The 43,487-nt window shown below is 61.0% G+C and carries 41 protein-coding genes and 2 pseudogenes; 24 read left to right on the top strand and 19 right to left on the bottom strand.

Annotation, left to right across the window (positions count from 1 at the left end; genetic code table 11):
• Window positions 1-102 precede the first annotated feature (102 nt).
• Complete coding sequence (locus B0W55_RS16270; protein WP_077046955.1) at window positions 103-777, top strand: DNA-3-methyladenine glycosylase I; 675 nt, start codon at window positions 103-105, stop codon at window positions 775-777.
• A 99-nt stretch (window positions 778-876) separates the two neighbouring features.
• Here the strand turns inward: B0W55_RS16270 and B0W55_RS16265 are convergent, their stop codons facing one another.
• The 3 genes from B0W55_RS16265 to arsC are packed head-to-tail and all read right to left on the bottom strand — an operon-like array spanning window position 877 to window position 2,251.
• A complete protein-coding gene (locus tag B0W55_RS16265) occupies window positions 877-1,302 on the bottom strand; it encodes a DUF2069 domain-containing protein (protein ID WP_077046954.1) in 426 nt (141 codons plus the stop codon).
• A 2-nt stretch (window positions 1,303-1,304) separates the two neighbouring features.
• Entirely contained in the window at window positions 1,305-1,901 is a 597-nt protein-coding gene (gene wrbA, locus B0W55_RS16260; RefSeq protein WP_077046953.1) for an NAD(P)H:quinone oxidoreductase, read from the bottom strand.
• Window positions 1,898-2,251: an arsenate reductase (glutaredoxin) gene (gene arsC, locus B0W55_RS16255; RefSeq protein WP_077046952.1), complete on the bottom strand. Its 354-nt coding sequence runs from the start codon at window positions 2,249-2,251 to the stop codon at window positions 1,898-1,900. The genes wrbA and arsC overlap by 4 nt, the downstream gene beginning before the upstream one ends.
• A 114-nt stretch (window positions 2,252-2,365) precedes the next feature.
• Here arsC and B0W55_RS16250 point away from each other — a divergent pair, with 114 nt between their 5' ends.
• Window positions 2,366-2,833, top strand: a complete 468-nt coding sequence (locus tag B0W55_RS16250; RefSeq protein ID WP_077046951.1) for a TlpA disulfide reductase family protein — start codon at window positions 2,366-2,368, stop codon at window positions 2,831-2,833.
• Window positions 2,834-2,955: 122 nt separating this feature from the next.
• Here the strand turns inward: B0W55_RS16250 and B0W55_RS16245 are convergent, their stop codons facing one another.
• Both B0W55_RS16245 and B0W55_RS16240 read right to left on the bottom strand, forming a co-directional pair.
• Window positions 2,956-3,360, bottom strand: a complete 405-nt coding sequence (locus B0W55_RS16245; protein WP_077046950.1) for an META domain-containing protein — start codon at window positions 3,358-3,360, stop codon at window positions 2,956-2,958.
• On the bottom strand, window positions 3,360-3,794 hold the full coding sequence (locus B0W55_RS16240) for a hypothetical protein (RefSeq protein WP_077046949.1): 435 nt from the start codon (window positions 3,792-3,794) through the stop codon (window positions 3,360-3,362). The genes B0W55_RS16245 and B0W55_RS16240 overlap by 1 nt, the downstream gene beginning before the upstream one ends.
• Window positions 3,795-3,928: 134 nt before the next feature.
• On the opposite strand from B0W55_RS16240, the gene B0W55_RS16235 reads away from it, so the two are divergent.
• Window positions 3,929-4,465, top strand: a complete 537-nt coding sequence (locus B0W55_RS16235; protein ID WP_077046948.1) for a hypothetical protein — start codon at window positions 3,929-3,931, stop codon at window positions 4,463-4,465.
• A gap of 5 nt (window positions 4,466-4,470) precedes the next feature.
• Here B0W55_RS16235 and B0W55_RS16230 read toward each other — a convergent pair whose 3' ends face one another.
• Together B0W55_RS16230 and B0W55_RS16225 are read right to left on the bottom strand one after the other, a co-directional pair.
• Complete coding sequence (locus B0W55_RS16230) at window positions 4,471-5,460, bottom strand: 2-hydroxyacid dehydrogenase (protein ID WP_077046947.1); 990 nt, start codon at window positions 5,458-5,460, stop codon at window positions 4,471-4,473.
• A 62-nt stretch (window positions 5,461-5,522) separates the two neighbouring features.
• Window positions 5,523-8,276 (bottom strand): response regulator, encoded by a 2,754-nt coding sequence (locus B0W55_RS16225; protein WP_077046946.1) that lies wholly within the window; start codon window positions 8,274-8,276, stop codon window positions 5,523-5,525.
• Between the two features lie 216 nt (window positions 8,277-8,492).
• On the opposite strand from B0W55_RS16225, the gene B0W55_RS16220 reads away from it, so the two are divergent.
• The 4 genes and pseudogenes from B0W55_RS16220 (at window position 8,493) to B0W55_RS16205 (ending at window position 11,803) form a co-directional block, all read left to right on the top strand.
• Entirely contained in the window at window positions 8,493-9,218 is a 726-nt protein-coding gene (locus B0W55_RS16220; RefSeq protein WP_077046945.1) for a response regulator transcription factor, read from the top strand.
• Window positions 9,208-10,626: a sensor histidine kinase gene (locus B0W55_RS16215; RefSeq protein WP_077046944.1), complete on the top strand. Its 1,419-nt coding sequence runs from the start codon at window positions 9,208-9,210 to the stop codon at window positions 10,624-10,626. Before B0W55_RS16220 ends, B0W55_RS16215 begins: the two co-directional genes overlap by 11 nt.
• A 113-nt stretch (window positions 10,627-10,739) precedes the next feature.
• Window positions 10,740-11,051, top strand: a pseudogene (locus tag B0W55_RS16210) (DUF1016 N-terminal domain-containing protein); the annotation flags it as partial.
• 251 nt (window positions 11,052-11,302) lie between these two features.
• Window positions 11,303-11,803 carry a hypothetical protein gene (locus B0W55_RS16205; RefSeq protein WP_083743201.1) on the top strand — a complete coding sequence of 167 codons (501 nt, stop codon included), beginning with the start codon at window positions 11,303-11,305 and terminating at the stop codon, window positions 11,801-11,803.
• A gap of 45 nt (window positions 11,804-11,848) precedes the next feature.
• Here B0W55_RS16205 and B0W55_RS30065 read toward each other — a convergent pair whose 3' ends face one another.
• Window positions 11,849-12,229 (bottom strand): hypothetical protein, encoded by a 381-nt coding sequence (locus tag B0W55_RS30065; protein WP_139340926.1) that lies wholly within the window; start codon window positions 12,227-12,229, stop codon window positions 11,849-11,851.
• 376 nt (window positions 12,230-12,605) lie between these two features.
• Here B0W55_RS30065 and cysM point away from each other — a divergent pair, with 376 nt between their 5' ends.
• The 5 genes from cysM (at window position 12,606) to B0W55_RS16180 (ending at window position 18,756) form a co-directional block, all read left to right on the top strand.
• Entirely contained in the window at window positions 12,606-13,508 is a 903-nt protein-coding gene (cysM, locus tag B0W55_RS16200) for a cysteine synthase CysM (RefSeq protein ID WP_077046942.1), read from the top strand.
• Window positions 13,508-14,860: a 23S rRNA (uracil(1939)-C(5))-methyltransferase RlmD gene (gene rlmD, locus B0W55_RS16195; protein ID WP_077046941.1), complete on the top strand. Its 1,353-nt coding sequence runs from the start codon at window positions 13,508-13,510 to the stop codon at window positions 14,858-14,860. Before cysM ends, rlmD begins: the two co-directional genes overlap by 1 nt.
• Before the next feature lie 122 nt (window positions 14,861-14,982).
• The gene (gene relA / locus B0W55_RS16190; protein WP_077046940.1) at window positions 14,983-17,226 is read left to right on the top strand and encodes a GTP diphosphokinase; all 2,244 of its coding nucleotides are present in this window, start codon (window positions 14,983-14,985) and stop codon (window positions 17,224-17,226) included.
• A gap of 125 nt (window positions 17,227-17,351) precedes the next feature.
• A complete protein-coding gene (gene mazG / locus B0W55_RS16185) occupies window positions 17,352-18,185 on the top strand; it encodes a nucleoside triphosphate pyrophosphohydrolase (RefSeq protein WP_077046957.1) in 834 nt (277 codons plus the stop codon).
• A gap of 28 nt (window positions 18,186-18,213) precedes the next feature.
• Complete coding sequence (locus B0W55_RS16180) at window positions 18,214-18,756, top strand: DUF2058 domain-containing protein (protein WP_077046939.1); 543 nt, start codon at window positions 18,214-18,216, stop codon at window positions 18,754-18,756.
• Between the two features lie 71 nt (window positions 18,757-18,827).
• Here B0W55_RS16180 and B0W55_RS16175 read toward each other — a convergent pair whose 3' ends face one another.
• From B0W55_RS16175 to B0W55_RS16150, 6 genes are all read right to left on the bottom strand, one after another.
• Window positions 18,828-19,016: a hypothetical protein gene (locus tag B0W55_RS16175; protein ID WP_077046938.1), complete on the bottom strand. Its 189-nt coding sequence runs from the start codon at window positions 19,014-19,016 to the stop codon at window positions 18,828-18,830.
• Window positions 19,017-19,398: 382 nt separating this feature from the next.
• The gene (gene fabB, locus B0W55_RS16170; protein WP_007957797.1) at window positions 19,399-20,619 is read right to left on the bottom strand and encodes a beta-ketoacyl-ACP synthase I; all 1,221 of its coding nucleotides are present in this window, start codon (window positions 20,617-20,619) and stop codon (window positions 19,399-19,401) included.
• Between the two features lie 11 nt (window positions 20,620-20,630).
• Window positions 20,631-21,146 (bottom strand): 3-hydroxyacyl-[acyl-carrier-protein] dehydratase FabA, encoded by a 516-nt coding sequence (gene fabA / locus B0W55_RS16165; protein ID WP_003179264.1) that lies wholly within the window; start codon window positions 21,144-21,146, stop codon window positions 20,631-20,633.
• Window positions 21,147-21,393: 247 nt separating this feature from the next.
• Window positions 21,394-23,295: an ATP-binding protein gene (locus tag B0W55_RS16160; protein ID WP_077046937.1), complete on the bottom strand. Its 1,902-nt coding sequence runs from the start codon at window positions 23,293-23,295 to the stop codon at window positions 21,394-21,396.
• Window positions 23,292-24,224, bottom strand: coding sequence for an ABC transporter substrate-binding protein (locus tag B0W55_RS16155; RefSeq protein WP_077046936.1), 933 nt, complete (start codon window positions 24,222-24,224; stop codon window positions 23,292-23,294). The genes B0W55_RS16160 and B0W55_RS16155 overlap by 4 nt, the downstream gene beginning before the upstream one ends.
• Window position 24,225: 1 nt before the next feature.
• Complete coding sequence (locus B0W55_RS16150) at window positions 24,226-26,349, bottom strand: TonB-dependent siderophore receptor (protein ID WP_077046935.1); 2,124 nt, start codon at window positions 26,347-26,349, stop codon at window positions 24,226-24,228.
• A 196-nt stretch (window positions 26,350-26,545) separates the two neighbouring features.
• Between B0W55_RS16150 and B0W55_RS16145 the strand changes: the two genes are divergently transcribed.
• The 9 genes from B0W55_RS16145 to B0W55_RS16105 all read left to right on the top strand — a co-directional run bounded on the left by B0W55_RS16145 (window position 26,546) and on the right by B0W55_RS16105 (window position 34,752).
• Entirely contained in the window at window positions 26,546-27,571 is a 1,026-nt protein-coding gene (locus B0W55_RS16145) for an NAD(P)H-dependent glycerol-3-phosphate dehydrogenase (RefSeq protein WP_077046934.1), read from the top strand.
• 28 nt (window positions 27,572-27,599) lie between these two features.
• Window positions 27,600-27,947, top strand: a complete 348-nt coding sequence (locus tag B0W55_RS16140; RefSeq protein WP_077046933.1) for a DUF4389 domain-containing protein — start codon at window positions 27,600-27,602, stop codon at window positions 27,945-27,947.
• Window positions 27,944-28,399, top strand: a complete 456-nt coding sequence (sixA, locus tag B0W55_RS16135) for a phosphohistidine phosphatase SixA (RefSeq protein WP_077046932.1) — start codon at window positions 27,944-27,946, stop codon at window positions 28,397-28,399. The genes B0W55_RS16140 and sixA overlap by 4 nt, the downstream gene beginning before the upstream one ends.
• Window positions 28,400-28,610: 211 nt before the next feature.
• Complete coding sequence (locus B0W55_RS16130) at window positions 28,611-30,266, top strand: AMP-binding protein (RefSeq protein ID WP_077046931.1); 1,656 nt, start codon at window positions 28,611-28,613, stop codon at window positions 30,264-30,266.
• A gap of 32 nt (window positions 30,267-30,298) precedes the next feature.
• Window positions 30,299-30,742 (top strand): hotdog fold thioesterase, encoded by a 444-nt coding sequence (locus B0W55_RS16125; protein ID WP_077046930.1) that lies wholly within the window; start codon window positions 30,299-30,301, stop codon window positions 30,740-30,742.
• Between the two features lie 290 nt (window positions 30,743-31,032).
• Window positions 31,033-31,836 carry an alpha/beta fold hydrolase gene (locus B0W55_RS16120; RefSeq protein ID WP_077046929.1) on the top strand — a complete coding sequence of 268 codons (804 nt, stop codon included), beginning with the start codon at window positions 31,033-31,035 and terminating at the stop codon, window positions 31,834-31,836.
• A complete protein-coding gene (locus tag B0W55_RS16115) occupies window positions 31,833-32,687 on the top strand; it encodes an alpha/beta hydrolase (protein WP_077046928.1) in 855 nt (284 codons plus the stop codon). The genes B0W55_RS16120 and B0W55_RS16115 overlap by 4 nt, the downstream gene beginning before the upstream one ends.
• A gap of 136 nt (window positions 32,688-32,823) precedes the next feature.
• Complete coding sequence (locus B0W55_RS16110) at window positions 32,824-33,630, top strand: DUF4892 domain-containing protein (protein WP_077046927.1); 807 nt, start codon at window positions 32,824-32,826, stop codon at window positions 33,628-33,630.
• 69 nt (window positions 33,631-33,699) lie between these two features.
• The gene (locus tag B0W55_RS16105; protein WP_077046926.1) at window positions 33,700-34,752 is read left to right on the top strand and encodes an AI-2E family transporter; all 1,053 of its coding nucleotides are present in this window, start codon (window positions 33,700-33,702) and stop codon (window positions 34,750-34,752) included.
• A 188-nt stretch (window positions 34,753-34,940) separates the two neighbouring features.
• On the opposite strand, the gene B0W55_RS16100 is transcribed toward B0W55_RS16105, so the two are convergent.
• Window positions 34,941-36,257, bottom strand: a complete 1,317-nt coding sequence (locus B0W55_RS16100) for a putative porin (RefSeq protein WP_077046925.1) — start codon at window positions 36,255-36,257, stop codon at window positions 34,941-34,943.
• A 282-nt stretch (window positions 36,258-36,539) separates the two neighbouring features.
• Between B0W55_RS16100 and B0W55_RS16095 the strand changes: the two genes are divergently transcribed.
• Window positions 36,540-37,664, top strand: coding sequence for a GNAT family N-acetyltransferase (locus tag B0W55_RS16095; protein ID WP_077046956.1), 1,125 nt, complete (start codon window positions 36,540-36,542; stop codon window positions 37,662-37,664).
• 127 nt (window positions 37,665-37,791) lie between these two features.
• Here the strand turns inward: B0W55_RS16095 and B0W55_RS16090 are convergent, their stop codons facing one another.
• The 4 genes and pseudogenes from B0W55_RS16090 to B0W55_RS16075 all read right to left on the bottom strand — a co-directional run bounded on the left by B0W55_RS16090 (window position 37,792) and on the right by B0W55_RS16075 (window position 42,022).
• Complete coding sequence (locus B0W55_RS16090; RefSeq protein ID WP_077046924.1) at window positions 37,792-39,624, bottom strand: ABC transporter ATP-binding protein; 1,833 nt, start codon at window positions 39,622-39,624, stop codon at window positions 37,792-37,794.
• 93 nt (window positions 39,625-39,717) lie between these two features.
• Complete coding sequence (locus B0W55_RS16085) at window positions 39,718-40,275, bottom strand: peptidylprolyl isomerase (RefSeq protein WP_077046923.1); 558 nt, start codon at window positions 40,273-40,275, stop codon at window positions 39,718-39,720.
• Window positions 40,276-40,278: 3 nt separating this feature from the next.
• A pseudogene (locus tag B0W55_RS16080) lies at window positions 40,279-41,084 on the bottom strand (alpha/beta fold hydrolase).
• 14 nt (window positions 41,085-41,098) lie between these two features.
• A complete protein-coding gene (locus tag B0W55_RS16075; protein ID WP_077046921.1) occupies window positions 41,099-42,022 on the bottom strand; it encodes a LysR family transcriptional regulator in 924 nt (307 codons plus the stop codon).
• Between the two features lie 50 nt (window positions 42,023-42,072).
• Between B0W55_RS16075 and B0W55_RS16070 the strand changes: the two genes are divergently transcribed.
• Window positions 42,073-42,387: a 3-phosphoglycerate kinase gene (locus B0W55_RS16070; RefSeq protein ID WP_077046920.1), complete on the top strand. Its 315-nt coding sequence runs from the start codon at window positions 42,073-42,075 to the stop codon at window positions 42,385-42,387.
• Between the two features lie 150 nt (window positions 42,388-42,537).
• Window positions 42,538-43,137 carry an FMN-dependent NADH-azoreductase gene (locus B0W55_RS16065; protein WP_077046919.1) on the top strand — a complete coding sequence of 200 codons (600 nt, stop codon included), beginning with the start codon at window positions 42,538-42,540 and terminating at the stop codon, window positions 43,135-43,137.
• Window positions 43,138-43,487: the final 350 nt, after the last annotated feature.

Below are 43,487 nucleotides of genomic sequence, written 5' to 3'. Positions count from 1 at the left end.
CGCGAAAGCGGTCTGTCAGCCAACATCAATGTTGAATGACAGACCGCTTTCGCGAGCAAGCCCGCTCCCACATTGGTTTTTCGATTTCCTCGGGAGAGAGGCATGCGCGACTACAAGTGGCTGAACGAGTACTGCCTGAACCGCTTCGGTTCGGCGGCGGAACTGCAAGCCCATCTGCCCGTTCCAAAGACCCCGGCGCAATTGCGCGACATCACTGACGACCGCTACCTGTCGACCATGGCCCTGCGGGTGTTCCGTGCCGGGCTCAAGCACAGTCTGGTGGACGCCAAGTGGCCGGCGTTCGAAGAGGTGTTCTTCAGGTTCGACCCGGAAAAAGTCGTGCTGATGAGCGCCGAACATTTGGAGCGGCTGATGCAGGACGCGCGGATCATCCGCCACCTGGGCAAGCTCAAGAGCGTGCCGCGCAATGCGCAGTTCGTGCTGGACGTGGCCCACGAGAAGGGCAGCTTCGGCGCGCTGATCGCCGACTGGCCGGTAACCGATATCGTCGGGCTCTGGACCTTCCTGAAAAAGCGCGGTTCCCAGTTGGGTGGCCTGTCGGCGCCGCGCTTCCTGCGCATGGTCGGCAAGGACACCTTTGTGCCGAGCTACGACGTGGTTGCCGCACTCAATGCCCAGAACATCATCGACAAGGTGCCGAGCAGCCTGCGCGACCTGGCGTTGGTGCAGGATGTGTTCAACCAGTGGCATGAAGAAAGCGGTGGGCGGGCGATGAGCCAGATCTCCATGATGCTGGCCTATACCGCCAATCATTGAGACCGTGTCGTCCCCTTCGCGAGCAAGCCCGCTCCCACATTGGATCTGTGTCGCTCACAGATCCAATGTGGGAGCGGGCTTGCTCGCGAAGAGGCCATGTCAGGCGACAGAGATCTCGCCTTCCCCAGCCAATTTGCGATTCAATTGATACCGCCACCGCACATACAGCAGCGCCGAGCAGAACACCGCCAGGCTAGCGCCCATCTCCAGCAACCCGAACACCTGCCGATTCGGGTCATACGCCGCCAGTGCGCCCTTGATGAAATACAGGTTCACCACAAAACACATCCACGAATGCCCCCGCGGGCTGCCGACGATCATGCCCGGCGCCAACAGCAGCAGCGGTACCAGTTCGATCAGCAGAATCACCCAGGGCCGGGCGCCGTGCAGATCCGCGACCAGCAGGTAGTAGATGCACAGCAGCCCCGCCAGGCCGAAAAAACACAGCAGGCTGATCACGCGCATGGCCCGCACTCGGGGTTCGAGCCATTGGATGGCGGGCAGGATCTTCGGCTTCTTGGCCACCCTCAGCCCTCCAGTTTCTGCGCGGTCTTGGCCAGGCGCATGCCCAGTGCGCGGCACAGCGCCACTTCGTGGGCATCCAGACCGCTTTTGCCATCAGCGCCGGCGTGATGGCTGGCGCCATAAGGGGTGCCGCCGCCCTGGGTTTCCAGCAATGCCGACTCGCTGTACGGCAGGCCGGTGATCAGCATCCCGTGGTGCAGCAACGGCAGCATCATCGACAGCAAGGTGGTTTCCTGGCCGCCGTGCAGGCTCGCCGTGGAGGTGAACACGCCCGCCGGTTTGCCCACCAGGGCACCGGTCAGCCACAGGTTGCTGGTGCCGTCCAGGAAGTACTTGAGCGGCGCCGCCATGTTGCCGAAGCGGGTCGGGCTGCCCAAGGCCAGGCCTGCGCAGTGCTTCAGATCGTCGAGGCTGGCGTAGAGCGCGCCTTCGTCCGGAATATCCGGGGCCACGGCTTCGCACTCGGTGGAAATCGCCGGCACCGTGCGCAGTCGCGCTTCGAGCCCGGCCTGTTCCACGCCCCGGGCAATCTGCCGGGCCATCTCGTTGGTCGAGCCGCTGCGGCTGTAATACAGCACCAGAATGTAGGGTGCACTCACGGCAGCAACTCCAGGATCTGCTCCGGTGGACGGCCGATGACGGCTTTGTCGCCCACAGCCAGAATCGGTCGCTCCATGAGTTTCGGGTGAGCCGCGATGGCCGCGATCAATTGAGCTTCGCTGAGGCGGGTGTCGGCCAGATTCAAGGTCTTGTATTCGTCTTCGCCGGTGCGCAGCAATTCCCGCGCGCCAATGCCCAGCTTGGTCAGCAGGCTCTGGATTTGCGCGGCGTCCAGCGGGGTTTCCAGATAGCGCACCACGGTCGGGGTCAGGCCGCGGGCTTCAAGCAGTTCGAGCGCGCCGCGGGATTTCGAGCAGCGCGGGTTGTGATAAAGCGTCAGATCGGTCATGAGCGGGTCGCACTTTGGGTAAGGTGGCGGCTATTCTAACTGTGCAACGCGTAATCCAGAACCTTGGGAGGCAATGGGTCGCGGCAGTATTCTTTTTTCGACAAGGATCACGACATGGCAAGGCGACTGGCAGCGGCATTGGCGATCATCGGGGCGTTGATGCTGGCGGGGTGCGGTAACGACTACGGTATCGATCAGAACGGCCAGAAGGTCGACGCCGGTCGTCTGGACAAACAATGGCTGGTGCTCAACTACTGGGCCGAATGGTGCGGCCCGTGCCGCACCGAGATTCCGGAATTGAACCACCTGGCCGATCAGCTCAAGGACAAGAAGATCGGTGTGTTCGGGGTCAACTTCGACAACGTGCAGGGCCAGGAGCTCAAAGGCGCCGCCGAGAAGCTCGGCATCCAATTCACCGTGCTGGCGCAGGACCCGTCGGAAATTTTCGAACTGCCACGCAGCGAGGCATTGCCGGTGACCTACATCATCGACAACAAGGGCAAGGTGCGGGAACAGTTGATGGGCGAGCAGACGGCGGCGGGAGTCATGGCGAAGCTCGAGGCGTTGCAGGCCAGGAATTGAATCGTTGGCCGGTCCTTTAGGAGCAGGGCTTGCCCGCGATAGCGATCTTGTGGACGCCATCGCCAGCAAGCTGTGCTCCTACAGAAACAGGGGGATTGCTCCAGACGATCACTGAAGGGCGATCAACCCTCCTCGAGCCACCAGCGCAGCGGCTTGCCTTCGGCGGGCCAGAAGCGCATTTGCTCGATTGGCGAAACGTCCCAGCGCTGCACGTTTTCCAGGGCCTGCAGGAAGCGGTTTTCCTGTTCCATCAACGCCGGTGCGCAGAGCTTGCGGGTGCTGCCGATCTTGCCGAAGGTCAGCTTGTCGCCTTCGAGGGTGTAGGGCGCAAACCAGTGGTTGCAGCCGCCGTTGCCGTAGGCACGACCGTCTTCACCCAGGGTGATGGTCAGATGACTGTAATCCATCAGCGGGCGTTCGCCGATCCACTCCAGAATGTAGCTGCGGTTCTGTTGCAATTGCACCGGTTCAGCGGCGCAGCCCATCAGGCCGGCGCCCATCATCGCAGCCAGAGCAAGGCGTTTCATTACGCTGGCTCCTGGCATTTCGGGCAAAGGTGTTTCTCGCCGACCGACTTCCAGCCCAATTCGGCAATCCGCGCGGTGGCAGCAGGCTTTTCGGCCTTGTTGCCCAGCTTGGCGTCGACCGCGAACTCGAAATCGAGCACCTTGGCGCAGCTGTCGCAGTTCACTTTCCAGGTGTGGATCGCCAGTTCGCCGAACACCGGGCCACTGGCCACCGCGACCCATTGCCCGGGCGGGTTGATCAGGTGGCGAACCGTTTCGACGGTCAGGCGCATGGACAGGTCCTTGGCACCTTTGAGGGTCACGACCAGCACGTCATTGTTGCGAATCGAACCGCCGTTGCCGGTGACTTGATAACGCCCCGGCACCAGGGCGCGGCATTCGGTGAGGGTGTGTTGCGGGTTCATCAGGCTGTAGCGGAAATCGTGTTCGACCATGGGTCCTCCAAATATGCGCGATATGCTAGCACGGGCATACGCGCAGCATGGTGCGGGCATGTGACCTTCGATCAGGTTCAACTGACGGGGCCAGTCATGGCACACTGCCGCTTTTGCAGGGTCAGGGAAGGCACATGGCGTTAATCGAGTGTTTCGAGTGCAAGCAAAGCATCAGTTCAATGGCGCCCGCTTGCATCCATTGCGGTGCGCCCACCGGGGTCATGCTGGTGGCAACGCCCACGCAACTTCAGCAAACGCCGCTTTACTTCGGGCAGTCAAGCACTGGGCAGAGCGTGCCTCGGGCCGCGATTGGGCCAACCAGCATTGATGAGGCACCGCTCTCCTTCGGCCGCCTACCCACTGACGAGCGCGTGCCACGGGCCTTGCCTGAGGTAACGGTCAAGGAGCAGGCGGCGCTGTCCTTCGAGCCTTTGCCGACAAAAAAGAGTGCCTCACGGGCCACGCCTGCGGCGTTTCGACGTCGAAACAAGGTCGAGGCCCCGGTTGCCACACCCGCAGGACCACGCCCGGTGGAACTCTGGCTGAAAATCATGGTGTTTTTGCTGCCGCCGTTTTTTGTCTGGTTCCTGCTGCGTCCGGGCCATTCGAACATGCAGCGCTTGATCGGCTTCGGCTGGCTGGGGTTGATGATCGCCTTGTCCAGGGCCTGAACCGCTCAGCCCTCGACCTGATTCTGCACGCTACCGGCGGCCCATGCGGCGATGTTCTGCAAGGTCGTCGCGGCAATCGCGCCCAGTGCCTCGCGCGTCAGGAAGGCCTGGTGCGCGGTGACGATCACGTTGGGAAAGGTCAGCAGGCGCGCCAGCACATCGTCCTGCAGCGGCAGGTCGGAACGGTCCTCGAAGAACAGTTGTGCCTCCTCTTCATACACGTCCAGCCCCAGGTAACCCAATTGACCGTCCTTCAAGGCGTCGATCAGCGCGGGCGTGTCCACCAGCCCGCCACGTCCGGTGTTGATCAACATGGCACCGGGTTGCATGTGCGCCAGCGATTGACGATTGATCAGGTGTTTGCTCTGTTCGTTGAGCGGGCAGTGCAGGCTGATGATCTGCGATTCGGCCAGCAGTTGCGGCAAGCTCAGATAACGCGCACCCAACGCCTCGACCTGCGGGTTGGGGTAGGGGTCATAGGCCAGCAGTTGGCAGCCGAAACCGTTCATGATCCTGGCGAAGGTGGCGCCTATCTGCCCGGTGCCGACCACACCGACGGTCTTGCCCACCAGATCGAAACCGGTCAGCCCATGCAGGGTGAAATCGCCTTCGCGGGTGCGGTTGTAAGCGCGGTGCAAGCGCCGGTTCAGCGCCAGGATCAACGCCACCGCGTGCTCGGCCACGGCGTGGGGCGAGTAGGCCGGTACGCGCACAACCGTCAGCCCCAGGCGTTTCGCCGCAGCGAGATCGACATGGTTGTAACCGGCCGAGCGCAGGGCAATCAGACGCGTGCCACCGGTGGCCAGACGTTCGAGCACCGGGGCGCCGAGGTCGTCATTGATGAAGGCGCACACCACCTCGTGATGCTCGGCCAGGGTTGCTGTGTCCAGGCTCAATCGCGCAGCCTGGAAATGCAGCTCGATGTCGGGCGGCAGGTCGGCGGCCAGAAAACTGTCGCTGTCGTAGGTCTGGCTGCTGAAAAGAATCGTACGCATGCGGTTCTCCTTGTTTTCACACCGACATTAGCTCGTCCAACTACCTACGTTTTTGCGCCACATCAAGCATTGATCCGCGCCTGTGCCGCCAGGCGATTGATCGCGCGGTCGAGTTCTTCAAGCGCAGCGACGGCTTTCGGGTCCTGTTGCTTGAGCAAGGTTTCGCTGCGCTGGCAGGCGGCGCGCAATTGCGGTACGCCGCAATAACGGGTGGCGCCATGCAGGCGATGGACTCGTTCGATCAGGGCGTTATGGTCATGGCTTTCCCGAGCCTGGCGGATGGCTTCGCGGTCGGCCTCGAGCGATGCCAGCAGCATCGCCAGCATGTCCGCGGCCAGATCGGCCTTGCCGGCGGCCAGGCGCAAACCTTCTTCGTGATCGAGCACCTGCAACTCAAAGCCACTGGCTTGGGTGTCGCCCGGGCGCTCAGGGCTCTGGTTGCGCAGCGCCAGTCCGCTCCACTTCAACACCACCTGCGCCAGCTGCCGCTCGCTGATGGGTTTGGTCAGGTAGTCATCCATGCCGCTTTGCAACAGTGCGCGTTTCTCGTTGGCCATGGCGTGGGCGGTGAGGGCGACGATCGGCAGCGGCGTGCCATGGCGTTCACTTTCCCACTGACGGATCGCCTCGGTGCTCTGACGCCCGTCCATGCCGGGCATCTGCACATCCATCAGCACCAGATCGAAGGTCTCGCTCTGCACCGCGCGCACGGCGGCGTATCCACTTTCCACGGCCAGCACTTTGGCACCCATGTCTTCGAGCAGGGTTTGCACCAGCAACAGGTTGGCCGGGTTGTCGTCGACGCACAGTACCTTCGGTGCGCGGCTGGAAACCGGCTCGCCGGGCTCGCTGCGCAGCTGGCGCGGGTTGACCAGATCCGACAGCGCCCGCCGTAGCTTGCGCGTGCACGCCGGCTTGGCCTGGAGTTGGCTGTGGGGGTTGGGCACCGAGAGGTGGAACAGCGTCTGTTCCGTGGTCGGGCACAGCACCAGCACCTTGCAGCCCAGGTGTTCGAGGTCCCAGATGTACTGGTTCAGGCGCTCCGGTGGCATGTCGTTGCTGGTGACGCCGAGCACCGCCAGATCGATCGCCTGATCGGTCTGGTGAGCGGCAGTCACGCCATTGGTCAGGCTTTCCAGATTGCTGAACGGGGTGACCATCAGGCCGCAGTCTTCCAGTTGATGCTGCAAGGCCTGACGGGCCAGTTCGTGGTTTTCCAGCACCGCCACCCGGCGCCCGGACAGCGGTGGGCCGGGCAGGTCTTCGGCATCGTCGCGGGTTTTCGGCAGGCTCAGACTGATCCAGAACTCCGAGCCTTCCCCTGGCGTGCTGTCGACGCCGATCTCACCGCCCATCTGCTCGATCAGGCGCTTGGAAATCACAAGCCCCAGGCCGGTGCCGCCCGGTTGCCGCGACAGCGAATTGTCAGCCTGGCTGAAGGCCTGGAACAGCGCACGCACGTCCTGGTTCGACAGGCCGATGCCGGTGTCCTGGATGCTGATGCGCAGTTGCACGCTGTCCTCGTGCTCTTCTTCGAGCATGGCTCGGGCGACGATGGTGCCTTCGCGGGTGAACTTGATCGCGTTGCTGACCAGGTTGGTGAGGATCTGTTTGAGTCGCAGCGGATCGCCCACCAGCGACAGTGGCGTGTCGCGATAGACCAGGCTCACCAGTTCCAGCTGTTTGGCGTGGGCGGCGGGGGCGAGGATGGTCAGGGTGTCCTGCAACAGGTCGCGCAGGTTGAACGGAATGTGGTCGAGCACCAGTTTGCCGGCCTCGATCTTGGAGAAGTCGAGGATCTCATTGATGATGCCCAGCAGGCTGTCGGCGGACTTTTCGATGGTGCCCAGATAATCGAGTTGCCGCGGGGTCAGCTCGCTCTTTTGCAGCAGGTGGGTGAAGCCGAGAATGCCATTGAGCGGGGTGCGGATTTCGTGGCTCATGTTGGCCAGGAACTCGGACTTGATCCGGCTGGCTTCCAGAGCTTCCTTGCGCGCCAGATCGAGCTCGATGTTCTGGATCTCGATGGTTTCCAGGTTCTGACGCACGTCTTCGGTGGCCTGGTCGATGCTGTGCTGCAATTCTTCCTGGGCATTCTGCAGGGTGCCGGCCATGCGGTTGATGCCGGACGCCAGTTCATCCAGCTCCTGGCTGCCAAGCGGCGGCAGGCGGGTTTCCAGATGGCCATCCTTGAGTTGGGAAACGGCCTGCTTGATCTGGTCCAACGGCCGGTTGATCGTGCGGCCCATGCGCAGGGCCAGCAACGCCGCACCTCCCAGGCCGGCGATGATCATCATGAAGCTGGCGAACAGACTGCGGTAGCCGCGCAGCAGCATGCCGCTGTGGGACAGTTCGAGTTCGACCCAGCCCAGCAGCCGGTCGGTTTCCTCGGGAATCACATCACCGGAGAGGTTGCGGTGTTTGCCGAAAACCGGCAGCAGATAACGGGTCGCGTCATTGCCGCTGCGACTGAGCATCCGCGAGGCATCCCCCAGCGGCGCCTGATTGAGCATCAAGGGCCCGGCGTGGGCCAGCAGCGAGCGGTCCGGCGCCAGGAACGTCACGGCGCGTACGTCCGGTTGTTCCAGGGATTCGGTGGCGATGCGCTCCAGCAGTTCGGTGTTCCTGTGGCCCATGGCGGGCGCCACCAGCGGTGCCAGTTGCTCGGCGATCATCTGCCCGCGCTTCATGAGTTGGGCGTGCAGATCCGATTGCTGCATCCAGGTGAAATAACCGCCCAGCACCAACGCCATCAGGCTGGTCGGCAACAGGGTCAGCAACAGCACGCGGCCTTTAATTCCCAGTTTCGTGAGCACGCCTCTCTCCTGCATCCCGCTATTCATAGACCCGCACATGCATCCGGCACGCACCACTTGCGCAGTGTAGCGATTTGCAGGCAGGCAATCTTCGTAAAAATTGATGACGTCATTCATCGCTCAGGCCAGGGCTTTCGCACCGCGTTCGGCGCCTCGACTTGTTCCTGACCGTTCAATCTTGAATAATCATCAACTGAGAATTATTTGCAGATAGTCATGACTCCCATCGCAGCCGGCCACCCCCGTATCCTGTCCATCGAAGACGACCTCGTGCTCGGTGCCTATGTCCACGAACACCTGGGCCGTAGCGGTTTCCAGGTGACCTGGTGCCAGAACGGCCAGGAAGGTCTGGATGCGGCCCGTCGGCAACCCTTCGATGTGGTGCTGATGGACATTCTGCTGCCCGGCCTGGACGGGCTCTCGGTGTTGACGCAATTGCGCCAGAGCCACTCGACCCCGGTGCTGCTGATGTCGGCGCTCGGTGCCGAGGCGGATCGCATCAGCGGCTTTCGTCTGGGGGCGGACGATTACCTGCCCAAGCCGTTCAGCATGGTCGAGTTGCGGGTGCGCATCGAGGCGATTCTGCGCCGCGTTGCGCTGGATCGTCAGCCGACGCCGGCGGCGGCGGCGATGGCTGCGGTGGCGGACAGCCTGCGTTTCGACGATGAGCTGTCCGAGGTGTTCTATGGCGAGCACGCCGCCGGCCTGACCCGCAGCGAGTATCGTCTGCTGGACACCCTCAACCGCAACGGCGATGAAGTGTTGAGCAAAGCCTTCCTTTATCAGCACGTACTGCAGCGGGGCTACGCCGCCCATGACCGCAGCCTGGACATGCACATCAGCCAGATCCGCCGCAAACTAAAGGCCATCGGCTACATCGACCGCGAAGTGCGCACGGTGTGGGGCAAGGGTTACGTCCTGAGTGCCGGCGATGAAATGTAATCTGCCAGGGCGGCACTCGCTGTTCTGGAAGCTTGCCTGCCTGCTGGTGGCATTCTGTCTGCTGATGATCTGGCTGAGCTGGTCCTGGGGGCGCTACATGGAAGAGCGCAATCAGTTCCTGTCCGACGAAGCCCGCGGCACCCTCACGCGCTATGCGCAGGAAGCGGAACAGGCGTGGCAGCAGGGGCAGCGCGCGGGCGTCGACAGTTGGCTGCAGAACATGCGCACGCAGGAGGAGAGTTGGGTCGGGGTCATCGGCGGTGATTTGCAATCGCTGAGCAGTCAGTCGCTGTCGGACAAGGACATCGAACACCTGACCTTCCTGCGTGGCCTGGACTGGCCCGTGCACAAGAAAGGCCGACCGTGGATGCGCGTACCGTTCCCGCACGACGCGTCTGCCGGCAGCCTGGTCATCGAATTGCCTGAGCGCTTCCTGCCTGGCCGCTACCAGGTGTTCTGGCGCGTCATCACCAATGGCGTCATACCCGGACTCTTCACTTTATTGTTGTGCGTCGGCCTGTACCGCCTGCTGGTGGTGCCGCTCAATCACCTGCGCGCCCAGGCCAATGCCTGGCGCGCCGATCAACTGAATGTCCGATTGTCCAGTCGCACCACCAACCGCGTCGATGAGCTGGGTGAACTCGGCAGGGCGTTCGATCACATGTCCGAACGCCTGCAAACCACCGTGGCCTTGCAACAGCAATTGCTGCGCGACCTGTCCCACGAACTGCGCACGCCACTGAGCCGCCTGCGGGTGGCCAGCGAAAGCGAGCAGGAACTTGAGCCGTTGCGCGAGCGCATCGGCCGCGAGGTCGACGGCATGCAGCGGCTCGTGGAAGACACCCTGCAACTGGCCTGGCTGGACACCGAACGCACCCGCCTTCCCGACGAAGCGATCCAGATCCAGGCGCTGTGGGAAATGCTCACCGAAAACGCCTGCTATGAAAGCTGCTGGCCGGGCGGGCAGTTGCGGTGCTCGGTGGAGGCATCCTGCTGGGTGCGCGGCCACCTCAATACCCTGGCCCAGGCGTTGGAAAACATGCTGCGCAATGCCATTCGGCATTCCCCCGAGGGTGGCGTGGTTCACCTGGGCGGACGGCGGGATGGTGACTACTGGCATTTGTGGCTGGAGGATCAGGGCGGCGGCGTGGCGCAAGCGGATCTGGAGCGGATCTTCCTGCCGTTCACTCGACTCGATGGCTCGCGGCCCGGGGATGGCGGGTTCGGGTTGGGGTTGAGCATTGCCAGGAATGCGGTGCAGCGGCAGGGGGGCAGGCTTTGGGCTGAGAATACTGAAGTTGGGTTGCGGATGAATATGCGGTTGTTGGCTGATGTCGGTGAGGTGGCGGATGACGCTTTCGCGAGCAAGCCCGCTCCCACATTGAGTGTGGCATTGCCATCACGCTGATTTGCCGGAGCGTTCCGGTAATCTTGTATGACATTTCCTAAAGGGTATCAGCGGCGTTTTTACGCGTGCTTGACAGGTTAGGCTCTGGCTTTTACTCCCGTCAGGAGTTGAGCATGAACGCGCCCGAAGTGCCCGGTAAGCTACCCGTCGACCGTTTCAATGAAGTGATTGCGCTGATCAAAGGAGCCCGCCAACAGGCGATACAGACGGTCAATACGCAACTGATCGAACGGTACTGGCAGGTTGGTGCGTATATCCGCCGCAAGCTGGAAAACGCCGAGTGGGGGGATTCGGTGGTTGGCCAACTGGCTGAGCATCTGGCTATGACACAGCCGGGATTGCGTGGTTTTACTCGGTCAAATCTGTTCCGCATGCGCCAATTCCATGAGATCTACCGCGGCGAAGAAAAAGTCGCACCACTGGCGTGACAATTGTCCTGGTCACACAACGTCGAGGTCGCCAGACCCGCTTGCCGGACAAGCAGTTGTTGCAGGCAAAACTGCATGAGTTCCATGTTCAGAATGCGGAGCGGATTGATGCGCAGTAAGGAATATTTGCGATTGGCAGGTTTGAGATAATTCGCAACATGTTAATGGGTCGGAACATAAAGTGAAGTCTAAAGGTTTGAAAGTGGGTGGCGATATTTAGAAGAAGATATAAAACCAAGGAGATACTTGTGAATATTCAATTGCCCACGTTGTCGATGAGGTCAGAAGGTTTTGTTATCCAAAATCCTTCTGAGACGATTAATGGTTTCACCAAGAAAACTGCTGATGATGCTGTTCGTGCGCTAGATCTGACGAATGAGCTGTCGATCGAAGACTTGAAGCACTCATTGAGGCGATATGATTTTTCATCCGTAAGTAGTCATGAACTCGCAATGGCTGGTTCTTTGCTGTATGAAAGTGGCCTGATAGGCGATGAAGTCGCTAACTTTTTTACTTCAGGCAGAATGGCTTATGATGAGGCTGGTCGCCCAACGGGTACTGACGTCAAATTTAATGCGATAGCGATGTTCAATGAGATGCTTGTAGACCGACTGGAAAATAGCGAAGGTGAGGCGAGAGGTTTTCATGAAATCACCAGAAGCTTGATTCGGGCAAATCATGTCCTTGGCGCGCTCTCGTATTTTGCGACCTCTGCTCAAAGTGAGCTTTCCATCAGCATCAAGGCCTGAAGCCGCGGTGCCCGGCCCGCAGGCGGGCACCGGCAGCCTTAACAGTTATCGACCATATCGAGTAGTGCCGGAATATCCTTTTGGCACGTTTTCATTGTTTATATGGCGAACTCTGTAAGTTCCCAGCGAACCCAGTACTGACGCATTGCTACGATTGCCTCCGTCGGCATATCTCCAGATTGATCCATCCAGTTTTTCAATGACCAAGTTTGGAGGTGAACCTCTGCCAAGGCCAGTAATGGTGGAGGTAATGTTTGCCTGTCGACAGCCATTGGAGCCAGTGATGGTGAAAGGGCCTTGTACGATAACTTCCGAATTTGCAGGCACGATCCCACTGTAGGTGTTCTGTATATAAGTGCATGCAGCTGTGGCTTGACCACTCACCAATATTAAAGCGGCGAGCGGAAGTGCAAGTAATGTTTTCATTTGTTTCTTCCTTGACGAAAATCAGCTTGGCGTCTGAACGTTGCGTTAGACGTTGAGTGTGTTAATGCGTCTGTGAGCAGTCACCGCCCACCGGAAAAGATTATCTACTGCCGCTCGCTGGCACTAGTTCATGCATGCCGCTTCAAAGCGCGGGAAACTTCCGATCCATTCAATCTTCTTTCCTACAGAAAAATGCACTTCTGACAGACGTTTCGTACTCAATCGAGACATCTGTAGGAGCGTGGCGAAAAACCTCACATTCGCCACCGATTTTTCCTTATTCCCACAAACCATAAGCACCTCACTTTGCGTGATATGGCGTTCGCAGGTTTGCCGGTATGATAGGCGCCCCCGCAGTCTGGATTGCGAATACGCCATGACCTTGCAGTACCCAACCATCGCCGATTGCGTCGGCAACACTCCGCTGGTCCGTTTGCAGCGCCTGCCTGGCGCCACCAGCAATACCCTTTTGCTCAAGCTCGAGGGGAACAACCCGGCGGGTTCGGTCAAGGACCGTCCGGCGCTGTCGATGATCACGCGTGCCGAATTGCGCGGGCAGATCCACGCCGGTGATACGCTGATCGAAGCGACCTCGGGTAATACCGGGATTGCGCTGGCCATGGCCGCCGCTATCAAGGGTTACAAGATGATCCTGATCATGCCGGACAACTCCAGTGCCGAGCGCAAGGCTGCGATGACCGCCTACGGTGCCGAGCTGATTCTGGTCACCCAGGAACAAGGCATGGAAGGCGCCCGCGACCTGGCCCAGCGTATGGAAGCCGAAGGCCGCGGCAAGGTGCTGGATCAGTTCGCCAACGGTGACAACCCCGAGGCGCACTACACCACCACCGGCCCGGAAATCTGGCGCCAGACCCAGGGCTCCATTACCCATTTCGTCAGTTCCATGGGCACCACCGGTACCATCATGGGCGTTTCGCGCTATTTGAAAGAGCAGAGCGATAACGTGCAGATCATCGGTCTTCAGCCGATGGAAGGCTCGGCCATCCCGGGCATTCGTCGCTGGCCGCAGGAATACCTGCCGAAGATCTACCAGGCCGATCGCGTGGACCGGATCGTCGACATGGCGCAAAGCGAAGCCGAAGACGTGACCCGTCGTCTGGCCCGCGAGGAAGGCATTTTCTGCGGCGTGTCGTCGGGCGGTGCGGTGGCGGCAATGCTGCGTCTGTCCAAAGAAGTTGAAAACGCGGTGATCGTCGCGATCATCTGCGACCGTGGCGACCGTTACTTGTCGACCGGCATTTTCGACGCGCCCAACTGATGGCCAAGCATGAGAGAGGCCTGCGCTTCCAGCCCACCGGCGGCAGCAAGGCCCCGCAAGTCCCGACCGGCAAAAAGCAGCGCCTGACCATCGAGCGCCTGGCCAATGACGGTCGCGGTATCGCGTTTTTCGAAGGTCGTACCTGGTTCGTCATCGGCGCGTTGGCCGGTGAAGAGGTCGAGGCGCGGGTGCTCGGTGCCCATGGCAAAGTGGTCGAGGCGCGCACCGAGCGGGTGTTCAAGGCCAGCGAACTGCGTCGCCCGGCACCCTGTGTCCATGCCGGTCGCTGCGGCGGGTGCAGCGTGCAGCATCTGCCGCACAGCGAACAGCTTGCCCTGAAACAGCGCATGCTCGCCGAGCAATTGTCCCGAGTCGCCGGCGTCGAGCCGCAAGAGTGGGCCGCCCCTTTGAGCGGTCCGGAATTCGCTTACCGTCGCCGCGCCCGGGTGGCGGTGCGTTGGGACATCAAAACCAAGAAGCTCGAAGTCGGCTTCCGCGCCGCCGGCAGCCAGGACATCGTCGCCATCGACGAATGCCCGGTGCTGGTACAGCCCTTGCAACCGATCATGACCCGTTTGCCGGAGATGCTCCGACGTTTGAGCAAGCCCCAGGCACTCGGGCATGTGGAGTTGTTCGCCGGATCGTCGCTGGCGGTGCTGCTGCGCCACATGGCACCGTTGTCCGAGACGGACCTGACGATCCTCAAGGATTTCTGTGCGTTCCATCAGGCCCAGTTGTGGCTGCACGGCGAGGGTGAACCACAACCGGTCGAAGCCGATCAAGTGTTGGGCTATCGTCTGGAGCAATGGAACCTGGAACTGGCGTATCGTCCCGGCGACTTCGTTCAGGTCAACGCCGGGGTCAACGAAGCGATGGTGGACCAGGCGCTGCAATGGCTGAAACCGACCGCGGATGAGCGGGTGCTGGACTTGTTCTGCGGCTTGGGTAACTTTGCCTTGCCGCTGGCGCAATCCGTTCGCGAAGTGGTGGCGGTGGAAGGGGTGCAGGTGATGGTCGAGCGGGCAGCCGCGAACGCCATTAGCAATAATCTGCATAACGTGAAGTTTTTTCAGGCGGATTTATCCCAGCCTTTGACCGACGCCGAATGGGCGCGCGAGGGCTTTTGTGCGGTACTCTTGGACCCACCGCGTGACGGTGCTTTCGAGGTGGTGCGCAAGCTCAAGACCCTGGGCGCCGAACGGTTGGTGTATGTGTCGTGCAACCCTGCAACTCTGGCGCGCGACACGGTCGAATTGATCAAGCAGGGCTACCGGTTAAAACGTGCCGGGATTCTCGATATGTTTCCTCAAACGGCACATGTCGAAGCCATGGCGTTATTTGAAGCGAGCTAGGAAGGCTCGTCTGGTCCGACTGGCCCGCCCGTGCAGCCGCGCACCAGCCCGACGTGGGCGCACGGGCAACGAAGGTCAGCGATTTGACGCATTGAATCTGCGTCGTAGGGAAGGTAAGCAAGATGGTACAGGTGAGAGCACACCAGCCGATCAACACCGACGGCAGTATCAATCTCGAGGCTTGGCTCGATCATGCGGTCAGTGTCGATCTGGCACTGGATCGCGAAGCCTTGAAGGAAGCCTGCGAGTACGCTCGCGAGGCTGAACAACAAGCCAATGCGGCGAAGAATCTGTGGTCGGAAGGCAATTCCAGCTTCCGCACCGGCCTTGAAATTGCCGAGATTCTCGCCGACCTCAAGCTCGATCAGGATTCCCTGGTCGCTGCGGTCCTTTACCGCGGCGTGCGCGAAGGCCAGATTCCGTTGCCGGCGGTCAGCCAGCGCTTCGGTCCGGTGGTGGCCAAACTCATCGACGGCGTGCAACGCATGGCGGCGATCAGCGACAGTCTGAGCCCGCGCAAGTCCATGGTGATGGGCACTCAGGGCCAGGTGGAAAACCTGCGCAAGATGCTGGTGGCCATGGTCGACGACGTTCGTGTCGCGCTGATCAAACTGGCCGAGCGCACCTGTGCGATCCGCGCGGTGAAAACCGCCGACGACGAGAAGCGCAACCGCGTGGCCCGTGAAGTCTTCGACATCTACGCGCCGCTCGCCCACCGTCTGGGGATCGGCCACATCAAGTGGGAACTGGAGGATTTATCCTTTCGTTACCTTGAGCCCGACCAGTACAAACAGATCGCCAAGCTGCTCCACGAGCGGCGGCTGGACCGCGAACGCTTCATCAGCGACGTGATGTGCCAGCTGAAAAACGAGCTGCAGGCCACAGGCGTCGAAGCCGATATCAGCGGCCGGGCCAAACACATCTATTCGATCTGGCGCAAAATGCAGCGCAAGGGTCTGGAATTCAGCCAGATCTACGACGTGCGCGCCGTTCGCGTGCTGGTGCCGGAAATGCGCGACTGCTACACCGCGCTCGGCATCGTCCACACCCTGTGGCGGCACATCCCGAAAGAGTTCGACGACTACATCGCCAACCCCAAAGAGAACGGCTACCGCTCGCTGCACACCGCGGTGATCGGGCCCGAGGGCAAGGTGCTGGAGGTGCAGATCCGCACCCACGCCATGCACGAAGAGGCCGAGCTCGGCGTTTGCGCGCACTGGCGCTACAAGGGCACCGACGTCAAGTCCGGCTCCAATCACTACGAAGAGAAAATTTCCTGGCTGCGTCAGGTGCTCGAGTGGCACGAAGAGCTGGGCGATATCGGCGGTCTGGCAGAACAGCTGCGGGTCGATATCGAGCCCGATCGCGTCTACATCTTCACCCCTGACGGTCACGCCATCGACTTGCCCAAGGGGGCGACGCCGCTGGACTTCGCCTACCGCGTGCACACCGAGATCGGTCACAACTGCCGTGGCGCCAAGATCAACGGGCGCATCGTACCGCTCAACTACAGCCTGCAAACCGGTGAACAGGTCGAGATCATCACCAGCAAGCACGGCACGCCGAGCCGCGACTGGCTGAACCCGAACCTGGGTTACGTCACCACATCCCGGGCGCGGGCGAAGATCGTGCACTGGTTCAAGCTGCAGGCGCGCGACCAGAACGTAGCCGCCGGTAAAACCCTGCTCGAGCGCGAGCTCAATCGCCTCGGCCTGCCAGCGGTGGATTTCGACAAGCTGGCCGACAAGGCCAACATGAAAACCGCCGAGGACATGTTTGCTGCCCTCGGGGCCGGTGACCTGCGCCTGGCGCAACTGGTCAACCTGGCACAGCAACTGGTCGAGCCGGAGCGCGGCAACGAACAGCTGGAGCTGATTCCGCGCAAGGCCACCGGTTACAAACCGGGCAAGCGTGGCGACATTCAGATCCAAGGCGTCGGCAACCTGATGACGCAAATGGCGGGTTGCTGCCAGCCGTTGCCGGGGGATGCGATCGTCGGTTACATCACCCAGGGCCGTGGCGTCAGCATTCACCGTCAGGATTGCGCCTCGGTGCTGCAATTGGGCGGGCGCGAGCCGGAGCGGATCATCCAGGTCAGTTGGGGGCCGGTGCCGGTGCTCACTTATCCGGTGGACATTGTCATCCGTGCCTACGACCGTTCGGGGCTGCTGCGTGACGTGTCTCAGGTGCTGCTCAACGAGCGGATCAACGTGTTGGCGGTCAATACCCGCTCGAACAAGGAGGACAACACGGCGTTGATGTCCCTGACCATCGAGATTCCGGGGCTGGATGCGTTGGGGCGGTTGCTGGGGCGGATTTCCCAGTTGCCGAACATCATCGAAACCCGGCGTAACCGTACGCCTTGAAGATGGCCGTCCTGTGGGAGCGGGCTTGCTCGCGAAAGCGGTGTGTCAGACAGTGAAACGTTGATGACACTCCCTCTTCGCGAGCAAGCCCGCTCCCACAGGTTTATTGTGGTGAGACATAAATGATGTACAGCCTCGATGATCTGCTACACCTCATGAACCGCCTGCGCGACCCGCAGTACGGTTGCCCGTGGGACATCAAGCAGACCTACGCCACCATCGTCCCGCATACCCTGGAAGAGGCCTACGAAGTTGCCGACGCCATCGAGCGCGGTGATTTCGATCACTTGCAGGGTGAACTGGGCGACCTGCTGTTCCAGGTGGTGTATTACAGTCAGCTGGCCCGGGAAGAAGGGCGCTTTGAATTCGCCGGTGTGGTCGACAGCATCACCCGCAAGCTGATCCGCCGTCATCCTCACGTATTCCCTACCGGCGATCTCTACGCGCCGCTGGATGTACCGCGTTTGAATGAAGAGCAGGTCAAGCAGCGCTGGGAGGAAATCAAGGCCGAAGAGCGCGCCGAGAAATCCGACGCGCCGCAACAGCTGTCCTTGCTCGATGACGTGCCCGCCGCTTTGCCGGCCTTGTCCCGCTCGGCCAAGCTGCAAAAACGCGCAGGGCAGGTGGGTTTCGACTGGCCGGATGCCTTGCCAGTGCTGGACAAGGTCCGTGAGGAGCTCGACGAAATACTCGAGGCGATGGCCGATAACGACCCGGCGGCGATTGCCGATGAAGTCGGTGATCTGCTGTTTTCAGTGGTCAATCTGGCGCGGCATCTGAAGGTCGACCCGGAAACCGCGCTGCGCGGCGCCAACGGCAAGTTCGAACGGCGCTTCCGTTTTATCGAACAGGCATTGCGCGACACCCACCGTCCCATGGAAGATTGCACCCTCGAAGAGTTGGACGCCCTGTGGGGTGAAGCCAAACGTCAGGAAAAGAATGTGCCCAGCTGCGGTTGAGCAGTTGCCTAAGTGAGTAATAAGCACCATGAGCATTTCCCTTCGCGACCAGTTGCTCAAAGCAGGGCTGGTCAACCAGAAGCAGGCCAAGCAGGTCAGCAAAGAGAAGCAGAAACAGCAGCGCCTGGCCCACAAGGGCCAGATCGAACTCGATGACACCCAGCAGCGAGCTGCCCAGGAAGCCATGGCCGAGAAGGTCAAGCGCGATCAGGAGCTCAACCGCCAGCAGCAGGAAAAGGCCGAGGCCAAGGCCCGGGTCGCGCAGATCAAGCAGTTGATCGAAGCCACCCGCCTGCCGAAGCTGACTACCGAGGACTACTACAACTTCGTCGATGACAAGAAGGTCAAGCGCCTGTCGGTCAACGCACTGATGCGCAACAAGCTCAGTAACGGTTCGTTGGCCATCGTCCACCACGCCGGCGGCTACGAAGTGATACCGCGTGAAGCGGCCCTGAAGATTCAGGAGCGTGATCCACAGCGTATCGTGCAGTTGAATGTGCAGACCGAAGAAGTCGCGGCCGAAGACGATCCGTACGCGGCCTATCAGATCCCTGATGATCTGATGTGGTAAACCCGCGCTGTCTGTAACAACGACAAACCCCGCACATGGCGGGGTTTGTCGTTTTCAATGGTGTGGTTGGCTCAGGCAGAGCGTACTTCCCGTTGCCGTTCCTGCAGTTCCAGCTCGGACTTGTAGTTGTGGGCGTCAATTTCGTTGTGGAACATCCCGACCAGCAGGTCCTGTTGGTACACATCCCAGATCCGGATACCGGCGGCTACGCCTTCGTGGGATTTATGTGAATCGTCGCGTTCAGTTACTTTTACAGTCATCTGCTAGCTCCAATCTCTCTGATATCTGCACCAAGGCGTGTGCAGGACTCCGTTATATGTTTTGGTAGCTTGCTAAGTAAATGACTGGATTTGGAAAGGGTTTGTTGCCGAATCGGACAGAATCCTGCAGCCCGCTAAAACCGCGACATTCAGTCGCAGGGGGGCGAGTTGCATGACAAAAGCTTCATGTTTATCGAGCAAAACCTGCGGCTTGAATGATTTCCTGCAGGAGCCCAGCTTGCTGGCGATAGCGTCCTCAAGATTGCCATCGCCAGCAAGCTGATCCCCTACGCAAGCACATTTGCGCGGGCATTTATCCGGCGCAAAAAAAAACGCCCCGAACCAGTCGGGGCGTTTTCATGTGTGGCTCAGCAGCGGGGAATTACTTGCCTTCCCAGCGCTTCAGTACGAGGGTGGCATTGGTGCCGCCGAAGCCGAAGCTGTTGCTCATCACAGTATTGATGGTGGCGTTCTCGCGGGTCTTGGTCAGCACCGGCAGGTCGGCCACTTCAGGGTCGAGTTCGTCGATGTTGGCGGAACCGGCGATGAAGTTGCCTTCCATCATCAGCATGCAGTAGATCGCCTCGTGAACGCCGGCGGCGCCCAGGGAGTGACCCGACAGGCTCTTGGTGGAGCTGATGGCCGGAGCCTTGTCGCCGAACACTTCACGCACGCCCTTCATTTCCGCGACGTCGCCGACCGGGGTCGAAGTGCCGTGGGTGTTCAGGTAGTCGATCGGGGTGTCGACGGTGGACAGCGCCTGCTGCATGCAGCGGATCGCGCCTTCGCCACTCGGGGCAACCATGTCGTAGCCGTCGGAGGTCGCGCCGTAGCCAACGATTTCCGCGTAGATCTTCGCGCCACGGGCCAGAGCGTGTTCCAGCTCTTCAACCACCACCATGCCGCCACCGCCGGCGATGACGAAACCGTCACGGTCGGCGTCGTAGGCGCGGGAGGCTTGTTCCGGGGTGTCGTTGCGCTTGCTGGACAGGGCGCCCATGGCGTCGAACAGGAACGACTGGCTCCAGTGCTCTTCTTCACCGCCGCCGGCGAAGACGATGTCCTGCTTGCCCATCTGGATCTGTTCCATGGCGGTACCGATGCAGTGAGCACTGGTGGCGCAGGCAGAAGCGATGGAGTAGTTCAGGCCCTTGATCTTGAACGGTGTGGCCAGGCAAGCGGAAACGGTGCTGCTCATGGTCCGCGTTACACGGTATGGGCCGACACGCTTCACACCTTTCTCGCGCAGGATGTCCAGCGCTTCCATCTGGTTCAGGGTGGAGGCGCCACCGGAACCGGCGATCAGGCCGGTACGCGGGTTGGACACTTGCTCTTCGGTCAGGCCGGAGTCGGCGATGGCGTCTTTCATGGCCAGGTAGGCGTATGCCGCCGCGTGGCCGACGAAGCGATAGATCTTGCGATCGATCAGTTCTTCAAGGTTGAGGTCAATGGAGCCGGAAACCTGGCTACGCAGACCCATTTCAGCATATTCCGGGTTGAACCGGATGCCAGGGCGGCTTGCACGCAGGTTAGCGGAGACGGTCTCTTTGTCATTGCCCAGGCACGAAACAATGCCCAGACCAGTGATAACGACGCGGCGCATGCGAATAACCCTTAGAAGTTGTCAGTGGAGGTGAACACGCCGACCCGGAGGCCTTCGGCGGTGTAGATTTCGCGACCGTCGACAGTGACCGAACCATCGGCGATGGCCAGGTTCAGCTTGCCCTTGAGGACGCGTTTGATATGGATGTTGTAGGTGACTTTCTTGGCGGTCGGCAGGACCTGGCCGAAGAATTTCACTTCGCCAGAACCCAAGGCACGACCGCGGCCTGGCAGACCTTGCCAACCCAGGAAGAAGCCGACCAGTTGCCACATGGCGTCCAGGCCCAGGCAGCCCGGCATCACCGGATCGCCTTCGAAATGGCAGGCGAAGAACCACAGGTCCGGAGTGATATCCAGCTCGGCGACCAATTCACCTTTGCCGTACTTGCCACCCTCTTCGCTGATCAGAGTGATGCGATCAACCATCAGCATGTTCGGGGCGGGCAGTTGCGCGTTACCTGGGCCGAACAGCTCACCGCGACTGCAGCGCAGCAGGTCTTCCCGGGTAAAGGCGTTTTGTTTGGTCATGCGAGCTCCTCAATAGTCCCATGCGGCAGGTGGGGCAAATCTTCCCGGCCGATCGAAGCGTTCATGCCTCGAACCGGCAGCCTACTCATAGACTATTGCGTTGTGGTGAAAGTCACAGCACCAAGGACATGAATGTACACTTGTGCACTGAAATTTTTATTCAAGCCCCTTTTCGGGCTTGTTCGGGTGCCTAAGACTGCCGCACTTTCGCCTTTCACGCCAGTCGCAGATGCTCGAAAGGCCTGTACTACTGCACCCAGCGCTTGAGAATTTGCTGCAGGTCAGTTCGTTTGAAGGGCTTGGCCAGATAATCGTTCATCCCCGCCGACAAGCAGGCCTCACGGTCGCCCTGCAAGGCATTGGCGGTCAGGGCGATGATCGGCAAGTCGTTGCAGCCGGGCAGTCGGCGAATCTGGCGAGTGGCTTCGTAGCCGTCGATGATCGGCAATCGACAGTCCATCAGAATCGCCTCGAATGTCAGGTTCTCGGCACTGCGCACCGCCTGCGCGCCATCGACCGCGACACTCACCGTAAAACCCAGGCTGCGCAGCATGGCTTCGATGACCGTCTGGTTGACCGGATTGTCTTCGACCAGCAACACGTTGCGCCCCGCGCCGTCGCCATTGCCGGTGGGTGTACGGGCAACCTCTGAGGGAAGCGGCTGTTGATAGAGCGCCAACGGAATCTCCAGGGTGAACACCGAGCCTCGGCCTTCTTCACTCTGTGCACGCAGAGTACCGCCCATCCGCTCGGCCAGGGTGCGAGCGATCGGCAGGCCGAGGCCGGTACCGCCGTAACGTCTTGAAATAGAACTGTCGGCCTGTTGAAACGCGTTAAACATCAATTCCAGGCTCTCGGCCGCGATACCGATGCCGCTGTCGCGCACCGTGCAGGTGAACCACAACAACTCGTGGTCCAGTGACTGCCACTGCGGTTCGATCGACACCCGACCTTGTTCGGTGAACTTCAGCGCATTGCCGATCAGATTGACCAGAATCTGCCGGATCCGGGTCGGGTCGCCCTGGACCTGCAAGCCCTGCATGTCCTGGGGAATCACCAATTGCAAGTCGAGCTTGCGCTGTGCCGCGCTGTGCTGGAAGGACTGGGCGCAAGCACCGATCAGCTCGGCGAGGCTGAACGGAATGTGTTCCAGCTCCAGTTCCGAGCGCTCGATGCGCGAGAAATCCAGGATGTCGTTGATCACTTTGAGCAGATGCTCGGTGGATTCCGAAGCCAGCGCCGCGTATTCCACCTGCTCGTCAGTCATCTCGGTGGTTTCCAGCAACTGCAGCATGCCCAGCACGCCATTCATCGGCGTACGCAGTTCATGGCTCATCATGGCCAGGAAGTCGGACTTGGCGTTGTTGGCCTTCTCCGCCTCTTCGCGGGTCTGGATCAATTGAGCCATGGCCTGCTGCTGTTCGCGACTGGCTTGTTCGAGGCCGCTGGCCAGGTTGTTGATGTGTTGCGAAAGGGCACCCAGTTCGGTGTCGTCGACAATGGGCAGCGGGGTTTTGTAGTCGCCTTCCTGAATTGCCTTGACCGCGTTGCCGATGTCGCGGATCGGTTGCGACAGGCTGCCGGCCAGGCGACGGGCCAACACGAAAGTAAACAGCAGGGCGAACAACGCCAGAATTGCGGCCTTGAGCAGGATCTCTTGCTGACGCTGGCTGAACGCATCGCTGGACAGGCCGACCACCACACGGCCCAGATAATCTTCCGAAGGCGTAACCAGGGCAACCTTGTCCGCCTGGAAGAAATCATTGTGCAGCGCAATACGCTGCAAGCGTACCGGCGCCTGAAACACGTCGACCTGCTGGGCGTGGCCGTGACTGGCCGACGGTTGTTCGACATACACCAGGATCCGGTTGGCGCTGTCCTGAACCTCCAGAAACCGCACGTTGGGCGTGGCAAGCGTGGCTTTGAGCAGGCTTTCCAGCACCTCGTTGTTGCCGGAAATCACACCGTATTCGGTGGCCGGGGCCAGTTGGTTGGCGATCAGTTGCCCGGTGTGGTTGAGCTCCTGACGCAAGTCCTGGATCCGCACGAAAGTGAAAAAGCTGATCAACAGCAAAGTCAGCAACAGGGCAGGGCCAAGGCTGATGAGCTGGGTGCGGGTATTGATGTCCCAACGGCGACGCAAAGTCATGGGCGGCGTTCTCTTTCAGCCAACAGTGTTGCGACAGATGCTTCGTTGATCTGTTCAATACCCAATGAGCGAGCCACCTGCGCGTTGCTGGAGACCTTGAAGCGCGGCGGATAATAGGTGCGCGGCCAGGCGGTCGGTGATCGGTCGAGCAGTTCATTGAGCATGGCCAGCCAGTCGCTTTGATCGCTGTAGCTGCTGGCCAGGCTCCCGGCCCGGACGAACCCGGCGTTGGGGCCGATCAGCGCCAGCTGTCGCGAATAACTGCTGAGCAGCAGGTTTTTGGCCGTTTTCGGGTTGTACAGGTCGGGGTCATCCAGGCCCAGCAGCACATCGCTGGTATTCAACAGGGCTTGCAAGGGGCGGCTGTCATGGATGTTGTCCCAGCGCTCGGTCACCACCTCAAGCCCCATAGGTTGAGCGGCCTGGCGCAGTTCTTTCAGCAGGAACTCGCTGTGGCTGTCGTACAGCACGCCGATGCGTTTGACCTGGGGCAGCAGCAGCCGGATCAGGCGCAACTGGCGCTCCAGCGGCGGATCGCTCCACAGCAGGCTCAGGTGTGGGGGCAGGTTGTCGCCCAGGCGTTGGCGGGCTTGCAGACGGCTGATGCGCATTACCAGCGTCGCAGGCCCCTGGGCATCTTGCAGGCGCCAATCGAGGCTCGGCAGGTCAAGCAGGATCAAACGGATGTCGTTCGCCAGTTGTCGCGGCGCCGGCATGTCCGCCAGCGGCTGGAATCTTACCTGATCGGCAGGGCGCAATTCGCGCAGCGCCTGGACGAAGGTTTGCACGCCAGGGCTGTCTTCGGCACCGGTCAACAGAACGTCGGCGGCGTAGATCGGCAGGCTGTTGAGCCAACCGCCGATTACCACGCACAGAATCGTCAGCAGGCGGGCAACACTGGCTGATTTGCGTGCCGGAAAGTGAGCCATCTTAAAACGCCAGCTCCGCGCTGAAGTAGATCACCCGGCGCTGATCGTAGTTGTTGTCGACGAAGGTAGTGGGCTGATTGTCCAACCGCTGCTGCAGCACGCCGGCCAGTTCCAGGCTGGCCTTGCCCAGGTCGATGTGTTTGGCGATACGGGTGTCGACCCGCTCGAAGCGGTAGCCGTTGAGGGCATCATCGCCATAGTAGAAGAGGGCGCTGTTCCAGCCGTGGCTCCAGTCCCTGAGCCAGCCGGCTGAGCCGCTATTGCGAGCAGTCTGTTGCGCGTCCTGAGGATTGCTCGCGTCGGCATCGACGTAGGCATAGCTCAGGCGCAACCGGTCGGCTTGGCCGATGCGCCAGTCGAGTTGGGTTTCGGCACCGGAAAAACGTGCGCTGTTGGCGTTGCTGGCAATGTACTGATTGTTGCGCAGCGGTTCGCTGATCATCCCGGTGATTTCGTCGTGGAACAGCTTCACATCCACCGCCAGGCCCCACTCGGCGAAATAGCCGTTGTAGCCCAACTCCCGGGAGCGCATGTGCTCCTGATCGAGGTTGCCGGGACCGCGGGTTTTCACAAAATAGCGGGCGCTGGACTGGCCGAAGGCCTCGGGCCGGATGTGGGTGACCCGGTAGCTCCAGTTGACGCTGTTCTCGAACATGTCCGGCGAGCGGATGGCTTCGGAATACACCGCACGCAACCCGTGACGCGGAGTGATCAGATAGTTGACCGCCAACCGCGGAGTCAACGAACTGCCGATCAACCGCGTGTCTTCGAACATGGCGCCGCCCTGCAACAACCAGTGATCGCTGGCGCGCCACTCCAGTTGGCCGAAGGCCCGCCAGGTGGTGTCGTCCAGGGTGCCGTTGAAGTAGGTCTCGGAGTCGGCACGGTCGTAGCGATAGTTCAGGCCGCTGACCAGCCGCAGGTTATCGGCCAGGCCCAGGGTGTCCTGCAATTCAAGGTCGTAGCGCGATTCCCGGGTGCTTTGGTCGATGTTGCCGCAAACGGTTTGCCGGGCGCCGTTGCGCCATTGATCGAGAGCCTGATTGGCCAGTGTCTGCTCGGTGGGAGTGCCGGCGGGCGCGCCGGTGACGAGGAAACTTTCGATATTGCGGGCCAGGCGCTCCGTGTAGTTCGGGTTGAGCTGCCAGAGCTCGGTCAGTTGCGGGCTGAACGAGACCTCGGCATCACAGGCGCGCCAGGTCTGCTGGCGGTCCCAGTGCTGGGCCGAGCCCTGAACGTACAGGCTGTGATCGGGATCGATGTCGAGGTTCCAGCGCAGCGAGCCGGCGTAGTCCCTGGCGCTGACGTCGGAATTGTTCCCGGAACTGGTAATCCCGGAGAACACCGGGCGGTAGGTATAAGGACGCTGGTTACTGCCTTCTTTGGCGTTGAGCTGCCAATCGATGCTGTGCCGTTCGTCCAGCGCCTGGCTGACGGCCAGGTTGAAGCGATTCAAGCGGCGGCTGTCGCGGTAATCGGCGCCATTGCGGTCGGTATCGAAACCATCGTCCTGCTGGCCGGACAGGGACAGGCGCATATCGCCGTCATCCCAGCCCACACCCTCACTGGCATAAAAGTCGTCGATACCGCGCTGGCCGCGAGTGACCTTGATCCGCGTGCCATGGCTGTCGGCGGGGTTGCGGGTAATGATGTTGACCACCGCCATCAAGGCATTGGCGCCATAGCTGACGGTGTTCGGGCCGCGGAAAACCTCGATGCGTTCGATGTCTTCCATGGCCACCGGGATGTCGCTCCAGTCCACGGTGGCGAGGCCGGCCCGGTAGACCGAACGGCCATCGATCAGCACCTGCATGCGTCGCGCCTGCGTGGCATCGGTGCCGTGGTAGTTCACCACGGCCTGATTGCCGCTGATGTTGCCGACCATCATGCCAGGCACCAGGCGCAGCAGTTCGCTGATATCGCGGGCGCCGCTGGCGCTGATCAGAGCGTTGTCGATCAACGTCATGCTGCCCGGCACGGCGGCCGGCGATTGCTTCAGGCGCGTGGCCGTCAGCACTTGTGGCAATGGATCGCTTTCCAGAAACAGGTCGTCGGCCAGCACCGGCGAGCTGAGGACCAGCGCCAGGACCAGCGGCGAGCGGTGCGAAGGCGAATCCAGCGACACAACACATCCTTGTTAATGATTGTTGGCGCGCATGTTAACCGAGCCCGATGACTTTTCCAGTCACGTTATCTGCACTTTGCGCGGTTTTATTGGACTTCGCCGACCACGGGCGGGGTAATTGACGCGGGGACTGGCCGCCACCGGGACGCTCCGTATAATGCCGACATCGCCACTGGTATGGATTAACGGATTACATATGACTGAACAGCGCCCGATTGCGGTTCTGGGAGGCGGAAGTTTTGGTACCGCCGTGGCTAACCTGCTGGCCGAAAACGGGCACCAGGTCCTGCAGTGGATGCGCGATCCCGAACAGGCCGAGGCCATTCGGGTCAATCGCGAGAACCCGCGTTACCTCAAAGGCATCAAGATCCTCCCGGGCGTAACCCCGGTGACTGACCTGCAAGCCACCCTGGACGCCAGCGACCTGTATTTCGTCGCGCTGCCCTCCAGCGCCTTGCGCTCGGTGCTGGCCCCTCACGCCGAACGGCTGAGCGGCAAGATGCTGGTCAGCCTGACCAAAGGCATCGAAGCCCACACGTTCAAACTGATGAGCCAGATCCTCGAAGAGATCGCTCCCCAGGCGCGCATCGGCGTGTTGTCGGGGCCGAACCTGGCTCGGGAAATCGCCGAACATGCGCTGACTGCCACGGTAGTCGCCAGCGAAGACGAAGCACTGTGCGAACGGGTGCAAGCCGTGCTGCATGGTCGCACCTTTCGGGTGTACGCCAGCGCCGACCGTTTTGGCGTGGAACTGGGCGGGGCCTTGAAAAACTGCTACGCGATCATCGCCGGCATGGCCGTGGCCCTGAACATGGGTGAGAACACCAAGAGCATGCTGATCACCCGGGCGCTGGCGGAAATGACGCGCTTTGCCGTGAATCAGGGCGCCAACCCGATGACCTTCCTTGGCCTGGCGGGCGTGGGCGACCTGATCGTGACCTGTTCGTCGCCGAAAAGCCGGAACTATCAGGTCGGATTCGCCCTCGGACAAGGTCTGAGCCTGGATGAGGCGGTCAATCGCCTGGGGGAAGTGGCCGAAGGGGTGAACACCCTCAAGGTGCTCAAGGCCAAGGCCCAGGAAGTGGGCGTGTACATGCCGCTGGTCGCCGGGCTGCACGCGATCCTGTTCGAAGGGCGCACGCTTGAACAGGTGATCGGCCTGCTGATGCGCGGCGAGCCGAAGACCGATGTCGACTTCATTTCCACCAGCGGTTTCAACTGAGCCCAACTTGACAGGAACGGAGCAAGACATGAGCGATCAAAAAGTAGAAGCCAAATACGAGTCCATTGTGTTGCGGGTGCTGTGGATGATCGTCTTTGTGCTGGTCTGGCAAGTGGCGCAGTTCATCCTTGGCACCGTGGTGCTGGTGCAGTTGATCTATCGTTTGATCTATGGTGCTCCGAGCGCCAGCCTGATGAACTTTGGCGACAGTCTGAGCCAGTTCCTGGCACAGATCGGCCGGTTCGGCAGTTTTCACAGCGACCAGAAGCCTTGGCCGTTCGCCGATTGGCCAACGCCGCGTACGCCGGAAGGTGAAGCGCCGCACGTCGTGGCGCCAGCCCCGCATCCGGCCCGAGATGAGGAACCCAAGCTATGAAACTCTGGGTATTGCGTCATGGTGAAGCCGAACCCCACGGTTCCAAAACCCACGATTCGGAGCGGGCGTTGACCGAACACGGTCGGGAAGAAGTGCTGCGCAGTGCGGCCCGATTGATTGGGCAACCTGTCAGTGCGATCTATGCCAGCCCTTATCTGCGAGCGCAGGAAACTGCGCAACTGGTGCGTGACGCGCTGGGCTTCGAGCCGGACATCCGCACCGTCGAATGGCTGACCCCGGAAACCGATCCGGACAAGGTGGCCGAACAACTGGTGTCGGTCAGTGATGTGCTGCTGGTCAGCCACAACCCGTTGGTGGGTAATCTGCTCAGTTACCTGCAACACGGTGCCGGTTTTCCTCCGGAACAAGTCAGCACCGCGGGCCTGGCTGAATTGAAGGGCGATGAACTGGTGATCGGCTCGATGAAGCTGAGCAGCCTGAAACACCCGTAGTTCTCCAACACCGATCCACTGTGGGAGCGGGCTTGCTCGCGAAGAGGCAGTGTCAGTCGCCATCTAGGTAGGAGCCTGACCTACCGCTTTGGCGAGCAAGCCCGCTGCCACATGGGATTGAGATAACTGAAAAAAATTGTATGAAATAGACGACCAAGCACTTGCTTGGTTGACTACGCTTGCTCCAAACAAAAATACAGGAGCGAGTCGCATGTCTGCTGCTTTTCGTTTGCCGCTGGACGTGTTCTACGAGCGCGAGGCCCGGCATCCCCGGCAGCGCTTCATGGTCCAACCCATGGGCGGCGGGCAGGTTGAGACGCTGACTTGGGCTGACGTCGGCCATCGGGCACGCTGCGCGGCGCACTGGCTGCGAGCCCGCGAATTGCCCCAAGGCAGTCACATCGCCCTGATCTCGAAAAACTGCGCCCACTGGATCATTGCCGACCTGGCGATCTGGATGGCCGGGCACGTGTCGGTGCCGCTGTACCCGAACCTCACGGCCGAATCCGTCGCTCAGGTGCTGGAGCATTCAGAAGCGGCGCTGGCCTTTATCGGCAAACTCGACGACTGGCCGAGCATGTCCCGTGGTGTCAGCCCGGACCTGGCAACCATCAGCCTGCCGTTGCACCCGCCGGGCGATTTCGATTTCAGCTGGGCCGATCTACAACAATGTTCGCCGATTCAGGACGACCCCAAACCTGGCGCCGATCAGCTCGCCACCATCATCTACACCTCCGGCACCACCGGCATGCCCAAGGGCGTGATGCACAGCTTCGCCAACCTGGGGTTCGCCACCACTCGCGGTACGCAACTGTTCGGTTTGAATGAGTCCGATCGCCTGCTGTCGTACCTGCCGCTATGTCACGTCGCAGAGCGAATGTTCGTCGAACTGGCGTCGATTTACACCGGGCAAACAGTATTCTTTGCCGAAAGCCTCGAGACCTTCCTGACTGACCTGCGACGAGCACGGCCAACGGCGTTGTTCGGCGTGCCGCGGATCTGGACCAAATTCCAGATGGGCGTGTACAGCAAGATCCCGGCGAAACGCCTGGATCTCCTGCTCGGTCTGCCGATCATCGGCAAGCGGGTCGGTCATAAGGTCCTGGCGGGATTGGGCCTGGATGCGTTGCGCGTGGCCTTGTCCGGGGCCGCCCCCGTGCCGCTTAGCCTGTTGATGTGGTACCGCAAGCTCGGGCTGGACGTGCTGGAGGTGTACGGCATGACCGAGAGCTGCGGCTACTCGCACATCTGCCTGCCGGGGCAGAACAAGCCAGGCTGGATCGGCAAACCCTGCCCGGACGTCGAGGTGCGGATCGACGAAACCGGTGAAGTCATGGTGCGCAGTGGCGCCACCATGCTCGGCTATTTCAAGGAACCGCAGAAAACCGCCGAGACCATCACCGAGGACGGCTTCCTGCGCACCGGCGACAAGGGCGAGGAGGACGCCGAAGGCAACCTGCGCCTGACCGGGCGCCTGAAAGAAATCTTCAAGACCAGCAAAGGCAAGTACGTGGCGCCAGCGCCGATCGAGAATCGCCTGGCGGTGCATTCGCGCATCGAACAGGTGTGCGTGGTGGGGGATGGCCTGAGCGCGCCGCTGGGCTTGTGCGTGCTGTCGGCGGTGGGTCAGCAGGAGGCGCGGGCGGGCCTGCATTCCAGTCTGGAAAAGCTGCTGGAGGAGGTCAACAACGCTCTGGACAAGCATGAGCGTCTGCGGCGGCTGGTGGTGGTCAAGGACAGTTGGGCGGTGGAAAACGGCTTCCTCACGCCGACCCTGAAGATCAAGCGCAACGTCATCGAAGCCACCTACGGCTCGCGTTTCGAAGAATGGAGCGAGCGTAGCGAAGCGGTGCTGTGGCAGGATTGAGTCACGAACAAAACCAACAAGGAAAATCCGCGATGAGCCTGTGGCGCACCACTCCCGACATCGAGCAATTGAACGCCATCCAGAAAAACACCATCGGCGAAGTGCTGGACATCCGCTTCGAATCGTTCGATGACGAGTCCCTCACCGCGAGCATGGTCATCGACCACCGCACTCATCAGCCTTACGGTTTGCTGCACGGCGGCGCGTCGGTGGTACTGGCCGAATCCGTCGGCTCGATGGCCAGCTACCTGTGCATCGATGCCAGCAAGTTTTACTGCGTGGGCCTGGAAATCAACGCCAATCACTTGCGTGGCTTGCGCAGCGGGCGGGTGACGGCAGTGGCCAAGCCGATTCACATCGGCCGCACCACCCATGTCTGGGACATCCGCCTGACCAGCGACGAAGGCAAGGCCAGCTGCGTGTCGCGGTTGACCATGGCGGTGGTGCCGTTGGGCGAGAATCCGCCCGCCCGTTGACTGCGACCTTGCAACTGGCGGTTACCACTGTGGCGAGGGAGCTTGCTCCCGCTGGGCTGCGAAGCAGCCCCAGTTTATTGATATGACAGGTATGTCGCATCGACTGAAATACGACTGCTTCGCAGCCAGACGCGAGCAAGCTCGCTCGCCACATTGAGCCGGCGCAGTCACCGTGACCGGGCTCCGTCGTCTTGGCCGGACTGTCATCATTCCTGTCAGTTACGGTCATTGCCGTAGGACGCGGTCTTACGGACAATCAACGCCTGTCCTCGCTCATGGATTTGCCGGTTATGTCGCAACGGATATTTTTCGCCCACGCCAACGGTTTCCCTTCGGGCACCTATGGCAAGTTGTTCGCGGCGTTGGCGCCCGAGTATCAGGTGACGCATCTGGAGCAGCACGCCCACGACCCGCGTTTCCCGGCGGACGACAACTGGTACAACCTGGTGGATGAACTGATCCATCACCTGCGCCAGCAAGCCGAGCCGGTGTGGGGCGTCGGCCATTCGTTCGGTGGCGTACTGCATCTGCACGCCGCATTGCGCTGCCCCGAGCTGTATCGCGGTGTGGTCATGCTCGATTCGCCGGTGCTGACTCGCGCCGACCAATGGGTGATCCGCGCCGCCAAGCGTTTCGGTTTCATCGACAGGCTGACCCCCGCCGGCCGCACATTGGGACGGCGGGAAGAGTTCGCCGACCTGGACAGTGCTCGACGCTATTTCGCCGGCAAAACCCTGTTTCGCAGCTTCGACCCGGATTGCTTCGATGCCTACCTGCAACACGGTTTGCATCGGGTCGGCGACAAGCTGCGGCTGCGCTTCGACCCGGCCACTGAAATCAGCATCTACCGTGGCGTGCCCCACACCAGCCCAGGCCGTGCCCGGCAACTGAAGGTGCCGCTGGCGGTGGTTCGCGGCCACAAGAGCCGGGTGGTGATGCGTCATCACGCCAGCTCCGTGGGGCGCATGCCGCTGGGCGAAAGCCTGACCATGCCCGGTGGCCATATGTTTCCCCTCGAACGCCCCCAGGACACTGCCGCCATGCTGAAAAACCTGTTCAGCCGCTGGGACGGCCGCCAGCAGGATTGCGCATGAACCAGGTCGTCGAAGAAGTCCGCCTGAGCTTGCCGCACATCGAACTGGCGGCCCATCTGTTCGGTCCCGAAGACGGATTGCCGGTGATCGCCCTGCATGGCTGGCTCGATAACGCCAACAGTTTTGCGCGCCTGGCGCCCAAACTCAAAGGCCTGCGCATCGTTGCCCTGGACATGGCCGGTCACGGTCACTCCGGGCATCGCCCCCCGGGCGCCGGTTATGCCATGTGGGATTACGCCCACGATGTGCTGCAAGTCGCCGAACAGCTCGGCTTGAAGAGGTTCGCGCTGCTGGGGCATTCGATGGGCGCGATCGCTTCCGTGATCATCGCCGGATCGCTGCCCGAACGTGTCACGCACCTGGCATTGATCGACGGCGTGATTCCTCCTACAGACAAAGGCGAAAATGCGGCCGAACGCATGGGCATGGCCCTGCAGGCGCAATTGGACCTGCGGGAAAAACGCAAGCCGGTGTACACCACCCTCGAGCGGGCCATCGAAGCGCGCATGAAAGGGCTGGTGGCGGTCAGTCGCGAGGCTGCCGAACTGCTTGCACAGCGCGGCTTGATGCCGGTGCCGGGCGGCTATACCTGGCGCACCGACAATCGCCTGACCCTGCCGTCGCCCATCCGCCTGACCACCGAACAAGCCATGGCCTTCGTCCAGCGCGTCGCCTGCCCGGCCAGACTGGTGGTGGCTGCCGACGGTATGCTCGCCAAACACTCCGAGTTGCTGGAGCGTCTACCCTTTAGCCGTGAGCAGCTGCCAGGCGGCCATCATTTGCACTTGAATGACGAGCACGGTGCCGATCTTGTCGCAGACTGTTTCAATCGGTTCTTCGCCGTTCCTTGACTTGCGCTGGGCAACTGTCGAGGCTGGGCGGGTTGAAAAGGGAGACAACCATGCTAGATCTCTACACCGTTGCAACGCCCGATGGACACGAAGTCGTCACGGGTGCCCAGGCCATGCTGATCCGATGAGTCCATCGATGCGTTCCCTCAGCCTATTGGCGCTGTGCAGTGTCAGTCCCATGTTGTTCGCCGCTGATGTGCCTGGCAGTCAGGACCTGCCGATCGTGCCGCGCATGTCTGATGCGCAGATCGTCGACTACCGCCCCGCGGTCGAACTGGAGCGAATCTACCCGCTGGGTTCCATCCGCAAGATCAGCGGCCAATTGCGTTTCGACGGTCAGGTCAGCGCCCGTGGCAACGCCACCTCGGTGACCTACGAGCTGCCGCCGGATCATTCCTCCATCGAAGCCTTCACCGCCGCCCGCGAAGCCTTGCAGAAGCAGGAAGCGCAATTGCTGTTCTGGTGCCAGGCCCGCGATTGCGGCGAGAGCAGCCTGTGGGCCAACGAAGTGTTCGGCAACGCCAAGCTTTACGGCTCGGACAATGAGCAGGCTTATCTGCTGTTGCGTCTGGCAGCCCCCAAGGACAACACGCTGGTGGCGCTCTACAGCATCACCCGGGGCAATCGCAAAGCCTACCTGCATGTCGAGCAGTTCGAGGCCAACGCGCCGCTGGGCGATTTGCTGCCAACCTCGGCGACCTTGCTGCGGGAACTCAAGAGCACCGGGGAACTGGATTTCCCCACACTCACTGACGCACCGGATGAGACCTGGCTGCGCTTGATCTCCCGTGGCCTGAACCTGGACGCAACCTTGCGTGTCAGTGTATCGGGGCCCAATGCCGAAGCCTGGCGTCAGGCCCTGATCGGCCAGGGTGTACGGGCGGCGCGGATGGAAACCGGCAGCGTCCAAGGCTCTGGCCTGCACTTCCAACTGCTGCGATAAGCTACAACGGCGAACGCGTTCTGCGCGTTCGCCTACTCTCTTGCGGACTGTCTGTTTTCGGGAAATGGAATGATCAATAACGATCGGCTGTTGGTACAGATCCTTCTCCTGGTGCTGTTTGGCGCGAGCTTCTGGGTGATGGCGCCGTTCTGGTCGGCATTGTTCTGGGGCGCGGTACTGGCGTTTGCCAGTTGGCCGCTGATGCGTCTGCTGACCCGCTGGCTCAATGGCCGCGAGTCCCTGGCGGCCGCGGTGTTGACCGTTGGCTGGATGGTGCTGGTGGCAGCGCCTCTGGTGTGGCTGGGGTTCAACCTGGCCGATCACGTGCGCGATGCGACGGCATTCATCAAGGACGTGCAGGTTGATGGCTTGCCCGAGGCACCAGTCTGGCTGGGCAGCATTCCTCTGGTGGGGGCTCGGCTGGTGGGCATCTGGAACAGCATCGACCAGCAGGGCGCGGCCATGATGGTATCGCTCAAGCCTTATTTCGGGCAGATGGGCAACTGGCTGCTGGCGCGCAGTGCGCAGATCGGCGGTGGCATCCTCGAGCTGACCCTGAGCATTGTCTTCGTGTTCTTCTTCTATCGTGACGGCCCGCGACTGGCCGCGTTCGTTCATGGCCTGCTGGAACGCCTGATCGGCGATCGCGCCGGTTATTACATCGAGTTGGTGGCAGGCACCGTGCAGCGGGTGGTGAACGGGGTGATCGGCACGGCGGCGGCCCAGGCGGTGCTGGCCTTGATCGGCTTCCTGATTGCCGGTGTGCCGGGCGCATTGGTGTTGGGCATTGTCACCTTCCTGCTCAGCCTGATTCCCATGGGCCCGCCGCTGGTATGGATTCCGGCCACGGCATGGCTGGCCTGGAAGGGCGAGTACGGGATGGCGATCTTCCTCGGGATCTGGGGCACCTTCATCATCAGTGGCGTGGACAACGTGCTCAAGCCTTACCTGATCAGTCGCGGCGGCAACCTGCCCCTGGTGATTGTGTTGCTGGGGGTGTTTGGCGGTTTGATTGCCTTCGGCTTCATCGGCCTGTTCATCGGTCCGACGTTGCTGGCGGTGGCGTACAGCCTGTTGAATGACTGGAGCAGAAGTCAGGGACGGACTGAAGACCGGCGCTGATTTTGACGGAGGGATTTTTGCGGTGTCTGGAAAACAGACTCGCATTGATCCGGCGGACGGATGATGGGGACCGCCGGATCAACGCGAGGCTGAATGGGAGCAACTGCAAGCTTCAAGCGGTAGGCCTCAAGTGACCGGATGCGCCGCTTCAACTTGCAGCTTGAAACTTGTAGCTTGCCACTGCGTTTTTAGAACTTCGCTTCAGCATCCAGTTGCAGGGTGTTGATGTCGGAGTCCTTGAGGGTGGCGTTGGTGTAGTCAGAGTCAGCCATGAAGTACGTCGCACCCAGGGCGAAGTTCTTGTCCAGCTCGTAGCTCACTTTCAGCTTGCTGCCACGGGAACCGGTGAAGCCGTTGGCGAAGTCGGAGTCGGTGAAGGCGCCAACCACAGCGTTACGCTGTACGTCACGATAGTTGTAGTCCACAGCGAAGCCGTAGATCTTGGTCTTCACACCGGCCAGCCAGGCGGTGTCCTGGTCGTTGCTGGCATCGTCGTTGTTGACGTACTGACCGTAGATCGACAGTGGCAGTGGCAGACCGGCGATGTCCAGTTGACCGAAGCCTTCGTACAGCTTGAACTGTTCGCCCGGGCTGTTGCCGTTGATGGCCAGTGCGGTCGGGATCGTGGTGCCGCCAGGGGTGATGTCGTTGTCGTTGTCGTAACCGTAGACGCTGCCACCCAGGGTCAGTTTCAGGTTGTCGGTGATGGCAAAACGCGCGCCCAACTGACCGGCGTACAGGCGCAGGTCGTGTTTGAACTGCACGCCTTCGCCGTCGACGTTGTCCTTGAGGGTGTAGTGACCGGCGCTGCCGAACAGTTCGGTGCTGCCGCTCAGCGGGTATTTATAGGAAACCGACAGACCTTCCGGGCTGATGTCGCTATCCCAGATCACATCGCCCATGCTCACCCATTGCTGAGGCATCTTGCCGCCAACGATGTGCAGGTTCTTGATGGCGTCGGGGTGGTAATCGACATAGCCCTGGTCCAGCCAGATCTGCTTCTTGTCGAAGTAGTTGTTCAAATCCTGGTTGGTGGAACGAGGGTCGTCGTTGCTGCCCGTAGCGATACGGATACCGGTGTCGACCTGCGGGTTGATTTCGCTGTAGGCACCCAGGCGGGCACGAATGCGCTGACGGTTCGAGTCACGGTTGTTTGGCACGCCATCGTTCTTGATGGTTTCCTGGCGGAAACGCACGTCGCCCTTGAATTGGGTCTTGGCGGCCCATGCCAGCTTCTGGTCGAAAGTGCTCAGCTCATTGGTTTTCTTCGCGGTGGCCGCGATCTGCTCGTTGGTCTCTTGCTGAGCCTGACGGGCGATTTGCTGTTCTTTCTGGTCTCTGGCCAGTTCGGCTTGCAGTTCGCTGTACTGTGCGTTGGTAATCGAGCCGTTGGCCTTGAGCATGTCGAGCAGTTTGGCGTCGACTGCGGCGCTGGCAGGAACACTCATGGCCAGCAACAGACCGCCACACAGGGCTGCCGCAGTTTTCGTGGAAGCAAGACGCATATCAATCTCCGAAGATGAGAGTGGATGACGGAGCCATCCCGGGCAGAACCGACCATTGATGGACGGAAAACAGACGCCGGCTATAACCCGGCGCTCTAAAAACAGGCGCCAGTATCGCGACGGTTTATGACAGGGCAGTGGCAATGTGATGGCATGTCGATGACGATCCAGAGTGCCCGCGAACTATTGATCTAGAGCGCTGTCGTCGAACGGCGGATGTGAAAACAGCGGCGATAAGCGATACTCGCCAGGCTTTCACGCCATGAATCAGTGAGGATGGTGATGCCGCTGCAACGTCTGCAAAGTCTGTCCGAGATTGCCCCGGTAACCTGGGACGCCGTGGTGCCCGAAGACCAGCCGTTCCTGAGCCACGCCTTCCTCAGTGCGCTGGAGGACAGTGGCAGCGTGGGGCCTCATTCCGGCTGGCAAGCCGAGCATTTGCTGCATGTCGAAGGCGATCGCCTGATTGCCGCATTGCCCGGTTATCGCAAATGGCACTCCTACGGCGAATACGTGTTCGACCATGCCTGGGCCGATGCCTGTGAGCGCGCCGGCATCGATTACTACCCCAAATTTCTGAGCGCCGTACCATTCAGCCCGGTCAGCGGTCCGCGCCTGCTGGCCGCCAGGGTCGAGGACGGTTTCGAACTGTTGAAAAGCCTGCCCGGGTATCTGGAAATCGAACAACTCTCCAGCGCTCACATCAACTTTACCGACCCCTTCACCGATGCCGCCCTGGCCGAACAACCAGGGTGGCTGCAACGCATCGGCTGCCAGTACCACTGGCAGAACCGTGGCTATCGGGATTTCCAGGATTTTCTCGACGTCTTGAGTTCGCGCAAGCGCAAACAGATGCGCAAGGAGCGCGAACAGGTGGCGGGGCAGGGGTTTGAGTTCGAGTGGCTGCAAGGGCGGCAACTGACCCAGGCGCAGTGGGATTTTGTCTACGCCTGCTATGCCAACACCTACGCGGTGCGCCGGCAAAGGCCTTACCTGACACGGGAATTTTTCAGCCTGTTGGCCGAACGCATGCCGCAATCGATTCGCGTGGTGTTGGCCAAACAAGGGTCACGCCCGGTGGCGATGGCCTTCAGCCTGGTGGGCAGCGAGAGTTTCTACGGGCGCTACTGGGGCTGTCTGGCGGAGTTCGATCGGCTGCACTTCGAGACCTGTTTCTATCAGGGCATGGAGTACGCGATTGCCAACGGTTTCCAGCGTTTCGATGCCGGTGCCCAGGGTGAGCACAAATTGATTCGCGGATTTGAACCGGTCATCACCCATTCCTGGCACTACCTGCGTCATCCGGGGCTGAAGGCGGCGGTCAAGGACTTCCTGCAGCAGGAGCGGGCGGGGGTGTTGGCCTATGCCGAGGAAGCGAAGACGGCGCTGCCCTACAAACAGCTCTGAAGATCACACAGTTCCAATGTGGGAGCGGGCTTGCTCGCGAAGGCGGTGGATCAGTCAACACAGTTGTTGTCTGACACTGCGCCTTCGCGAGCAAGCCCGCTCCCACAGGTAGTGTTGAGTTGAAGACTTAGTCGATCCCGACGAACCCACCCGTCTGATGCTGCCACAACCGCGCATACAAGCCGCCGTGCGCCAATAGCTCGGCATGGCTGCCGGTTTCGGCGATCCTGCCGTTTTCCAGCACCACCAGCCGGTCCATCCGGGCGATGGTCGAGAGTCGGTGGGCGATGGCGATCACGGTCTTGCCCTGCATCAGGGTTTCCAGGCTTTCCTGGATCGCCGCTTCAACCTCCGAGTCCAGCGCCGAGGTGGCTTCGTCCATGATCAGGATCGGCGCGTCCTTGAGCAGTACGCGCGCGATGGCGATCCGTTGCCGCTGGCCGCCCGAGAGTTTCACTCCACGCTCACCGACATGGGCATCGAAGCCGATACGGCCTTCAGCATCCGACAGGGTGGGAATGAAACCATCGGCCCGCGCTTTGTAAACGGCCTCCCAGAGCTCGTCCTCGGTGGCGTCGGGTTTGCCGTACAGCAGGTTGTCGCGGATGGAGCGGTGCAGCAGCGATGTGTCCTGGGTGATCATGCCGATCCGTTCGCGCAGGCTTTCCTGGCTAACCTCGGCGATGTTCTGGCCGTCGATCAGGATGCGACCGCTTTCCACGTCATAGAGGCGCAGCAGCAGGTTCACCAGGGTCGATTTACCTGCGCCGGAAGGGCCGATCAGGCCGATTTTTTCGCCAGGCTTGATGGTCAGGTTGAGATCGCCGATGACACCACTGTGCTTGCCGTAATGGAAGTCGACGTGTTCGAAGCGCACTTCGCCGCGGCCCACGGCCAAGGGTTTGGCCTGGTCGCGGTCGGTGACGCTGACCGGTTGCGAGATGGTCTGCAGGCCGTCCTGCACCATGCCGATGTTTTCGAAGATGCCGGTGACCACCCACATGATCCAGCCCGACATGTTGACGATGCGAATCACCAGGCCGGTGGCCAGGGCGATGGCGCCCACGGTGATCAGCGATTGCGTCCACAGCCACAGGGCCAAGCCGGTGGTGCACACGATCAACAGCCCGTTCATGCTGGTGATGACCACGTCCATGCTGGTGACCACACGGCCAGCCATCTGGGCTTTTTCGGTCTGCTCCTTGATCGCCTCGCGGGCGTACTGCTGCTCGAAGTGGGTGTGGGCGAACAGCTTCAGGGTGGTGATGTTGGTGTAGCCATCGACGATGCGCCCCATGAGTTTGGAGCGCGCATCGGAAGACCTCACCGAGCGGTCCTTGACCCGTGGCACGAAGTAGTAGAGCGCACCGATGAACGCCGCGATCCAGCTCAGCAGCGGGATCATCAGGCGCCAGTCGGCTTCGGCGAACAGCACCAGCGCACTGATGGCATAGATCAGCACGTGCCACAGCGCGTCAACCGCCTGCACAGCCGAGTCGCGCAGGGAGTTGCCGGTCTGCATGATGCGTTGGGCGATCCGCCCGGCGAAGTCGTTCTGGAAAAAATTCAGGCTCTGCTTGAGCACGTAGCTGTGGTTTTGCCAGAGGATCATGCTGGTCATGCTGGGGCTTAAGGTCTGGTGCACCAGCAAGTCATGCAGGGCGACGAACACCGGGCGCAGGATCAGCGCCACCACCGCCATCCAGGCCAGTTCGAGGCCGTGTTCCTTGAAGAACTCAGTATTGGGCGTGCCTTGGGCCAGGTCGATGATGCGGCTCAGGTAGCTGAATAGCGCCACCTCGATCAACGCACCGAACAGGCCCACCGTCAGCAGTGCGGCGAAACTCGGCCAGACCTGTTTGAGGTAATAGGTGTAGAAAGGCCATACCCGATCGGGCGGCGCCGCTGTCGGAGCGTCGCGAAAAATGTCGATCAGTTTTTCAAAACGGCGATAAAGCATCGGTTTTCCACCCGCGAGCGGGCACTCCTTTAAGCGGTGTGAGCGTTGCCGGCATAGCCGGCAACGGCTCGGACGTCCCTGTCCAACTTAGTCTCAGTCGATACGCTTGGCCGACTTGATGAACACCGGATCAGCCGGTACGTCCTTCATGCCGTTGCGAACGGTGGTGGGCGAATTGACGATGGTGTCGACCACGTCCATGCCCTTGACCACTTTGCCGAACACCGCGTAGCCGTCACCCTGGTCGAGGAAGTCGTTGTCCTTGACGTTGACGAAGAACTGGCTGGTGGCCGAATCCGGCACCGAGGTACGGGCCATCGACAGGGTGCCACGCACGTTGACCAGACCGTTGCTGTGTTCGTTCTTGATCGGCGCCTTGGTGTCTTTTTGCTGCATGGTCTGGGTGAAACCGCCGCCCTGGATCATGAAGCCTGGAATCACACGGTGGAAAATCGTGTTGTTGTAGAAGCCGCTGTCCACGTACTCAAGGAAATTCTTGGTACTGATCGGCGCTTTGACCGGGTCCAGTTCGATTTCGATCTGGCCGTTGGAGGTGTCCAGCAGAACATGCGGCGCCTTGGCAGGCGTTGCCGCCATCAGGTTGGCGGCAAACAGTACGGAGCCAGCGGCGAGGGCGATTTTTTTCAGCATGGGTCAGTGATCCTGAGTGTGGTGGTATCGACTGCGGTGAGGAACTCGAGCAGTGTCTGGTTGAAGCGTTCCGGCTGATCCAGCGGGGTGGCGTGACGTGAGTCGGCGATCACCACCAGCCGCGCATCGGGCAGCAGCCTTACGTAATTCTCTTTCAACGAAACCGGTGTGTAGTCACGGTCGGCGCTGACGATGAGGGTTGGACAGGACACCCTGGAAAGTCGTTCCTGAACCCCCCAGCCAACGATCGCATCGAAGCTGGCGAGATAAGCATGTTTGTCGTTTTTTGCCCAGCGCTCGGCCATCTTTTGTCGCAAATCGGCCTGTTCGGGCTTGGGAAACAATTTGCCGCCCAGGGCCTTGCCGATGGTGTGCAGATTGAGGACGCGCATCAGGCTCCAGCGCTTGAACCACTGCCAGTAATCGTCGCGGCTGCGTAGCTTGACCTCGGGCACGCTGTTGACGATGCACAGGCTCTTGAGCAGGTGCGGGTGATCCACGCCCAGTTGAAAGCCGATCATGCCGCCCATGGACAGGCCCACGTAATGGGCCGGGCCGAGATTGAGGTGCTCGATCAGCGCCACCAGATCGGCACTGAACCCGGCGATGCTGTAGCGCTCGCGGGGTTTGTCGGAGCGCCCGTGGCCACGCACATCGGGGACGATCACCCGGTAGCGCGCCGCCAGTGCGGGGATCTGTTTTTCCCAGTCCAGGGTGCTCGAGCCCAGGCCGTGGACCAGCAGCAACGGCGTGCCGTGGCCATATTCCTCATAGTGCAGGTTGCAACCTTCGTGTTCGAAATAGGCCATGCATACACTCCGTGTCAGGCTTGTTCAGGGGCGGCGAACGGCGCGTCCAGCGGCGCGGTGTCGAAGGTGCGCAGCAGTTCGATGAGAATCTGCGTGGCCGGGCCCAGGGGTTTGTCCTTGTTCGAGTAAAGATAGAAACTCGGATTGCGGCTGCCGCCCTGATCCAACGGTAGCAGCTTGAGCGTACCTTCCCGCAATTCCCGTTCGATCATGTGCCTGGGCAACCAGGCGAAGCCCAGGCCGCTGCCGACGAAAGTCGCGGCGGTGGCCAGGCTGCCCACGGTCCAGCGCTGTTCGGCGCCCAGCCAGCCGACGTCCCGCGGTTGCTGGCGGCCGGAGTCGCGGATCACCACTTGCATCTGGCTTTCAAGGTCCTGGAAATTCAGTTCGCGATTGAGGCGATGCAGCGGGTGTTCCGGATGGGCAACCGCGACGAACTCGACGTCACTCAATTCCGCCCCCAGGTAGCCGGGAATGCTGAACCCGGTGATAGCCAGGTCGGCCACGCCTTCGAGCAACACTTCTTCTACACCCGACAACACCTCTTCGCGCAGCCGCACGCGGCAGCCCCGACTTTGCGGCATGAAGGCGGTGAGGGCGCGCACCAGGCGGGCGTTGGGGTAAGCGGCGTCGACCACCAGCCGCACTTCGGCTTCCCAGCCCTGTTCCATGTGATGGGCCAGGTCTTCGAGCTGACTGGCCTGTTTCACCAGTTGCCGGGAGCGGCGCAACAGCACGCCACCGGCCTCGGTCAGTACGGCTTTGCGGCCGTCGATGCGCAGCAACGGCACGCCGAGCTGGTCCTGCATGCGCGCCACGGTGTAGCTGACGGAGGATTGCGAACGGTGCAGTGCCTCGGCGGCCTGGGCGAAACCGCCGTGGTCGACCACGGCCTGGAGTGTGCGCCATTGATCAAGGGTCACGCGGGGCGCTTTCATGATGGGCTCCTGTTGTCCTAAGCTGCGCAGTTCTTATTGGAGACTGCTGAATGAAAAAAGTCGTTACTGTGCTGCTGGCCCTGTTGCCGCTGACAGCGTTTGCCTACCCGATCGATGTACAGAAAGAACTCAACGGCCTGAAGATCGACTACACCACCTACGCCTCCGACTACGACCTGGGTTCGATCACCTTGAACAACTATGGTGACACCGCCGCTGATTGCGCGGTGGTGTTTCGCAACGGTCCCGAATCACCGAAGACCCGCAGGATCAATCTGGCTGCCGGTAAAAGCGCTGACCTGTCAGCCAAGTTCAACCGCAAGATCATCAAGCTGTACATCAGCATGACCTGCAAGCCGCAATGACATTGCGCGGAGCAAGTCTACGGGTCATGCTCCGCTTATAAACGAATTTATCGATCGGTTATAGCAGTTATTTGCGCTTTTTCATCGATATGACTCTGTTTAACCTTCACTCCATCGACTTACAACCTTCTCAGATGGAGCCTACAACCCATGTCACGCGTTCTGATCATCGAAAGCAGCGCCCGTCAGCAAGACTCGGTTTCCCGTCAACTGACCCAGACCTTCATCAGCCAGTGGAAAGCCGCGCACCCACAGGATCAGATCACCGTTCGTGACCTGGCCGTCAACCCGGTGCCGCACCTGGACATCAACCTGTTGGGCGGCTGGATGAAACCCGTCGACCAGCGCAGCGATGTCGAACAGCTGTCCCTGGATCGCTCCAACGAGCTGACCGATGAACTGCTGGCCGCCGACGTGCTGGTGATGGCCGCGCCGATGTACAACTTCGCCATTCCAAGCACCCTCAAAGCCTGGCTCGACCACGTGCTGCGTGCCGGTGTGACCTTCAAGTACACCGAAACCGGTCCCCAAGGCCTGCTCAGCGGCAAGCGTGCCTACGTCCTGACCGCTCGCGGCGGGATCTATGCCGGCAGCCCGGCGGACCATCAGGAACCGTACCTGCGTCAGGTGATGGGCTTCATCGGTATCCACGACGTGACGTTCATCCACGCCGAGGGCATGAACCTGGGCGGCGACTTCCAGGAGAAGGGCCTGAACCAGGCGAACGCCAAGCTTTCCCAGGTGGCCTGACCCGTTAATCGCCAGATAATCGCTGGATGGTCTAGTGACCTGGCGCAACCCTTCAAGCCTGTACGCACATAGAACCTCCCTTCGCACTTATTGCTCCTGAGTGCTGCAGCCCGATTGAACGCTTGGCGAGATCGGGCTTTTTTTTGCCTGCGATTTTGTGAAGCCCTGTGGGGGCTGGCCGATCTCAAGCCTGACGTGATCTTTCAGGTTGACCCGATCCGCTGTGGGAGGATGTCCTGTGGGAGCCAGCCTGCTGGCGAAGACGGCCTGACAGTCGACCAGTCTCTTGCGGATGTACCCGACCCCCCTGTGGGAGCGGGCTTGCTCGCGAAGGCGGCCTGACAGACGAC

This window comes from Pseudomonas sp. KK4, assembly GCF_001984065.1.
Classification (GTDB): Bacteria; Pseudomonadota; Gammaproteobacteria; order Pseudomonadales; family Pseudomonadaceae; genus Aquipseudomonas.
The sequence above is the reverse complement of the archived record's forward strand: the minus strand, read 5'-3'. Positions and strand labels throughout refer to the sequence as shown.

Bases quoted from the DNA above. Each gene is read 5' to 3' on its own strand.
- fabB (WP_007957797.1), bottom strand. From the start codon at position 20,619: ATGCGCCGCGTCGTTATCACTGGTCTGGGCATTGTTTCGTGCCTGGGC.
- mazG (WP_077046957.1), top strand. From the start codon at position 17,352: ATGTACAGCCTCGATGATCTGCTACACCTCATGAACCGCCTGCGCGAC.
- B0W55_RS16160 (WP_077046937.1), bottom strand. From the start codon at position 23,295: ATGACTTTGCGTCGCCGTTGGGACATCAATACCCGCACCCAGCTCATC.
- B0W55_RS16145 (WP_077046934.1), top strand. From the start codon at position 26,546: ATGACTGAACAGCGCCCGATTGCGGTTCTGGGAGGCGGAAGTTTTGGT.
- B0W55_RS16110 (WP_077046927.1), top strand. From the start codon at position 32,824: ATGCGTTCCCTCAGCCTATTGGCGCTGTGCAGTGTCAGTCCCATGTTG.
- B0W55_RS16245 (WP_077046950.1), bottom strand. From the start codon at position 3,360: ATGAAACGCCTTGCTCTGGCTGCGATGATGGGCGCCGGCCTGATGGGC.
- B0W55_RS16235 (WP_077046948.1), top strand. From the start codon at position 3,929: ATGGCGTTAATCGAGTGTTTCGAGTGCAAGCAAAGCATCAGTTCAATG.
- B0W55_RS16230 (WP_077046947.1), bottom strand. From the start codon at position 5,460: ATGCGTACGATTCTTTTCAGCAGCCAGACCTACGACAGCGACAGTTTT.
- B0W55_RS16220 (WP_077046945.1), top strand. From the start codon at position 8,493: ATGACTCCCATCGCAGCCGGCCACCCCCGTATCCTGTCCATCGAAGAC.
- B0W55_RS16240 (WP_077046949.1), bottom strand. From the start codon at position 3,794: ATGGTCGAACACGATTTCCGCTACAGCCTGATGAACCCGCAACACACC.
- B0W55_RS16250 (WP_077046951.1), top strand. From the start codon at position 2,366: ATGGCAAGGCGACTGGCAGCGGCATTGGCGATCATCGGGGCGTTGATG.
- B0W55_RS30065 (WP_139340926.1), bottom strand. From the start codon at position 12,229: ATGAAAACATTACTTGCACTTCCGCTCGCCGCTTTAATATTGGTGAGT.
- B0W55_RS16095 (WP_077046956.1), top strand. From the start codon at position 36,540: ATGCCGCTGCAACGTCTGCAAAGTCTGTCCGAGATTGCCCCGGTAACC.
- B0W55_RS16155 (WP_077046936.1), bottom strand. From the start codon at position 24,224: ATGGCTCACTTTCCGGCACGCAAATCAGCCAGTGTTGCCCGCCTGCTG.
- B0W55_RS16070 (WP_077046920.1), top strand. From the start codon at position 42,073: ATGAAAAAAGTCGTTACTGTGCTGCTGGCCCTGTTGCCGCTGACAGCG.
- B0W55_RS16085 (WP_077046923.1), bottom strand. From the start codon at position 40,275: ATGCTGAAAAAAATCGCCCTCGCCGCTGGCTCCGTACTGTTTGCCGCC.
- B0W55_RS16115 (WP_077046928.1), top strand. From the start codon at position 31,833: ATGAACCAGGTCGTCGAAGAAGTCCGCCTGAGCTTGCCGCACATCGAA.
- sixA (WP_077046932.1), top strand. From the start codon at position 27,944: ATGAAACTCTGGGTATTGCGTCATGGTGAAGCCGAACCCCACGGTTCC.
- cysM (WP_077046942.1), top strand. From the start codon at position 12,606: ATGACCTTGCAGTACCCAACCATCGCCGATTGCGTCGGCAACACTCCG.
- B0W55_RS16100 (WP_077046925.1), bottom strand. From the start codon at position 36,257: ATGCGTCTTGCTTCCACGAAAACTGCGGCAGCCCTGTGTGGCGGTCTG.
- B0W55_RS16215 (WP_077046944.1), top strand. From the start codon at position 9,208: ATGAAATGTAATCTGCCAGGGCGGCACTCGCTGTTCTGGAAGCTTGCC.
- rlmD (WP_077046941.1), top strand. From the start codon at position 13,508: ATGGCCAAGCATGAGAGAGGCCTGCGCTTCCAGCCCACCGGCGGCAGC.
- B0W55_RS16090 (WP_077046924.1), bottom strand. From the start codon at position 39,624: ATGCTTTATCGCCGTTTTGAAAAACTGATCGACATTTTTCGCGACGCT.
- B0W55_RS16065 (WP_077046919.1), top strand. From the start codon at position 42,538: ATGTCACGCGTTCTGATCATCGAAAGCAGCGCCCGTCAGCAAGACTCG.
- fabA (WP_003179264.1), bottom strand. From the start codon at position 21,146: ATGACCAAACAAAACGCCTTTACCCGGGAAGACCTGCTGCGCTGCAGT.
- arsC (WP_077046952.1), bottom strand. From the start codon at position 2,251: ATGACCGATCTGACGCTTTATCACAACCCGCGCTGCTCGAAATCCCGC.
- B0W55_RS16125 (WP_077046930.1), top strand. From the start codon at position 30,299: ATGAGCCTGTGGCGCACCACTCCCGACATCGAGCAATTGAACGCCATC.
- relA (WP_077046940.1), top strand. From the start codon at position 14,983: ATGGTACAGGTGAGAGCACACCAGCCGATCAACACCGACGGCAGTATC.
- B0W55_RS16140 (WP_077046933.1), top strand. From the start codon at position 27,600: ATGAGCGATCAAAAAGTAGAAGCCAAATACGAGTCCATTGTGTTGCGG.
- B0W55_RS16175 (WP_077046938.1), bottom strand. From the start codon at position 19,016: ATGACTGTAAAAGTAACTGAACGCGACGATTCACATAAATCCCACGAA.
- B0W55_RS16130 (WP_077046931.1), top strand. From the start codon at position 28,611: ATGTCTGCTGCTTTTCGTTTGCCGCTGGACGTGTTCTACGAGCGCGAG.
- B0W55_RS16075 (WP_077046921.1), bottom strand. From the start codon at position 42,022: ATGAAAGCGCCCCGCGTGACCCTTGATCAATGGCGCACACTCCAGGCC.
- B0W55_RS16180 (WP_077046939.1), top strand. From the start codon at position 18,214: ATGAGCATTTCCCTTCGCGACCAGTTGCTCAAAGCAGGGCTGGTCAAC.
- B0W55_RS16270 (WP_077046955.1), top strand. From the start codon at position 103: ATGCGCGACTACAAGTGGCTGAACGAGTACTGCCTGAACCGCTTCGGT.
- B0W55_RS16105 (WP_077046926.1), top strand. From the start codon at position 33,700: ATGATCAATAACGATCGGCTGTTGGTACAGATCCTTCTCCTGGTGCTG.
- B0W55_RS16120 (WP_077046929.1), top strand. From the start codon at position 31,033: ATGTCGCAACGGATATTTTTCGCCCACGCCAACGGTTTCCCTTCGGGC.